This is a genomic window from Romboutsia sp. 1001285H_161024_C4, from assembly GCF_015550185.1.
Taxonomy (GTDB): Bacteria; Bacillota; Clostridia; order Peptostreptococcales; family Peptostreptococcaceae; genus Romboutsia_C; species Romboutsia_C hominis.
This window is the reverse complement of sequence record NZ_JADNAJ010000005.1, coordinates 1-57,671: the sequence shown is the minus strand read 5'-3', so window position 1 is coordinate 57,671 and position 57,671 is coordinate 1. Positions and strand designations below refer to the sequence as shown.

Sequence of the window (57,671 nt, the reverse complement as noted above, 5' to 3'; positions counted from 1 at the left end):
TACTACTCATAGCCAGTTGTCTGATGAAGATAAGATAAAGTGTGGAGTTAGTTTAGAGATGATTAGAGTATCTGTTGGAATAGAAAATATAGATGACTTAATAAATGACTTTGATAGAGCACTTAAGGAAATATAATATGACTGTATATCTTTGTAAAAAAATAAATGGAGCCAAATTTGTAGATAATTGTATAATAGAAAGCAAAATTTATAATAAAAAGCTATATAGAAAATCTAGTTTAGGTAAGATCAGTCCTCATTATAAAACTATAGGTATATTAAATCTTATGCCTAATAAAGTAGAGACAGAAGCTCATTTATTAGAGTTATTTTCAAAAATGAATGAGGATATAAATATAAAGTTTATAAGGCTTAAAACGCATGTATACAAAAATTGTAATAGACTATATTTGATGAAAAATTATTATACCTTTGATGAAGTAAAAGATGATTTAGATGGACTTATAGTTACAGGAGCTCCTATTGAAAAAATAGATTTCAAACAGGTTAAATATATAGATGAATTAAATTATATATTTGATTATTCTATTAAAAATTTAAAAAGTATGTTAAGTATATGCTGGGGAGCGCAGGCTTGTTTAAATCATATATATGGAATAAACAAAGAGATACTCGATAAGAAGATATTTGGAGTATATAAACATAATATACTTTGTGATGATGAAATACTCAAAAATATAAATAATGGTTTTATATGTGCTCATTCTAGGCACACTATATTAAATAGGAAGGATTTAAAAAATTGTAAATCTATAAAAATACTATCGACAACAGATGAAGGTATAGAGCATATTATAAAAGGGAAGTACAATGACTATTATATATTTGGACATCATGAGTATGATAAAGAATGCTTGAAAAGAGAATATTTAAGGGATAGAAATAAAAAAATATATATAGATATACCTAAAAATTATTTTATTGAAGATGATATGAACAAAGGAATAAGTGTAGATTGGATGGAACACAGCATTAAGATATACAACAATTGGATTAATATAATTTAATAAGAAATTAAGCAAGCTAGTTAGATAACTAGCTTGTTTAGTTTGGAAAAATAAGTACATAGTAATATTAAAAATCTATATGTATAATAAATATATTATGTAAATAATTAATATAAATTTTAAATAGGTGAAAAAATGCAAAATTATAATGAGATTAAACTAAAAGAATTAAAAAAATGGAAAAAGAAAATACGAAAAAAACCATCTATAATAGATAAAGCATCAAAAGAAACTCAAAATAAAATAAATTCCGTTTTACCTCAAAAGTACCACGAAATATTAACTGTAGCTATAAAAAATATGACTAAAATGGTTTTATTTGGGTCTAAGTATACTACTAAAAAACCTATACTAGATATATCTTTAGAAGAAAGAGATAATCTAGCTCTTGAAAAGATAAAAATTTATAAGAGAACTGCTATGATAGAAGGTGCTGGAACAGGGGCAGGAGGCATATTTATAGGGCTTTGTGACTTTCCATTACTTCTTAGTATAAAAATAAAGCTTATTTATGAAATTGCTAGCATATATGGATTTGATACAAATGATTATAAAGAAAGATTATATATATTAAACATATTTCAGCTTGCTTTTTCAAGTAAAGAGCATGTAAACTATGTATTTGAAAATATGGAATGCTTTGATGATTTTAAACATAAGTTATCTGATGATATTAATGCATTTGATTGGAGAAGCTTTCAACAAGAGTATAGAGATTACATTGATTTAGCAAAGTTATTTCAGTTAGTGCCAGGAATAGGAGCTTTTGTTGGGGCATATGTAAACAATAAATTAGTAGATAAACTAGGTGAATATGCAATATATGCTTATCATATGAGAATATTAGATGATAAAGACCACGAGGCTAAGAAGGAAAACTTTATATATACAAAATATAAAAATTTTATTAATAAAATAACTTTATAATATATGCCAAGTAATTTGACTAGTATATTAATTTGTGTAAGTTTATAATGTGTATTTTAAATATAACATTAATATATAAAGTCTCATAAGATATTATAACTAGAGTAAAATAGTTTAGGGGGGGGGAGTAGCCATGGAAAGCCCTACAAAGAAAGTTTTAATAGATAGTAGTTATGGGAATATAAGTAAAGTAAACTCAAAAGATGAAGTAATATTAGTAGGAGTATATCCTTTTGAAGGAATCTCCTATGTCGATAATATAGAACTTATTTTAAAACCAGAAAATAGTGAGCATATTACTGTTAATATCAAATATTCTGGTTATAATATGCAACTATTTTTAGGAGATTTTACAGGAGACAATAAATCAGAAATAATGGTTAGAGGCGGATTCGGGGGGTCTGGAGGATTTGAAATTGGAGTTATATATAAATATGAAGATGGTAAATTAATAGAGATATTTAACCAAGATATATTTTATAAAAATAATAATTGTAGCGCAACTTTTAAAGATGATTATAAGGTAAGCGTAAATTGTGGAAAGAAAAAATATACAATAGACATTTCATCAAAAGAAAAAGAATATCTGGAGTATTTATATTTACCTAATAGTAAGCTTAAAAATGCAGTTGACGCATATGTAGATGCACCAAATGGAATTTTTCCCACAAAGCAAATTTACAATAATTATTATGAACTCTTAATACAACAAAGAGTAGTCGGAATATCTAATGCAGATACATTAGGTATTATACAGACGTATAGTAACTTAATAGATTCAAATATAAAAAACATATATAAAGGATTATTACTTACCGATTATAATTATAGGAAAAGACAAAGATATAATAAATTTATTACTGAAAAAGATGTAAATAATTATGACTTTAAAAATTTAAAAGGTAATTATTTAAATAGAAATAGTATTTATTCTGCAAGAGATTTTAAGGTAAATAAAGATAGTATGAATTTAATAGTAAATAATATATTTGAAGAAAAAAATACTTTATACCTTAATGGATATTTACTAAACTTAACAGAAAATACTATTAATGATATTAATAACTTTAAGATTGAGTTAAAAGATGCTACTGGCAGAGTATTTGCTAAAAAGATTTTTAAGAGAATAGACATAAATGGAGGTTTAGAGGCATTTGAAGGTAAAAAGATACTGCTGACTTTTTTTGGAGAAGAGTATAATTTATATAATATAAATACAGGCAATTTAACGTGGGATTATAATTGCGAGATTATATAAAAAACTAGCTAGATAGTTTTTTTTAATATATAATAAATAATTGCATACAAAAGATAAATAAAAAAATTACATAGGAGGTATATCGTGCAGGCAGAGTTAAGTAACAGAAGTAAAGGTATAATATGTATAATAGTTTCGGCATTTGGATTTGCTATGATGTCGGCTTTTATAAAATTAGCAGGAGACTTACCAACTTTTCAAAAGACATTTTTTAGAAATTTAGTTTCTTGTGTAGTAGCATTTATAATGGTTACAAAAGCAAAACAAAGTTATTTTGGAAGTAGGGAAAATAGAAGATTATTAAACTTAAGATCAGCATTTGGCACACTTGGTATAATATTTAATTATTATGCAATAGATAGAATGGTGTTATCAGATGCCAATATGTTAAATAAGTTAAGTCCATTCTTTGTTATAATATTTTCTGCGTTATTTTTAAAAGAAAAGATAAAAACTAATCAAATAGCTGCTGTATTAGTGGCATTTGTAGGAGCTTTATTTATAATAAAACCAACATTTGATTTAGAAATGTTACCATCAATTGTGGGTGTAGCAGGTGCTTTATGTGCGGCATCAGCATACACTTGTCTTAGGGTATTAGGTAAAAAAGAAAATGGAGCGACTGTAGTATTTTATTTTTCTTTATTCTCATTAGTTGTAATATTTCCGATAATGATTATGACTTATGAGCCAATGAGTATGATACAACTTATGTATTTACTTCTTGCAGGGGTATTTGCGACTGTAGGCCAATTTGGTGTAACTTGGGCTTATAAATATGCGCCAGCTAAAGAGATATCTATATTTGATTATTCTAATATAATATTCTCTGCAATAATAAGTGTAGTATTATTTAGTGTATTTCCCGATAAGTTTAGCGTATTTGGATATTTTGTAATATTTAGCGCATCGTTTTATATGTTTATGTACAATAAAAAAAGTGAAGAATGTAATTAAAGTGAGGTTATTATACCTCACTTTAATTATTATTTAAAATAATGATTTTACCTTAAAGAAATACAAAAAATTATAAAAAATTACAAAAAGTTACAAAATATGCAAAAATATTGAAAGAGAAAGCGTTTTTATATATTTTTAATTATAAAGTATTTTGATATTTGGAGGTAAAACAAGGCTATGATAAGAAATATAAAGAAAAATAGCGCAAAAGCATTTGTAATTTCAATGTTATTTGTAGCTATGGGTTCAACATCTTATGCTTGGGATGGTAAAAAAGATGGGACAGGAACGCACGCTTTAATTGCAACTCAAGCAGTTAAAATGATTGAAAAAGATTTAAGCAAATCAGAACCTCAATTATTAAAGTCAAATCTTGATATTCTAAAATCTAACTTAAGAGACTTACAACTTGGATCGACATATCCAGATTATGATCCAAATGCTTATGATTTATATCAAGATCATTTTTGGGATCCAGATACTAAAAATAATTTTACACTTGATAATAAGTGGTATGTGGCATCACCTATATATGATAATGCAGAATCACAAGTTAGAAAATTTACAACTGATGCAAAAAATGAGTGGGAAAAAGGTAATTATAAAGAAGCTACTTTTTTATTAGGACAAGGATTACATTATCTTGGAGATCTGAATACTCCTTATCATGCAGCCAATATTACAGCTGTTGATAGTATAGGACATGTAAAGTTTGAAAGTTATGTTGAAGAACGAAAAGAAAATTATGCAATAGATTCAATGAATTATAATACAGAAAATGGTGCTTATAAATATGCATTAGAAAATAAAGATTTTGATGCTTGGATGAGTGAAAATTCTTATGAATATGCAAAAAAAGCTAAGAATTTATATTATGGTTATTCAACAATGAAAAATTCAACAAAAGATTGGGAATATTCGGCAGTAGAATCTATGAAAAACTCTCAGATCAGTTCAGCTAAGCTTATATATAGATTTTTAAATGAAGTATCTAATACTATAATAGATTCTTCAGATACTAAGAACTTAAACGAATTTAATGTTATTTTAAAAACTTCAAATGAAAAATATGCAGGAACTGATGATTTCGTATATTTTGGATTTGAAACTTCTGATAATAAAAAATATGAATGGAAGTTAGATAATGCAGGAAATGATTTTGAAAAAGGTCAAATAGATAATTATATAATAAAGCTTAAAGATGGAAAAAATATTGATTTAAGTAAGATAAATAACTTCTGGATAAGAAAAAATAATTTTGTTACTAATGGTGATGATTGGAGTGTTGATAATATTAAAATCTTATCAAGAGGAAAGGTCATATTAGAAAAAAATATACATAAAACATTACGAGGAAATGAAACATATAGTATAAATAAGTAAATAGCAAAAAGCCTTAAAGTTGGATTTAATAATATTTAACCACTTTAAGGCTTTATTTACTATAATAGAAAATATATTAAAAATATGTATAAATAATTTAATTATATTGAAAATAAAAAAATTTCTGATATACTTTTATAAATATGCTTTTTATTTAAGTTATATTTAAAAATACATACTATTAAGTGATATTAATCTAGTTTATTTTGTTTACAAAAGAGGTGAAATATTTGGAAAAGAGAATAGATTTAACTAATGGTAAGATATTAGATAAATTAATAAAGTTAGCACTTCCTATAATGGGGACGTCATTTATACAAATGGCTTATAACATGATAGATATGATCTGGGTCGGCAAGGCTGGTAGTAGTGCAGTTGCAGCAGTTGGAACAGCAGGATTTTTTCCTTGGTTAGCTATGGCATTTGTAATGATATCCAAAATTGGTGGGGAAGTTAAAGTTGCACAAAGTATTGGTGAAGGAAATCTTGATAAAACGAGATCTTATATAAAATCAGCTATAGAAATAAATATTATACTATCAACATTATATACATTATTTTTAATAGTGTTTAATAAAGGATTAATAGGATTTTTTAGATTAGGCGATATAAAAGTTATAGATATGTCTAGAACATACTTATATATAGTATCTTTAGGAATGATATTTTATTTTATAAATCCAGTATTTACAGCTATATTTAATGGAATGGGTAATAGTAAAACTCCATTTAAAATAAATGCGGTAGGTCTTATAACTAATATTATACTAGACCCAATACTTATACTTGGTTTGTTTGGTTTTCCTAAACTTGGAGTAGCAGGAGCTGCTATTGCAACAGTCGTAGCACAAATAGTAGTTACATCTTTATTTATATATAGAATAAAAAAGGATGATTATGGATATTTTAAAATAAAACTATTTAGAAATATAGAAATAACATATTATAAAATACTATACAAAGTAGGGCTTCCAGTAGCTCTACAAAGTGGATTGTTTACAGGATTTTCTATGTTACTAGGAGTGGTTGTGGCGTCATTTGGACCAGTAGCAGTAGCTGTTCAAAAAGTAGGATCTCAAATAGAGTCTATATCATGGATGACAGCAGAAGGTTTATCTTCATCTTTATCTAGCTTTATTGGGCAAAATTATGGGGCTAAAAAGTTTGACAGAGTTAATAAAGGATTTAAGTTAACTTTAATATTAGCTATAATACTTGGATTTATAAATACTTTAATATTAGTCTTTTTAGGAAAGCAGGTATTTACTATATTTATACAAGAAGAAATGGCTATTAAAGAAGGAACTATTTATCTTAAAATACTTGGATATTCTCAATTGTTTATGTGTATAGAAATAATAACATCAGGAGCTTTTAAAGGGCTTGGTAAAACTTCAATACCATCTATAATAAGTATTATATTTACAGGACTTAGAGTACCAACAGCTTACTTAATATCAAATCCAAGATTACTTGGACTTACTGGAGTTTGGTGGAGTATAACTATAAGTAGTATAATTAAGGGAATATTGATGCTTGGTGTGTTTTTAGTTATGAAAAGAAAAAAGAAATTATATGATGATTATAATACTAAAGGAGAGTTAAGTCATCAGTATTAAAGAAGAGAGTACTTTCTATAAAATTTATAGTAAGTACTTTTTTTATATACAAATGATTTATATTAATTATAAAGTTGCTTAGATTTTTTTGCATAAAATAGAGTTGGAATTTAATTAATAATCTAAAAATTAGAAAAAAAACTAAAAATATATTATAAATAAAATTTTTGATTTATACTTAAAGAAGTACGTAAATTCTATAAGAAGGTGATGAAAGTGAAAATTGACATTAAAAAACAAATAAAAAATATGAAAATATTTCTTATATCTGCGATAGCTATATTTTCATTTATGATATTTGGAAAAGAAAATGTTTTAATAGGAATTGCGACAGTTTCTATAGCAGCTAGCATGTTTGGTGAGAATCACACAATAAATGTTCCAAGAAGAATAATCATATTATCTTTGATACAAATAGTTATAGGAGTTGCAGCTTATATTGCAAGTTTAGATATTTTTTTAGCATATATAGTTAGCTTGATTTTAAGCTTTTGGATATATTATAGATTTAGCTATGAACTTAAAACGCCAAAAACTGCTGGATTTATGATGTTATATATACTTTTACTTTATTATCCAGTAACATTTTCACAGATGCCTAAAAGAATATTAGCTCTTATATTTTCATCATTTGTGATAATGGCTTTATATTATATAATAACTAAATATAATTTTTATAAAGTTACTGATAAGCAAATTACAGGTGCTATAGACTTAATAAAAAAAGAGATAGATTTATTATTAGATAATAAAAATATAAAAGATGAAAACAAAAAAGTAAGTATCTTACTTAAAACTATACAAATCAATATATATGAGGTTATAGAAAAATCTAGTAAAGAATTAGATGATATATATATATTAGAAGTAATAGTAATACTATTAAAAAAAATAAATACTACCATAAGTTATATAAAGGAAAATGAAATATATGAAGATAGATTACTAAAATTAAAATGTATTCTTGAAGACGTAAATTTATATATCTTAGGTAAAAAAGATATAAAAGATATAAAAATTACATTTAGAAAATACTATAATGAATTAGAATTAGAAAATATAGAAGGTGATTTAGCTAGATATAATTACTATAACTTAAGGTTAGCTATAGATGAAACTTGTAGATATATAGAAGATAAATCTAGAGGTGAGAAGATAAGAAAGAGATTAAATTTACAAAAAAAGTTAAAATCAAATATAGATATATCTAAAAACAATTTTAACATGTCATCTCTAAGATTTAATATAGCCTTAAAGGCATCTTTAGTAATTTCTACATTTGTGTTTATAGTAGGTTATTTTAATATATACGAAGGTAAGTGGATAGTACTTTCATTAGCTTTAATATTGCTTCCATATGCAGAACAAGGAAGTAAAAAGGCTATTGATAGAGTTGTAGGAACAGTTGTAGGCGCTATAATATTTGAATTAATATATAGAATGATAGACAAAAATATAATACTAATCGGAGCCGTGTTTTTAATAGCATTATATTTTGCCTTATCTATAAAAAAATATAATATAAGATGTATATTTACAACTATGACTGCTATATTAGCTGTAAAAATGCTTCAACCAAGTGCTGTTATATTTAAATTATTAGAGGATAGAGTTATATTTGTTTTAATTGCAGCTATAGTTGCTTGGTTAGCTATGAATATGGTGTTTCCATATAGAATTAAAAATGATATGAAAAATATTATGAAAAAATATGTAGATTTTGATAATGAGACACTAGATTCAATAGTTCAAGGAACTATAAGTAAGAAGGATATAGAAACAATAACAATAAAAAATAATTATTTTTGGATGAGAATTAATTATATAAATAAACAGATGAATTTAAGTTGTATTGAAGAATTTTTAAGTAAGCAAAATGATATTTTTACAAATATAAACTTTACTATATTAATAAGTGGAAGTTCTAAAGATAAGTCTATTTTAATAAAAAAATTGTTAGAAAAGTTAAATCCAAATTTAAATGAAGAAGACTTATTTAAGGTTTATAAAAATATTTTTGAAACTTCTAAAAATGACTTAGAAAAATCATTAATAATAAGTTTATATAGAATTTACTTAGATAAAAAAGATATAGATATGCTTGAAAGTGAAATTATTGAAAAATTAAATATAGCTTAAATAATAAAAAGTGCTTTCTATAATTTTTAATAGATATAGAGAGTATTTTTTTATGTACAAGGATTTAATACTAAGAATAAAACTGTTGATAACTCATACATATAAGATATGTAAATATATCATAAAATGTAAAAAAGTATTTTGAGATGATTTGCTGACACATATTTTAAGAGAAACAAATTTTTATTAAATATATTTACTGTATATAAAAAATATTTAATAAATGGTAGAATTAAGTAAAGTATAATTATCTACACAAATAGGGGGAAATATGTATAGTTTAAAAAATGATTATAGTGAAGGGGCACATCCTAAAATACTTGAGGCAATAGTAAAAACTAACCTAGAACAAAGTGAAGGTTATGGAAAAGACACTTACTGTGAAAAAGCGAGTGAATTAATTAAAGAAAAGTTAAAAAATGATAATGTAGATATACATTTTCTATGTGGAGGAACTCAAACTAATTTAACAGCTATCTCTGCATTTTTAAGACCTTATGAGGCAGTAATATCGGCTAATACTGGTCATATATTAGTACATGAAACAGGAGCAATAGAATCAACAGGACACAAGGTTATTTCTGTTGATTCTACAGATGGCAAATTAAAAAAAGAAGATATATTATCAGTACTTAAAGAACATACTGATGAGCATATGGTAAAGCCTAAACTTGTATATATATCTAATTCAACAGAAATAGGAACAATATATACTAAAAGCGAGCTAGAAGAATTAAGTTATGTTTGTAGAAAAAATAATTTATTATTATATATGGATGGTGCAAGACTAGGTTCTGCATTATGTGTTAAAGAAAATGATTTAACTTTAAGTGAGATTTCATATTTAACTGATGCATTTTACATAGGTGGAACTAAAAATGGAGCATTATTTGGAGAGGCTTTAGTTATATGTAAGGATTCATTAAAAGAAGAATTTAGATTTAATATAAAGCAAAAAGGTGCAATGATGGCTAAGAGTAGATTACTTGGGATACAGTTTTTAGAGTTATTTAAAGATGATTTATTCTTTGAAATAGGTAAGCATGAAAATGACATGGCAGATATATTAAAAAAAGAAATTAGTGAATTAGGATATAAATTTTTAGTAGATTCACCATCTAATCAATTATTCCCAATATTTAAAAATGAAATTATAGAAAAGCTAGAAGAAGATTATTCATTTAGTCTATGGAGTGGAATAGATGAAAATAGTTCATGTATAAGGCTCGTTACATCTTGGGCAACACAAAAAGAAAATGTTATAAAATTTATTGAAGATTTGAAAAAATATTCTATCTAATAAATACTTTAGTGCTATATCTAAAATTATATAAAGAGGATATAGCACTATTTGTATATTGAAAAGCTATAAAATCAAGATTATAGTCTATAGAAATAAAAATATGTTTGAATATGTAAAAAATGGTTATATAACTAATAATAAGGAATTATATTGATAAGACATAGAGGAGGTGAAGCTGTTATAATTTTTATAACAGTAATATCATGAAATTTAATAAATCAGTAGCCATAGGGCTAGGGGTAATTGTAATATGTGGAGCTGGATTAAGTTATTGGCTAATGAGAAATAGTGATGCCGTTTTATCACAAGAACAAGCGCAAGAAATAATACTACAAAAAGTACCAAATGGAAATATAGTAGAGATAGCCTATGAAAATGATGATACACCAAAATATAATTCAAAAGTATCTAAAGATAATGTAGTCTATGAAGTAGATGTAGATGCAAAAACTGGTGATATAGTTGAATATGAGCAAGAAATTATTCAAAATAATAATACAAACAATAAAACAAATAACAGTAGCGAAAAACTAATAAGTGAAAAAGAAGCTAAGGATATAATGTTAAAAAAAGTTCCTGATGCTACTATAAAAAGTATTCATTTAGATAAAGATCATGATGGTGATGAATATAAAGGAGTACTTGTAAAAGGTAATGAAAAATATGAAATAACTGTGAATGCTAAAACTAAAGAAGTAAAAGAATTTAGTCATGAGATGATAAGTAAAAGCGATAAAGAGTATGGACAATTAGAGATAAATGACTAAAATGAAAAGTGTAATTATTTAATAAGAAATTATTATATGATTACACTTTTCATTTTACTTTTATACATATAAAATATTGATGGTTATCATTATTATTATCAATTTTACTTATGAAAATAGTAATAATATAATATAGTTATAAATTAAACAATTGAAAAAATTAAAATGCTCTTTACAAAGGAGGAACTAATATGAAAGACATTGCTGTAATAGGGGCAGGAGTAGTAGGTTGTGCTATAGCTAGGGAATTATCAAAATACGACTTAGATGTAGCTATAATAGATAGGAATAAAGATGTAGCTGAAGGAATATCAAAAGCTAATAGTGGTATTATACATGGTGGATACAATGAGAAAAAAGGTACTTTAAAAGCTAAGTTAAATCTAAGAGGAAATGAAATGATGGATGATTTAGCTAATAAATTACAATTTCCTTTTAAAAGAAATGGAGCTTTAGTATTGGCTTTTAATGAAGAAGAATTAGAAAGTATAAAAAAATTAAAGTCTAATGGAGAAGAAATAGGAGTTAAGGGATTAGAAATTTTAGACAAAGAAAAAGTTTTAAGTATAGAAAAAAATATAAATAAAGATGTATTAGGGGCTTTACATGTAAAGACATCAGGTATAGTAAGCCCATATGAAATGGCTTTAGCTTTTGCTGAAAATGCAGTAGAAAATGGAGTTGATTTTATACTAGGAAAAGCTGTTGTAGATATAAAATTAGAAAATAATATATATAAAATACATTTAGAAGATGAAGAAGTAATAGAAAGTAAAATAGTTGTAAATGCATCAGGATTATGTGGTGCACATTTAAACAATCTAGTTAGTGAGATTAAATATGAAATAGAACCTGTAAAAGGAGAATACTGTTTATTTGATAAAGTTTCAGGTAACTTATGTGAAAAGACTCTATTTCAAGTTCCAAGTAAATTAAGTAAAGGTGTATTAGTAACTCCTACAGTAGATGGAAATCTATTAGTAGGTCCAAATGCTAAATATAATGATAATTTAGAAACTTCAAGAGAAGGTATAGATGAAATATTATATAAAAGCAAAAAAACTATAAAGGATATACCGGTAGATAGAATATTAAATACTTTTAGTGGATTAAGACCTAAAATAAATGGTGGAGATTTTATAATTGAAGAAGTTAAAGATTGTAAAAATTTTATAAATGTAATAGGTATAGATTCACCAGGATTAACAGCGGCACCAGCTATTGGTGAGTACGTAGTTGACATTATATCAGATATTATTAATTTAAAGGAAAAAGAAAACTTTAAAGAAATTAGAAAAAAAATGATTAGAATGTCAGAGTTAGGTATAGAAGAGAAAAATAAATTAATAGCTATAAATCCATCATATGGAAAGATGATATGTAAATGTGAGTTTGTTACAGAAGGGGAAATAATAGATGCTATAAAAAGACCATTAGGTGCAACAACTCTTGATGGAATAAAAAGAAGAACTCGTGCCATGATGGGTGGGTGCCAAGGAACAGGATGCATGATACCTATAAGTATGATATTAAGCAAAGAATTAGGAATAGATATAAGCGAAGTAAATAAAAATTCTAAATCTTCAATAGCTGTTGGATTTAAGGAGGATTAAGACTATGAGAGAATATGACTTAATTATAATTGGAGGAGGAGCTAGTGGTATAATATGCGCCATAGAAGCTTATAAAAAGGGAATAAAAAATATATTATTAATAGAAAAAGATAATGTATTGGGAGGAAGTTTAAATTTAAGTTATTATAATATAAGTAAACAAAGATATATAACAGGAAAAACTTACGAAAAGTTTTTACTAAAAGAACTTGAGAAATGTGAAATAGATATAAAACTAGATACAATGGTAATAAAGATAGAAGATGAAAATAAAGTACTTTGCACAAATCCAGCAAATGGTATAGAAAAGATAAAGGGAAAAAATATAATACTTGCAAATGGTGCTAAAGAAGGTTCAAGAAAAGCATTAGATATGGTAGGAGATAGATGTTCAGGAATACTTACTGTAGGTATGGCAAATAAAATACTTAATATGGGAAATATTGTACCAGGAAAAAATATACTTATATATGATAATAAAACACTATATATGATAAAAGATGAGTTAAAAAATAGAAATATAAATGTAGTTGGTATAATATCTAACGATAGTGATGTAGATACTTATGGTTTAACTGATAAAGTATATAATAACTATGAAATAGATTCAATTTATGGAGAAGGAAGAATAGAGAGTGTTAAATTAGTAAAAGACGACAAAGAAGAAATAGTAAAATGTGATACATTAATATTTGCAAGACCTATGTTATCTGATGGTCTAGTTGCCATGAGAAGTAATATAAAATTAAATCCATCAACAACAGGACCAGAGGTTAATGATAAATTTATGACTTCTATGGATAATGTATATGCTTGTGGAAATGGTATATATATACATGAGTATATAGAAGATATAGAAGATGAATGTAAAAAACTTGTTGACAATCTTTTATAAAGTAAACTAATTAAAAAAACTATGAAATACATAATTTATAGTAATATATGTATTTCATAGTTTTTTGTTTAAGGATATTGTATTTAAAAAATTGAAGCTAAGAATATTTAAGTAATACTTATAAGTGAAATATAAAGATTATAGTATTATACAGTTTTTATCTCGTGAGCTGTAGAGTTATAAGTAAGTTGGTCTAAATTTTTATTAAATCTCTTTAAAAGCATAATTGATAATAATAAAACTAATCCTTCAGAAGCTATTGTTGAAATCCATATTCCATTACCACCGAATATTAAAATCATAATTATTAAAGATAAAGACACAGCAAAAAGACCTCTATTTAATGATATTATACAAGCATCAGCAGTTCTTTCTAATGATGCTAAAAATCCTGATATAACCACATTGAAGCCTAGTAATAAGAAAGATACTGAAAAAATCTTAAAAGTGTTTTTTGTAAAATTAAATAAATTCATATCAGATTTATCTATAAACATAAGGACTATAAAATGGCTGAATCCCTTGGGATATACCAAGCATAGTAGATAACACTAAAGTGTTTATATAAGAAATAACACTATAACTTACTAAAGCATCTTCTCCTAAGAATTTAAGTATACACTGATTAAATAAAAGTATAACAATACCTATACTCAACTCTGTAGTACAATCTGAAAAACCTATTGTCATTATTCTTTTAAAGTAACTAAACTCAAATTTAAATTTACAAATTTTTAACTTAGAATTTTTACTAAAAAAATGTAACATGAAAAATACAAAAGAGAAAGCACGTGCAAGGCCAGTAGCAAGTGCAGCACCCTCAACACCCCAGTTAAATTTAAAAACAAAAACATAGTCAAGAACTATATTTGTTATAGCAGATATTATAACTCCTGTAGTAGATAAATGGGGATAACCATCTGTTTTGATTAATACTTCTAGTGCATAACTTACTATGTAAAACACGATAAATAAAATTATAATACTTAAATAATTTTTAACCATAGGTAAAATCCCAGGTGTAGCACCTAAAAATAAGGCTATTTCATCTAAAAATAATAAACTAATTATAGTTATAATAAAAGATATTATAACTAGCCCTACTATTGTAATAGAAAAATAATTACTAGCATTTTTAATATCCTTGTTGCCAAGTTCCATAGATATAACGGCTGATGAGCCTATTGAAAATAAAACTGATAGAGCAAATATAAAGTTTGTATAAGGCATAGCTATATTAACAGCTGCAAGTGCATCTGGTCCAACTCCTTTACTAACAAACATAGCATCCACCATTACGTATAAAGCGGAAACCCACATGGAAGCAACAGAAGGAATTACATATTTAACAAATTTTTTATTTAAGCCTTTGTTATTGCTTTTTAATGCTATTGTAGACATAATATCAACTCCCTTCAAGAATAACTATAAACTATGGTATAATACACAGGTCAAATACTTTTTAATATAAATACATACATATAAGTATATTCATTATTTGTATTTTAGTGATACAAATAAATATTTTAAGTAACTTATATTACAAAAGTGAGAGTAAGTGTCACATCGTTGGCGAGATGAGAGAAGTGAATTTTTTTTTAGGAGGATAGTCATGAAGCGCTATTATAAAATTGGAGAATTAGTAAAAACTTACAATATAGGAAGAGATGCTATCAAATATTATGAAGAACTTGAAATATTAAAGCCAACTAGAGATAAAAATGGATATAGATTATATAGTATAGATGATGTATGTAAACTAAATTTAATAAGAGAACTTAGAAATTTAAATATACCTATGAAAGAAATAAAAAAATATCTTGAAAAGAGAGATGTAGAGTCTACTAAAAAAATGCTAAAAGAAGAAATGAACATAATTGAAAATAAAATAGAAATATTACTAAATCAAAAAAGAAATATTCAAAGTCGGCTAAAAGTAATAGAACAAAGTATCAACAAAAATGATTTTGAAACATTAAAAGTGAAATATTATGATGAGCGAAAAGTATTAGTAGTTGGGGGAAATGTAGATTGTAATGAAAGTGTAGATTATCTTATTCAAAAACTGAGAAAAGAGCTTGAAGATAATTTTTATATAATAGGAAACAACAATATAGGTTCTATATTTGATAGTAAAAGTATAGAAAAAGGAAGAATAGATAAGTATAAGCATGTAATTGCTTTTTTAGAAGATGATAGTGAAATATCTGATTTTAGCCTGAAAAAAGGTGATTACATAAGTTGTACCTATAAAGGAAAATACGCAAATAATAGAAAATATTTAAAAGCTATGTATAACTATGCAAAAGAAAATGGCTATAAGATAGTAGGCGATCCTATAGAAATATATGATGTTGATATATATGAGACTAGTAATGAAGATGAGTTTATAACTAGTTTAGAAGTGAGAATAGAAAAAATATGATATAACTATAAAATTAAATTACACCATTTACAACATATAACTTATATTACAATGAAAAATTTATAAAGAATGAGGTCTTAAATGAAAAGTAATTTGGAAAATATCTAGCTAGGTGAAATGCAATTTTATGTGAACAAAGGTTATTTTCGATATTTCACAAAGTTTTATTTTAAATATTTAGGGTATATCTAAAATAAAGATGTAAAATAAAACTTTATAACATTTTAAATCACATAAGATGAAGGAGAGTAAACATGAGACAAGAGATAATAGACGTAGATGCTAGAAAGTACAAGACAGTAAGTTGCCCATATTGTAGGAAAAACGACAGAATAGAGTTAGAAAAGGTTTATAAAGATGACAACAACGATGATATATATAAGTATATATGTGAGTATTGTAGTATTACTTTTGATTTAAAAAAAGAAGACAGAGATTATAAAAAAGACTCTAATAAGAATGAGTGGAAAGATGTAACAGAAGAAATGAAATACATAATGGGAATAAAAATGTAAATAACATAAATATTAGATAAAATTTGTATAACTCAAAAGATGGTTTGTGTTGTACAAATTTTATTTAATAACTAGGCATATATTAGTACCTAGTTATTTAGAATAAATAGTGGTAAACTGTATCATAAATAACGGAGTTATGACTTGTATAATTTAGTGAACTATAAATTTTGATTTATGAGATAAAAATAACCCCTTAAAATTGACAAATCTGTCAATTATAAAGGGATTATTTATTTAAAATGATTTAATTAACTCTTCTAACTTTTTAGATAAAGTTTTTGCACGTTCAAAATCAGTATCCTTTAAAGCAGAAGCTATTTCCATTTCAACTGATTTTTTCTTTTCTTCAATTTGCAGATAGTCTTTGTCAAAATGATTAGCATAAATCATCTTTCTAAATTTACGCATGCTCATTTTTCTAATTGTCTTATCTTCAATAAGTAAAACATAATCCGCACAGTTAACTATAAAATGATAATCATGAGAAACCATTAAAATAGCACCTTTATAATTTGCTATAGCTTTTTCTAGAGCCATTTGAGAATAAATATCTAAGTGGCTTGTAGGTTCATCCATTAGTAACATATTTGCTTTACTAGCAGAAACCTTCGCCAATTGAAGTATATTTTTTTCTCCACCAGATAAAGATTCAATCTTTTGTGTAAGTATATCTGAATCAAAACCATATCTTGAAACATATCTCCTAATTTCACCATAAGTCTCAAATCCAACATCATAGAACTCTTGAAGTATTGTATTAGACTCATTTACTACTTCACTTTGCATTTGAGATAAATAAGCTAGCTTAATGTTTTCATTTATTTCAATAAATTTATTATTATTTTTAAATATTTCTTTTAATAAAGTAGTTTTTCCTACACCGTTTGTACCAACAATAGCTACTTTATCAGTAGATTTTATCTCAAAGTTAACATTTTCTAAAAGAACTTCATCAAATGATATAGAAAAATCACTAGCCTTTAAAGCAATAGTTTCTTCAATTTCATTATTTGTCTCTAAATTGATATACGGTTGTTTAATATCTACAAATGGTGCTTTAATTTTTTTGGCTTCTAATCTTTCTTGGATTTTAACTCTAGCTTTTAGAGCTCTACCTCTAGAAGCTTCAGCATTATAGGTTGCTTTTTCTCTTAATATTTCGATTAAAGCTTCATTTCTCGCAATTTCTTCTTCATCAGCAATAGCCATTTCTTGTAACTCGATTTTAGTTTGAAGAAGAGATAAGTTGTAATCAACATATCTACCATCAAATTCTTGTAGTTCTGTATTCTCAAGATGGATAATTTTATTAAAACAATGATTTAATAAATATCTGTTGTGTGTAATAACTAAAATTGTTTTCTTATGAGAATTAATTAAATTTTTAAGAGCGTTAAGATTCTCAAAATCTAAGAACACATCTGGCTCATCCATAATCATTAAATCTGGGTTATTAAGCATTTCCTTAATAACTTGAATAAGTTTAAATTCTCCACCACTAAGTTCAGATATCATTTTATCTTTATGCTTAGTTAAATTTGCAAGATTTAGTTTCTTATTAATGTTACTCTCATAATCGTCACCATCAATTGCATTAAATGCATCTAAAGCTTCTTGGTACTTTTCTAGTAAAGCATCAATATCAGTAGAGTTTTCCATTTCACCGCAAATAGATGATATTTCATCTTGTAGCTTGATAAACTCTTGTGCTATATATTCGAAAACTGTAGTTTCTTTTATTTTGTCTAGTTGTGAGAACTGACTTACATACCCAATTCTTAAATTTGGATTCATTTCTAACTTACCATCAAATATATATTTTTCTGGATCCATTATTATATCTATAAGTGTACTTTTTCCGCTACCACTTGCTCCTATAAAAGCACAATGTTGACCATCTTCTAATGTAAATGAAACATTATTATATAGATCTCTTTGCGGAAGTGAGTAGGACAAGTTGTCAATTTTTATCATATAATTACCTCTCTTTATCATTTAAAAAAATTCGCTTTGATTAAGCGATATGTCGCTAATGACCTAAAGGTCTGCTTTTTTTAATAAGATATAAAAAGAGCCTATAAAAATAAGCTCTTTAATATATAATCAATTATATATAGTAACGACATTTTTTGATTTCTTTTGATAGCATAACACTTTTTAAGGATAATTTCAATTATTTAAAATTGGATTTTTTCAAAGTAAATCCAAGATGAATATTACATAGTAGAGATTTAAATTATGACAATATATTTGTTTTTAACAAGTGTATTGTATTACTTTTTGCAATTCATGATTGGATGAGTAATAAAAAAAGCGAAGATTCTAGAAGAGAAAGATTTGTTTAAGAAACACTTAAAGGCAGCTCTTTGACCTTTGTCTAAATTCTATACCGAAGCCAACTCTTAAACTACTACACAGCTAAATCAAACTCAGTAGTATCTATTACAACTATCTTAGCTTCAACATTTTCCACTAAATCACCTACATTAGGAGCAAATATATTTTTCTCAACTATCATGTCCATAACTTCTTTTATTTCAGCTTTATTTATACCTTCTCTAGGATCATCAACTGATATAAAAAGAACTCTTCAAAAAGTATTCTTAAAAGACATTACTAATCTCTTTGTAGTTTACATTAACATACCTCCTTGTACATAAATTTATTAGATAACTAATTTAAGATAGTATTATCTTGCTTATTTATCTTAAGTTCATCGTGAACTTACAAAGATAAAATAGCTCTTGTAATATCGAAAATATTTAAGCCTTCAAAGAAAGTATTTGAAATATGAACTGTTTTAAAGTGATTTATAGAGGGAATTAATTAAATTAAGGGATTTGGAAAAATTTTACTTTATACTTTGAGAAATTATAAAGAATATTTAAATAAATATTAAAATACATTAATAACAAATTAGAGGGTGGTTAGTATGAACAGATATTTAGATAAGCTTGAAAATTTACACATAGGAATAAGTGGCACATGTTTGGCATTTATAACACTTAGTAATTGTTGGTTAATTAAAGATATCGGTTATCTAAAACCAATTGCAATAACTATAGCAATAATAATGCTTTCATTAATGCTAATGAGAGTTATAAGATTTCCAAAAGTAATGTTAAAAGAATTAAGAGATCCGGTTATAGGAACATTTTATCCAACTATGGGTATGGTAACTTGGTTAGTTTCTGGATTTTTCTATCCACAATTTCCAACTGTATGCAGTGCTTTATGGTTAGGCGCAGTAGTATATCATTATGCTATTGTAGTATATTACACAATAATAAGAATTAAAGAAAAGAACTTTAATAATATAATGCCAACTTGTTTTATCATATATACAGGTATGATAACAGGAAGTGTGGCAAGTAAAGGAATGGGAGGAATAATTCCACCAATAGCAAACTTTATGCTTATGTTTGGATTTATATTTTACACACTACTATTACCATTAGTTCTTTATATAGTATTTAAAAGTGAAATACTAGATGATAAAAAATTACCTACTGTTGGTATAGTTTGTTCACCAGCTCCACTTGGAATAGTTGGGATATTAACTATAGATCCAAATCCAAATATATATATGCTAACTTGGTTAATAATAACTGGATTAATACTTCTAGTAGTTGTTTACGGATATATACTAAAGCTTTTCAAAGAAGGATTTAAACCAACATATGCAGCATTTACATTCCCATTAGCAATTGCAACATTAGCAGCTTTTAAATTATCAACATATTTTGGAGCAATAGGTTATAAAATAATAGGAAATGTATTTGAATTATTAGGAAATATAGAAATATTTATAGCAACATATGTAGTATTCTTTATATTATTAAATTTTATAAATCTGTTTTTCAAAGCAATAAATCCAAAATTTGGAGCTTATTTAGAAAAAGAAGAAGAATTAATTGGTGGAACTATATATTCTAATGAAAAATAATAAAAGTTTAAGAAATAATTGATAAAAAGGATATATAAATAGGAATTTTACAAGTTTAAAAAAATGGAGGGGATATATATGTCTCAAATGACTAAAAAATCATTTGCTGCATCTTTGAAAAAAATGTTAGCCCAAAAATCCTTGGAAAAAATAAAAGTAATAGATATAACAGAAGATTGTGGAGTAAATAGGCAGACATTTTATTATCATTTCAAGGACATTTACGATTTACTAGATTGGGTTTACACATATGAAGCAACAAGAGCTTTAGATGGGAAAAAGACATACGATACTTGGCAACAGGGATTTGAATATATATTTAACTACATACTAGATAATAAATCTTTTGTATTAAATACATTCAACTCTGTAAGTAGAGAACATCTAGAACGTTACTTATATAATGAAGTACAATTACTTCTTATAGGAGTAGTAGAAGAAAAGGCAAAAGATATGGCAGTTAGAGAAAAAGATAAAGAATTTATTGCAGATTTTTATAAGTATGCATTTGTAGGTATTGTGCTTGAATGGATTAAAAAAGGAATGAAAGAAAACCCTAAAGATATTATTAAGCGATTGAATACATTGATTTGTGGAAATATAGAAGAGGCTTTAGAGAGATATAGAACAGACAAATGGGATTAGTACAAAAATAGATAGAAAATATAAACTAGACAAATATTATTATTTGTCTAGTTTTTTTACAGATTTATAGTTATGTTTAAAATTTTTACAAAGCCTTAATATTGTCTATATAATAAAACCTAAAATGGGAATATGATATTAATAAATAAATTACTAAAGCTTTTATCATAAATAAGCTTTAAAGTATAGGGGATGATTTTATATGTATTATAGTAATGGGAATTACGAAGCATTTGCACGACCACAAAAACCTGAAGGTGTGGATAGAAAATCAGCATATTTAGTTGGAGCTGGTTTAGCATCTTTAGCTGCTGCATGTTTTTTAGTTCGTGATGGACAAATGAAAGGTGAACATATTCATATCTTAGAAGAAATGGATATAGCAGGTGGAGCTTGTGATGGAATTAATGATCCCGAGAAGGGATTTATTATTCGTGGTGGGCGTGAAATGGAAAATCACTTTGAATGCTTATGGGATTTATTTAGATCAATACCTTCAATAGAAACTGAAGGAGTTTCTGTATTAGATGAATTTTATTGGTTAAATAAAAAAGATCCAAATTATTCTTTAATGAGGGCAACAGTTAACCGTGGAGAAGATGCTCACACAGATGGAAAATTTGCATTAACAGAAAAAGCATCTATGGAAATAATAAAATTATTTATGGCAAAAGAAGAAGATTTATATGATAAAAAAATTGAAGATGTATTTACAAAAGAATTCTATGAATCAAACTTTTGGCTATATTGGAGAACTATGTTTGCCTTTGAAGAGTGGCATAGTGCCCTTGAAATGAGAAGATATATTCAAAGATTTATTCATCATATTGGTGGACTTCCTGATTTTTCAGCTTTAAAATTTACAAAATATAATCAATATGAATCATTAATTTTACCAATGGTTAAATACCTAGAGTCTAATGGAGTTCATTTTCAGTATAATACAACTGTTACCAACGTGATCTTTGAAATAACAGAAGACAAAAAGATAGCAAAACAAATTGTTTGTATTAAGGATGGAAAAGAAGAAACTATTGATTTAGTAGAAGATGACTTAGTATTTGTTACAAATGGTAGTTGTACAGAAAATTCAAGTCTAGGTGATGATGATCATGCACCAGTTTTAAATACTACTGAAGGAGGTTGCTGGAGACTTTGGAGAAACATAGCAGCACAAGATTCTTCTTTTGGTAGACCAGATAAATTCTGTACTAATATAAATAAAACTAATTGGGAATCTGCTACTATAACTACTTTAGATAATAAAATTCCACCATATATAGAAAAAGTATGTAAACGTAATCCATTTAGTGGAAAAGTTGTTACAGGAGGAATTGTTACAGTTAAAGATTCATCTTGGCTAATGAGTTATACTTTAAATAGACAACCACATTTTAAATCTCAACCAGATAATGAGCTTGTTGTATGGGTTTATGGATTATTTACTGATGTAGATGGAGATTTCATAAAAAAACCAATGAAGGAGTGCACAGGTTATGAAATTACTCAAGAATGGCTATATCATTTAGGAGTTCCAGTAGATGAAATTCCTGAGATGGCAAAAAATTCTGCTCATTGTATTCCTTGCATGATGCCATACATTACTTCATTCTTTATGCCAAGAACAGCTGGAGATAGACCAAAAGTAGTACCAGATAAATGTGTTAACTTTGCATTTATTGGTCAATTTGCAGAGACTGTTCGTGATACTATATTTACAACAGAGTATTCTGTAAGAACTGCTATGGAGGCTGTATATACACTACTTGATGTTGACCGTGGAGTTCCTGAGGTATTTGGTTCTTGCTATGATATTAGGGTGTTACTTGATTCAACTTCTAAGATGTTAGATGGTAAAAAATTAAAAGATATTAAGTTACCATTATTAGATAAAATTAAATTAGATATAATTAAGAAAGAAGTTTCAGGAACTGTAATTGAAGAATTATTACAAAGATATAATTTAATATAAGTTAACTATGATTAGTAAAATTATGTTAAATAATAATAAACCGTATCACAAGTAAGTGATACGGTTTTATTGTATTGTAAAATTATAAGTAATATAAAACTACCAAAATATCATAATTATTGTTTAACTGTATAGAGTGATTTTTTTAGAAATAACGATAAGTAGATGTCTAATTTAATTTTTAAAATAAAAATGATAAAAGTAGAAGAGAATATAAAATATAGGAAATAATAAAAATATAGCTGTCTGAGGAGTATAATCAGTTTTTAGAAGTACAATAAAAAGGGTATTATGAAATAATGAAAACTAAGATAGCGAGGTAAGTATGAAAAAAACATTATATGAATATGCAGAAGTTATAAAACATCTTCCTATAAAAGATAAATATGAAAAAAATGAATTATTAATAGATGACTTGCTTATAGAAAAAAATGGAAATATAGAAATATATTATGCTCCACATAATGATTATTTAAATTCAAAAGCTAAGATATTTATTATTGGAATAACACCTGGATTTCAACAAATGAGTACAGCTATCTCCACTGCTCGAAAAGAACTAGAGTTAGAAACTAATATTGAAGAAATTCAATATAAATGTAAGGTGGCCGGTAGATTTAGTGGAAGTTTAAGAAAGAATATAATTAGTATGTTAGATGATATAAAACTTAATGAGGCGTTAAGTATAAATAGTTGCTCTACCTTATTTGAAGACAAAGATTATTTACTACATACTGTATCATTAGTACCTTATCCTGTATTTGTAAAAAAACAGAACTATTCAGGACATACACCTAAATTATCAAAAAGTGCATTTTTAATGAAATATGTATATGATAATTTTATTAAAGAACTCAGTAGAATTGAAAATTTTAAAGAAATATTAATAATACCGTTAGGCAGAGCAGTTGAAGAGGTGCTGTATAAGTTATCAAAGGAAGGAATTATTTGTGAAAAACAGATTCTTAAAGGATTTCCACATCCATCTGGAGCAAATGTAAATAGAGTTATTCAACTAGAAGAAAATAAGGAAAATTTAATAAGGCAAATTAAAGAAAATATAGGTCTATAATTTGATAATGAATCTATAGGTACTTAATATACTTCTAAGGTGTAGCTACGGAAAACTAAGTTAATAAGGAGGAATAATCCTTCCTATTTTGTTTTGAAGAGAAGGTTGATGATAAATTGTGTAAAAATAAAAATTTGTATATAATTTATGGATATTTAACATCTAACTCAAAATCAAGCGTACGGTAAACAATAGTACCGTGGCTTCAAACCTAATCCTTTTCGCAAAAGTTAAGGCTTTAGCAGTTTATGCTAGAGCCTCTTTAGTAGATAGAAATATTGAAGAACTTGGATGAAACTTGTTCAAAGTTTGTTTAATTCCAATATTTAATGTATATACTACAATTATTAAAATAAATCAAAAAATAGGAAATTAGGTGATTTTAATGATATACATATATAATTGTTATGGAGGAACACACTCATCTATTCTAGCAATGGCTTATCACCTAGAATTGCTGGATGAAACTCAAGAACCGACTAAAGATGAAATATTGAACTTACCTAACTTTAATAAGTTAGTATACGGAAATCGTGGAGAACTTTTTTATCATGGAAGTGATAAAGATGGAAATGAAGTCTATACTATAGGTAGGGGGCGTTCAAAGGTTTTAATTCCAGGATTATATAATTTAGCTTCTATGCTTCATAAACAAAAGCTATTAAATGAGAAAATTATATTTTCTAATACGTCGCCAACCGTTTCATTACCAATGACATTTGGCGGATTATTTTCTAGGTGGTTAAAAATTGATTTTATAGGAGTACCTTTACTAGTAAAGGGAGCAAAAAAATCATACAAGGACGTTATAAAACTTGTAAATCATACAAAGAAGGCAGCAAAGGAAGCTAGGTCAGAGGTTATTATTTTAGATAACAAGGAATTTAAGAAAAAATAATTTTTAACATCCTTTACGTGTAGGTATGTACATGAATATTATAAGAAAAAAAGAGGTGGACTCAGAGGTTATATTTTGTTTTCACCTTTAAAAAAACTCTGATACTACTGTTACGGTGAATCGTACCACTAGTAAGGGGGTACAGGATAAGTTAGATTAAAACATAGGAATTCAAATAGATTTTCTCTCTTTACTATAAAGGTAGTATATTTTATGATAAACTTACAATATATATAAAATAATTGTGGGGAGATAAAAACAATGCAAGATAATATAATAAACAATAAGCTAAACCTATTTATAAAAAATTATGAAAAAACAAAGGAAATAAAAGGGGCATGGCAAATGGGCATGATGCAGTATAGTTGTGTATTATCATCTACCATAAAAAATAAAAATATAAACCCAATAAAAGCGGAAGAAAGTATAGATATAATTAAAACAAATACAGGAATATTTTCAAACTTTAGAGGTAATAGCCTATTTTATCTAGCAAATTTGTTATCAAATAAGACAAATAGAGAAAATGAATTTAAGTCTATACTAAATATATATAATAAATTAAAAGAAAATAAATTTACAAATGATTCATACTTACCATTTTTAGCAATTATAATACATGAAAATCAAGAAAAAATGGATATAAATACATCAATTGAAAAGACTAAATATGTATATGAATACATGAAAAATCATCATCCGTGGATAACATCTAGTGATGATTATTGTAGGGCAGCCCTCATAGCTATAAATTCAAAAGACATAGATAATGACTTAGAATATATAGAAAGAAGCTATAATGAACTTAATTCAAAGGGGTTTTATAAATCAAACAATCTTCAATCATTATCTCATATAATGGCATTAGATAAAAATAAGAGTAAAGAAAAATTAGATAAAGTAATAAGAATTAAAGAATTACTTGAAAAACAAAAGTGTAAAATAGATGGATATGGATACCCCTTAATAGGTGTATTATCTTTAATTGATTGTGATGAAAATCAATTGGTTAAGCAAATAAGAGATGTATCTGATAAGTTAAGTGAAGTAAAAGGGTTTGGAAATTGGGCTTTAGGTAAGACTAATAGGAATATGATAAGTGCTTCTATTGTTGCGTCAGCATATGCTGAGTATTTAAATGAAGAGAGTAATATAGATTCTATAAGTAGCAATATACTTCTAGAGATAATAATAGCTATTGAAATTGCAACTATGGTGGCTATTATTGCTGCATCTAGTACAGCTTCAGCATCTAACTAGAAAATTAAATAAATTGTATTATAAGTAGTACATAAAAAGAACTTTAGTAATTTATAATATTTGCTAAAGTTCTTTTTTTGAAAATAAAGTTATATATAAGTGACTAATATGTCATTTTGTTTATACTACTCTAATAATTTAATTGTTGTATAATAATTATAAAGGAAAAAATGGTTAAATTTGGAGGTATTATGAAAAATATTCTTATGATAGAGGACGATAGCACTATAGCTTTTGGAGTAAAATATGCTCTAGAACAAGAAGGTTTCAATATAAATATATGTAAAGAATTAGAAAGTGGAAAAAAAGAAATAAAAACTAAGGATTACGAGATTATATTACTAGATGTAATGTTACCTGATGGAAGTGGGTACGATTTTTGCAAGGAACTTAGAGAAACTAATGACACTCCTGTAATATTTTTAACAGCATGCGATGAAGAAGTAAATATAGTCATGGGACTAGATATTGGAGGAGATGATTATATAACAAAACCCTTTAGAGTTAGAGAACTTATCTCTAGAATAAATGCAGTTCTTAGAAGAAGAAAAAATAATAATGAAAGTAAAAAGATAGTAAAGTTCAAAGATTTAAGTATACACACACTAGAAGCTAGAGTGTATAAAAAAGAAGAAGAGATTTTCTTAACTTCTGCTGAGTATAAGTTATTATTAATATTAATTCAAAATAATAATATAGTTTTAAGTAGAACTCAAATTTTAGAAAAGTTATGGGATGTTACTTATGATTTTATAAATGATAATACCCTTACAGTGTATATAAAAAGGCTTAGAGAAAAAATAGAAGATGATATAACAAATCCTAGATATATACACACAGTAAGGGGAGTTGGATACAAGTGGAATGGAAGTGAAGAAAATGTTTCTATCTAATGCTGAAATAAAAAACTTCATAAGAAATTACATTTTACTATTTATAATAGCTATAATTTTTTCACTAGGAATAAGCTATAAAAGTGTAAATATTATAAAAGATAAAATAATAGAAAATAATCAAGTTATAGTAGGTTCTATACTTTCAAAACATCCTGATTTGGAAAAGGAAATAATAACTGTAATAACACAAGGTAAGTCAAAGAATAACATAACCTTAGGTAAAGAAGTATTAAATAAATATAACTATAATGAAAATATAAGCCTTAGAAATGAGCCTATTATAAATGAAAGTATAAATGACATTTTTAGTTTAAATACTTTATTTATAGTGCTTGTATTTATATTTACCTTAATTTTAGTTATGTACTATTTTAAGCATATATATAATGATATAAAAGATATGACTGACTATGTATATTATAGCTCAGAGGGTAGAGATTATGAAATGAAGAATAAAAACCAAGAAGGACAAATTGGTCTTTTAAAAACAGAGCTTTTAAAAATGACTAATATACTTAAAGAAAAGGTAGAATTACTAAATAAAGAAAAGATATTTCTAAATGATACTATATCAGATATTTCACACCAATTAAAAACTCCTATGACTTCACTTATAATACTTAATGACTTAATGTATGAAGATTTACCAAAAGAAACTAAAATAGAGTTTTTGGACAAAATAAAAACCCAGCTAAGTAGAATGGAGTGGCTAATAAAAAGTATGCTAAGACTATCAAAGGTAGAAGCTAAGGTAATTGATTTTAAATATGAAAATGTAAATATTAATGAACTAGTAAAAAGAGCTCTAGGGCCAAGTTTAATACCATTAGAACTTAAAAATATAGATGTAAGTATTAAGGGGAATAATAGTATCTTCTACAAGGGGGATATGGAATGGTCTGTTGAGGCTTTAGTCAACATAATTAAAAATTGTGTAGAACATACACCTCAAAATGGAAAGCTAGAAATTAGTTATGAAGATAACTTTATATATTCAGAAATAATTATAAAAGATAGTGGAGAGGGAATAGAGAAAAAAGATTTACCTCATATATTTAAAAGGTTTTACAAAGGAAGAAATAGCTCAAAAGAAGATAGCGTAGGAATAGGACTAGCTATGGCAAAGTCTATAATAGAAAGTCAAAATGGTGATATATCAGTTAAAAGTGAAAAAAACAAAGGATGCGAATTCCATATTATATTCCACAAAAACTATAGTGACTAATTTGTAATATATAATTCACTTTAAAGTAAGTCTAGGAAGATAGACTATAAATATAAAGATTAGACAAGTTTAAGAAAATGGAGGCTAATATGGAAGTGGTAAAAGTAGAAAACATAACCAAAAGTTATGGTAAGGGTGATACAAAGGTAGATGCAGTAAAAAATGTAAATTTATCTATAAACAAAGGTGAATTTGTAGCAATCGTAGGACCAAGTGGAAGTGGTAAAAGTACACTACTTCATTTAATGGGAGGAGTAGATAAGCCTAGTAGTGGAAAAGTATATATAAATGGAGTAGATATATGCTCATTAAATGAAAAAGATTTAGCCATATTTAGAAGAAGAAACATAGGACTTATATATCAGTTCTATAACTTAATACCTGTACTTAGTGTAACGGAAAATATACTACTACCAGCAGAACTTGATAACAGAAAAATAGATAAAGAATACTTAAATGATTTATTAAAAACATTAGGATTAAAAGAAAAAGAAAACAATCTTCCAAATGAGATAAGTGGAGGACAGCAACAAAGAACTTCTATAGGTAGAGCACTTATAAATAGACCATCTATTATACTTGCAGATGAACCTACTGGAAACTTAGACAGTAAAAACTCAAAGGAAGTAATAGAATTATTAAAACTATCAGTAAAAAAATACAATCAAACATTAATAATGATAACTCATGATAATAACATAGCACTACAAGCAGACAGAGTAATAGCTATAGAAGATGGAATTATTAAAGCAGACGAGGTGATATAAATGAATTTATATACAACTCTAACTTTAAGGTATTTAAAAAAAAATAAAAAAAGAACAATAGTAACAATAATAGGAGTAATACTATCAACAGCATTAATATGTGGAATAGGAAGCATATATGAAAGTTATATGGATTATCAGTTTAGGCAGACTATAGAACAAGAAGGATATTTTCATTCAGCTTTTTACAATGTAAAAAAGGAAGATTTAGACACTATAACTAAAAGTGCAGGAATAGCAAAAACTTCAATTAGTGAAGATTTAGGATATTCAAAATTAAATAAAGACAAATTAAACTTGATTAACCTTAAAGCCTATAACAAAAATGGTTTTGAAATGAATCAAGTAAAATTAAAAGAAGGAAAACTACCTACTAATGAAAATGAGATAGTATTAAGTGAAAGGGTCATACCTTTAATAAACAAAAAATTAGGAGATACTATAACTTTAAATGTTGGAAAAAGAATAGATGAAAATGGAAAAGGAATAGAAATTCCAATACTAAAAGAAAATGAAAGATTAGTTGATACAAAAGAAAAAGAATATAAGATTGTTGGAATTATGAAAAAACCATATGCTGAACTAAGTGAAATTTCAAATGGAATAACTTATTTAGAACCAAATAAACCATTTGAAAAAGATACATTAGATGCATATATATTATTTAATAATCCTAAAGAAGCCTATACTATAGCCACAAATATAGCAAAAACACTAGGATTAGAAGTTGATAAATCAACTGATAATGACGAGTCAATGATTTATAATAATGATAATAAAACTCACTATGAAAACCTATACTTTAATGAGTATCTATTAAGACTACAAGGGGCAAGTCTTTACGAAAATATAAATAAAACATTTAATAAAATATTACTTATAGTAACATTATTAGTAATAGTATGCACAGTAGTAACAGTATATAATTCTTTTAGTATATCTGTAAGTGAAAGAAAAAAACAATTTGGAGTGTTAAATTCTATAGGGGCAACTAAAACTCAAGTTATGAAGCTAGTATTTATAGAGGCTATTGTAATAAGTTTAATAGGAATACCTATAGGGTTAATAGTTGGAAGTTTTGGAATGGATTTAATCTTTAAATCAATACAAACAGTATTTAATAGCCAATTTATTTCAGATATAAATCTAAGAGTAATATATAATCCTTATATGATAGTAGGAAGTGCATTAATAGTTTTATTGGCTATATTAGTATCGGCAATACTTCCAGCAATCAATTGTGCAAAAACTTCTCCACTTGAATCTATAAGAAATAGTGATGATTTAAAAATAGGGAAAGTAAAAAATTCTAAACTAGTTAAGTTAATATTTAAAACTGAAGGAGTTCTTGCATACAAAAATCTTAGAAGAAATAAAAAGAAATTCAGAATAACCTTATTCTCTTTAGTAACTAGTGTAGTTATATTTATATCATTTAGTGGATTTATTGATTTATTTGAAAAAGCTAATCGGGTAAATATAGGAGAAATAAACTATGATATGAGAGTATGGTATAGCGGAATAAGAGAGAAAAATGATATAGTTAAAGATTTAAATAATATAGATGGAGTAAATAAAATTAGTGCAATTAATCCTTATGGTGCAGAAACATACATTAATGAAAATAACATAAATAAAGAATATAAGGATTTAATAGAAAGACGTTTTTCAAAGGAAAATAAAAATGGTGAAATTGTATATATATTTAACAATAATGGAATTAATTTTGTAGGAGATAAAGCAATAGAAGAATTAGAATTAAAAACTGGTAGTTTTGACAAAGAAAGTGCTATAAAAGAAAATGGAATAATACTTCGAAATAAAAGTGACAATAGCTCTAGCAGAAAACAAAGTGAGATTTCATTAACAAATTATAAAGTAGGAGATACAATAAATATTTGTAAGAGATATATAGACAAAAATGATAAGGAAGTAAGAGAGCCTATTAAGTTAAAAGTACTAGCTACTACTGAAGATTTTCTTCCAGGATATAGATGGTCTACTTATATGGGTATAGATTTTATAACTTATAACGAAGTAGGAGAAAAGCTAGGATATAAAATAAGTGATGGAGATATATACATAGACACAAATAAAACAAAAAAAACTAGAGATGATGTAAAAGATATAGCAAAAAAATATGGTTATGATGTATCAGATGATGTAGAAGATGTATTAGAGATGGAAGAGGCTATCAATGTTATGAAAATATTTGTATATGGATTTACAGTAGTAATATCTCTAATAAGTGCTACTAATATAATAAACACAATGAGTACAAATATAAATTTAAGAAAAAAAGAATTTGCAATAATCAAATCAATAGGTGTAACACCTAGTGGATTTAACAGAATGATATATCTTGAAAGCTTATTATATGGATTATTAGCCTTATTATATGGAATTCCTATAGGACTTTTAATAGATGTATATATGAACGAAGTTCTTGGAGATGCTATAGAAATAGGTATGGTACTTCCGATAAAGGCAGTTTTAATATCTATTGTAGGTGTATTTGTCATTACTTTTGTATCGGCCTATATTCCTATGAAAAAAATAAACAAAGAAAATACAATTGAAAATATAAGACAAGAAAGTATATAGGGGGATGAGTATGAGTAAATTATTTTCAAAGAGAAAAATATTATGGTCAGTAATAAGCATTTCATCTTTATTAATAATAGGATGCAGTTCTACTAAGTCAGTAGATTTAAATATACTTGCAACGACTGACTTACATGGAATAATACCTAATGAAATGGTTTCTTATATAGAAAAACAAAAGAAGGAAAATCCAGATACTGTAGTAGTAGATGCAGGGGATTTTCTAGATTCTGGATTTGGAACATCTGGAGATATGTTAAAATATTATGACCAAATGAGTAAAAACTATAAAAATAACAATGCAGATTATATAGAAATTCCTTTAGCAAAAGAAATGAAAGAAGCTGGATTTGACACAGTAACTCTTGGAAATCATGAGTTTGTATCAAATAACAAGACTAGTCTAGATAATATGATATCAGACTTTGAAAAGCAAGGAATAAGTATACTATCAGCAAATACATATAAGAAAAATGGAGAAAGCTACACAAAACCATACGTTATAAAAGAAATTAAAACACCAGAAGGTAATATAAAACTTGGAATATTAGGACTTACTCTAAAAGAAGTAGGAGAATCTAAAGAATGGGATGGAGAAAAGCTAGTAAAAGCTAAATCTTTAGAGTTAAAAGATCAAAAGGGATACAATGGAGAACTTTATATGAATGATTTAGTAGAAGATGCTAATAAATGGGTAAAAGTTATGAAGGAAAAAGACCATGCAGATATTATAATAGCAGTAGCTCATAGTGGTGAAAGACCTAAAAAACCAAAACACCCAGGAAATAGAATACAAGACTTAGCTCAAAATGTATCTGGAATAGATGTAATAGTTGCTGGGCACAACCATGTTCAAATAAAACAACATGACTATAAAAACAAAGATGGACAAACTGTTATAGTAACAGAACCAGGAAAACACGGTGAGTGTATTTCAAAAATTGATATAAAATTAAAAAAAGATAAAAATGGATGGGATGTAATAAATAAGTCTAGTGATATAGTTCAGTTTAAAAATGTTAAAAAGAACTTAGATATGCTATGTAACAATCATGGAATGTTTTATGGTGAAACTAGTTTTCTACTAGATAAAGGTAAAGAAGGTAAAGTTATAAGTCTTAAGGATGAGATACCTTTTAAATGGGATAAAATGTATATATTTAAACCAGGTACTCCTAGAGATGAAATATACAAAAAGGCAGGGTATAAGTTTTTAAATATTGCTGAAAGTGATGATATGTATCAGTTTATAATTATGGATAAAGAAAAAGTGATTTGCTATTCAAATGCTATAGGAAGTGATGTTCCAACTACATTAAAATTTGATAATGCCGATTTTAAGGATAATTGTTTAACTATAATACCTGGAGAAAATGATTATTTTAAAGTTTCAAAAGGTGAAAAAGAAAAGTATATTGACCGTTATAAAGTTATATTAAATTATGAGAAAAAGGAAAATTAAAAAAAGATATAAATTTAAATTTTTAAACAAAAAAGTGCATTTAGTAAAATTTACTAATTTTACTAAATGCACTTTTTCTTTACTAAATAACACAAAAATCTCTATGGAGATGCCAAGTGGATGAAAGTAATTTCTAAAATTTAGAAAAAATACATCTAATAAATCTTTATTTTATAGAAAATCTGAAAAATATTTAAAATTTCTTTCAAAATCTTTCAAAAATGTTGCGATTAAGTTAATATCTATATACACTTATAGTATAGAATTAAATGAATAAAATAATTTAAGAATATAATAGCTTGACTACCTAATGAAAAGGAGACGGATGGTATGGAATATTCTGATAATACTGTTTTGAAGAATCTAAAGTCAAGATATGATAAATTTACTAATGTAGAAAGAACTATAGCCAATTTTTTTATAAATAATAGAGAAATACAAAAGCTTTCATCTAAAGCAGTATCAGAAAAGCTATTTGTGTCAGAAGCTTCTTTATCTAGGTTTGCGAAAAAATGTGGATATAAAGGTTTTAGAGAATTCATATTTGAATATGAGAAAAATATTAGTAAATACAATAGAGAAGAAATTTCCAATTTAGTTATTAATACATATCAAGATTTATTAGATAGTTGTCATATGATGATAAATCAAAATCAAATGAAAGAAGTTGCTCACCTATTAACAACATCTAAGAGGGTTTGCGTTTTCGGAATGGGAAGTTCTGGGATTGCAGCTGAAGAAGTTCATCTAAGGTTTATGAGGTTAGGGTTAAATATTGAAGCTGTATATGATTCACATAGAATAAAAATGTTATCTTCACTTGCTAATGAGGAAAGCGTTATTATAGCTATATCGTTAAGTGGTACAACAAAAGAAATTCTTCAAGGAATAGGGATAGCAAAGGCTAATGGAGCTAAAATTATTATGATAACTTCAAATAATTCTTTCCATTTATCGAGTTTTTGCGATGAAGTTATATTAATTCCAACTATAAATGCACTAGAAGCTGGAGATTGCATATCACCTCAATTTCCTATTTTAGTAATGATAGATATACTATATACCTATTTTATAAAAATAGAGAGTTATTATCAAAAAAAGGTAAATACTTTAAATGCATTATTTAAGTATGATGAAGAAAATATTTTAATCTAATTTGGTTTTACTAGGTAGAAAATACCTTGATAAAATAAAAAATTCGCTTTAATTTAGATGAATCTAAGCGAAACATTTTAAGTTATTCATAAGATAGGAAATTTATATTTTCTTATAATTAAAAAAGAGGGGATGATATTATGAAGAAAAAAAAGCTATTAAGCTTGCTTGTAACTTCAATGCTAACGCTAAACCTAGTTGGATGTGCTAGTACAGGCGGAAAAGAAGAAAAATCACAGGGGGAAAATTCAACAAAGCAAGAAGCAGCAGCAAACACTCTTTATGCAAATGGAGGACCTGAAGAATTTTTCGAAGCGCCGTGGTTAAATCCAGGTACTTTCGTTTACAACAAAGTTTTATATGATAGGTTAATATTTGCAGATGAAAAATTAGACCCAATACCAGGGGAAGGTCAATTAGCTAAATCTTATGAAATGTCAGAAGATGGAAAAAACCTTAAGTTTGTATTAAGAGATAATATATTCTGGCATGATGGAGAGCCTATAACAGCAGAAGATATAAAATGGAGTATAGAATACAGTTTAAAGACGACAGTTTTAAACAATGTATTTGGAAATACTTTTAAATCTATAGAAGGAGCAACTGATTACATAGATGGAAAGGCAGATGAAATATCTGGTATTGTAATAGATGGAAATAATATAGAAATAAAATTTGAAAAGCTAGCACCAGATGCTCTACTTACATTTACACAATTTGCACCACTTCCTAAAAAGCATCTTGAAAATGTTGATCCTGTTAAGTTTCAACAATCAGAATTCTTTAGAAATCCAATAGGTTCTGGGCCATTTAAAGTAGATGAAGTAAAAATGGGTAATTACACAACCTTAGCTGGATTTGATAAGTATTGGGATGGTAAACCAGCATTTAATATGCACTTAAATCCAAGTCCTGGAGACAGTGATCCAAACTTAGTAACAAATGCTAAAGCTGGACTTCTTGACTACTCATACACTAAAAATATAGCAGATGTTAAAGCACTTGAAGGTACTAAAGGTATCAATATGGATACTGTAGATGTTAGATATACAAGATTATTCTTTGCAAATAAGTTTAAGAAAAAAGATGGATCAGCTGCACCATTAGCAGATAAGAGAGTTCGTCAAGCTATAATGTATGCTTTAGATATGGATAAAATACTTGATGGTATATTTGAGGGTGCAGCACTACCTGCAAATAGTTTAACTCCAAATGGACCTGATAAAGTTGATGGATTAAATAATTATGAGTATAATCCAGAAAAAGCTAAAGAATTATTAAAAGAAGCTAACTGGGATCCAAACACAGTTTTAGATGTAGTTTATTATTATACAGATCAACAAACAGTTGATTTAATGGCAATAATACAAAACTACTTATCTCAAGTTGGAATAAAAATGGAATTTAGATTAGTTGAAGGTGATTTAGCTTCATTATTATGGGCATTACCAGAAGATCCTGTAAATGGACCTTCAGCAGTTGATTTTGATTTATGTTATGCTGCAACTGCTGCACTTTCAATGCATGAGTACTATGATAGATATCAAACAGGTGCTGAACTAAACTCACATACACCAGGAACACCTGAATTAGATAAATTAATAGAAAATACAAAAACAATAGATCCAGAAGAAAAGAGAAAAGCATTCTTTGAATTACAAAAATATGAAAATGAAGAATTATTCGTAATGCCTTTATATTACCAACCAATATTTGTTATGACAAGCGATAAGATAAAAGGTATGCCTGAAACATTTGGTAACCCACAATTTAATTATAAGTGGGATATTCACAAATGGACATTAGCTGAGTAATAAACAGAGGGGGTGTATAATTTTAATTATACATCCCTTTTATTATAAGGAGGTAGTAAATGCTAAAATACATATTAAAAAAAGTGCTTGGAATGATTCCAATGTTATTAATAATAACATTTATTATTTATTTTTTACTAGATTTAACTCCAGGAGACCCAGTATCTCATTTAATGGATCCAGAATCTTTAGCAAGATTATCACCAGAACAATTAAATGCACTTAGAGAAGCTTATGGTTTAAATGATGGTTTTGTAATTAGATATTTTAAATGGTTAATACAATTACTACAAGGCAATTTTGGATATAGCTCAAGTAGTGGTGTAGCAGTTATAGATATTATAAAAGATACACTACCAGCAACTTTAGAATTATCAGTTGCAGCACTTTTAATTTCTACAGTTTTAGGTAGTATCTTAGGAGTAATAGGCGCTATAAAACGTGGTTCTATAGGAGATAATGTTATGACAGTTGCAGGTATGATAGGAGTATCTATACCACAATTTTTCTTTGGTATGGTAACTATATTAATATTTGCATTAAATTTAGAATGGCTTCCAGTAGGAGGTAGAACAGCACCAGGTCTTGAAAGTTTTATTGATAGAATAGAGTATTTAATATTACCTGCTACAGTACTAGGGTTATCGCTTACAGCAGGAGTTATGCGTTATGCAAGAACTAGTATGTTAAATACTATGAATAAAGAATATATAAAAACAGCTAGAAGTAAAGGAATTCCAGAATGGAGAGTTAACTTAGTTCATGGATTTAGGGTTTCACTAACACCGGTTATAGTTTTAATAGGTTTTAGATTGCCTACACTAATAGCAGGTTCTGTAGTTATAGAGTCAATATTTCAGTGGCCAGGAGTTGGAAATGTATTTAACACTGCAATAAGATCAGCAAATTATAACTTAGTCATGGTTGTAGCACTTATGTTTGTAACTATGGTTTTAATAGCAAGTACATTAGTTGATATACTTACTGCTGTTTTAGACCCTAGAGTAAAACTTGAGAAATAGGGAGGATATTATGATTACTTTATCACCTAAAAAAAGATTAAATAATAAATTTGATAAAATTAAAGAAAGAGAAGAGAATAAAACTTTTAAAAAACAAAAAAGTAGAGTAGTAAGTAAGTTAATTTCAAATAAACTTACGACGATAGGGATTGCAGTATTTTTACTTATATTACTTGCTTGTATATTTGCACCATTATTAACACCGCATGACCCGTTAGCTGTTGATATGTCAAATATACTTAAGCCACCATCTAGTGAACATATACTAGGAACAGATAAAATAGGTAGAGATATATTTTCAAGAATATTATATGGTGGAAGATTATCAATTTTAATAGGATTTGGTAGTGCATTGGGTTGTGCAGTAATAGGTGTATTACTAGGATGCTATAGTGGATATAAGGGTGGACTAATAGATAAAATATTAGTTAGGATATCTGAAATATTTATGTCATTCCCACAATTAATATTAGTGTTAATGTTAGTTTCAATAATAGGCCAAAGTGCTTTTAATATAATAATAATATTTATTATTTGTGGTTGGGGAAGCGTATTTAGAATGGCAAGATCACAAATATTATCTATCAGAGAAGAAGAGTATGTACAATCATTAAAAGTATTTGGACTTAATGATTTTGTTATATGCTATAAGCATATGCTACCAAATATCATAGGGCCAATATCAGTAAATATAACTTTAAGTACTGCAATGTTTATACTAGAAGAAGCAGCACTTAGTTTCTTAGGACTTGGTGTACCTCTTGAAATACCAACATGGGGTAACATATTAAATGCATCACAAGATTTATTTACACTTCAAAATAATTGGTGGATGTGGTTACCTGTCGGAATAGTTATATCACTATTTGTTATGAGTATAAACTTTGTAGGAGATGGCTTAAGAGATTCTACAGATCCAACAAGTGTTGAATAGGGGGAAAGATCATGGAAAATATTATCACAGTCAAAAATCTTAAAACATATTTTTATGCAAATAATAGATGCAATAAAGCCTTAAATGGTGTATCAATGGAAATAAAAAGAGGTAAAACACTTTGTATAGTTGGAGAAAGTGGATGTGGTAAAAGTGTTACAGCATCATCAATAATGCAACTTCTTCCTAAGTTTTCAAGAATAGAAGAGGGAGAAATAATTTATCATAGTGAAGATGGAAAAGATATTGAAATACATAAGTTAGAAAAAAATTCAAAAGAAATGAGAAGACTTAGAGGAAAAGATATAGCAATGATTTTTCAGGATCCAATGACAGCACTAAATCCTGTTTATACAATTGGGTGGCAAATAGTTGAGATGATTAGAAGTCATGAAAATATATCTAAAAAAGAGGCAAAAGAAAGAGCTTTAAAGCTACTTAAAGATATGGGAATACCTCTTGCAGAAAAAAGAATAGACCAATATCCACATGAATTTTCAGGTGGTATGAGACAAAGGGCAATGATAGCTATGGCTATGAGTTGTAATCCAAAAGTACTAATAGCAGATGAACCAACAACAGCTCTTGATGTTACAATACAAGCACAAATATTTGAATTAATGGAGAAATTAAAAAGAGAATATAATACAGCTATAATGCTAATTACCCATGATATGGGAGTTGTATGTGAATTAGCAGATGATGTGGCTGTTATGTATATGGGAAATATAATTGAAAGTGGTAGCGCAAAGGAAGTTTTAGAAAATCCAAGTCATCCATACACTAAAGCATTACTTAAATCTATTCCAGTACTAGGAAAAGGTGCTGACCAAGATATTAATCCTATAAAGGGAGCTACACCAGATCCATTTGATAGACCACCAGGATGTCAGTTTGCTCCTAGATGTGATTATTATTCTAAAGAATGTGATGAAAAAATGCCAGAAGAGGAATTTGTAAATGGAAGTACTCATATGGTTAGATGTATAAAATGCAAGGAGGTGGCTTTAAATGTCTAAAGAAGTATTACTTACATTAAAAGGTGTTAAAAATTATTTCCCTGTAAAGAATGGAACATTTTCTAAAGCAAAAACTTATGTAAAAGCAGTAAATGATATAAATTTAGAAATATATAAAGGAGAAACATTAGGATTAGTTGGAGAATCTGGATGCGGGAAAACTACTTTAGGAAAAACAATTCTTCAGTTATACAAAGCCACAGATGGAGAAATAATATATAATTTTGAAGATGGACCAAGAGATTTAATTAAGCTTAATAAAAATGAAATGGATTTAGCTCGTAAGAAAATACAAATAGTATTTCAAGATCCACATTCTTCATTAAATCCTTCATTTACAATATATCAATCTTTATCAGACCCACTTAAAAAGTTTGGGATTAAATCAAAAGAAGAAAGAAGAAAAATAATAGGTGATTTACTTGAAGCCGTAAATATGAGAAGAGAATATATGGATAGATATCCACATGAATTCTCTGGGGGGCAACGTCAAAGAATAGGTATAGCAAGAGCTTTATCAATAAATCCTGAATTAGTAATATGTGATGAAGCTGTATCAGCACTAGATGTATCAATTCAAGCACAAGTATTAAATTTACTTAAAGATCTTAAAGAAAAACACAATTTAACATACATATTTATAACACATGACTTAAGTGTTGTAGAATACATAAGTGATAGAATAGCAGTAATGTATTTAGGAAAAATAGTAGAACTTGCAGATGCAAAATCTTTATATAAAAATACACTACATCCATACACAAAGGCATTATTGTCAGCAATACCAGTAGCAGATATCAATCATAAAAAAGATAGGATAGTCCTTGAAGGGGATGTTCCAAGTCCTATGAATCCACCAAGCGGATGTTTCTTCCATCCAAGATGTAAACATTGTATGGATGTTTGTAAATTAGAAGAGCCAGAAATGAAATCTTATATTATTGATGGAAAAGAACATTTTGTAGCTTGTCATGTAGCATCAATGGAAATGGAAGAAGGTGTGCTTAATGAATAAAGAAGAAATATTTAAAAGTATAAAAGGAAGTGTAGTTATATCTTGCCAAGCACTTCCTAATGAACCACTATATGTAGAAGAAAAATCTATAATGTATTTAATGGCAAGAGCAGCAAAAATGGCTGGAAGTCCAGCTATAAGAACAAATAGTGTAAGAGATGTCATAGCAATAAAAAAAGAAACAGGACTTCCTGTAATAGGGCTTATAAAAATAGAATATGAAGGTAGTGAAGTATACATAACACCTACTATGAAAGAAGTAGATGAATTAGTAGATGCTAAAAGTGATGTAATTGCATTAGATTGTACATTTAGTAAGAGATTAAATGATGAATCTATAAATGATTTTATAAAAAGTATAAAAGAAAAGTATCCTGATGTAATACTAATGGCTGATATATCAACATATGAAGAAGGAATTAATGCATATAAATGTGGAGTAGATATGGTTGGAACTACTATGAATGGATATACTCCTCAAAGTATAAAAGAAAATATAAACAACTTAGAATTAGTAAAAAAATTAACTAAAGAAATAGACATACCAGTAATAGCAGAAGGAAAGATACACTATCCATATCAAGCAAAAGAAATATTAGACGCTGGTGCTTATGCTGTTGTCGTAGGTGGGGCTATAACTAGACCTTTAGAAATTGCACAAAGATTTATAAATGCAGCTAAAGGAGAAATTTAAAATGAACTATTTAGCACTTGATATAGGAGGAACAGCTTTAAAAATAGCAATTGTAAATGAAAATGGGAAAATCTTAATTAGTGATAAGTATCCAGTTAATTTTGATAATTATAAAACACCAATAATAGATACAGTTTTAAAAGAAACTGATAAATTTTTAGCTGATAATAAGATAGAAAGCTTTAAAGGAGTAGCAGTATCTGCTACAGGTCAAATAGATGTAAATAAAGGTGAAGTAATAGGAACAGGTGGAAATATAAAAAACTACGAAGGTTCAAAATTTAAAGAAAAAATAGAAGAAAAGTATAAAGTAAAAGCCACTGTAATAAATGATGCAAATGCAGCAGCACTAGGAGAATTATTCTTAGGAAATGGTAAAAATTCTAAAAATATAGTTATGATTACTATTGGAACTGGTGTTGGAGGTGGAATAGTAGTAAATGGTGAAATTTTAAATGGAAGGTTAGGAATAGGTGGAGAACTAGGTCACTTCTCTATAAATAATAAAGGAAAAAAATGCACTTGTGGAAACACTGGTTGCTATGAACAGTATGCATCTATGAGTGCTTTAATAAAGAGAGTAAAAGAAGAATTAGATATTAATGATATAAATGGAAAAGAAATATTTGAACAAATAAATCATAATGAAAAAATGAAAGAAATAGTAGATAGATGGATAGAAGATGTAGCTTGTGGAGTTGTATCTTTGGTGCATATTTTTAATCCTGATATAGTTTTAATTGGCGGGGCAGTAAGTGAGCAAAAAGAACTATTTATAGATAAGCTAAGAAAATTAGTTAAAGAAAGAGCTATGAAAAATTTTGCAAAAGATTTAAAAGTAGAACCTGCTAAATTAAAAAATGATGCAGGGATAATTGGTGCACTTTACTACTTATTAAAAGGGGAGAATAAAGATGAATTACAATATGGAGAGATTTAAAAATATTACAGTAGCACTTAATACACCATTTAAAGAAAATGGAGATGTTGATTTAGAAAAAACTAGAGAATTAGTTAATTATTTATATAACAAAGGAATAAAAAATCTATATGTATGTGGAAGTACTGGAGAAGGTTTCTTACTTGACAATGAAGAAAGAAAGGCAGTAGTTGAAGCAGTTTGTGAAGAAGTAAAAGATAAAATGACTATAATTGTTCATGTAGGGTGTGCTAGTACAAAACATTCATGTGAACTTGCAGCTCATGCTGAAAAATGTGGAGCTCATGCAACATCAGCAGTTCCATGTGTATATTATAGATTAGGTGAGGAAAGTGTATATACCCATTGGAATGAGATAACTAAAGCAAGCAACTTACCATTTTTTATATACAACATACCACAACTAACAGGATTTAACTTATCAGATGGATTACTTAAAAAAATGTGTGAAAATGAAAGAGTAATGGGTGTTAAATGTTCTTCAGAGCCAGCTCATGATATAGCAAGATTCAAAGCTATTGGAGGAGAAGATTTCTTAGTATTTAATGGTCCTGATGAACAATATCTAGCAGGAAGAATGATGGGTGCAGATGCTGGAATTGGTGGTACTTATGCAGGTATGCCAGAATTATATTTAAAGCTTGAAGATTTAATAAGAAAAAATGAATTTGAAAAAGCTAAAAAACTTCAAGCAACAATGGTTCAATATGTGTATAGAATGTGTAGTTTTGGTTCATTATATGGTTGTGTAAAAGCCCTAATTAAGCTAGATGGACTGGATATCGGAGTACCTAGACTTCCATTTTTACCTGTAAGCTGTGAAGATGAAAAGTTAGTAAACTTATACAATGATATTAAAGGAACTATAGAAGAAACTAAAAATTGGTAGGTGATATTTTGAATATTTTATGCTTCGGTGACTCTAATACACATGGATATAATCCTGAAAATGGGAAAAGATATGAAAGAAATGAACGTTGGACAGGAATTTTACAAAACCTTCTTGGAGATAGTGATTATGTTATAGAAGAAGGGTTAAGTGGAAGAACTACTGTATTTGACGACCCATTATATGAAGGATTAAGTGGACTTGACTTTATAATTCCTACCCTTATGACTCATGAGCCTATTGATTTACTTATTATTATGCTTGGTACTAATGATACTAAGGATAGATTTGGAGCAAGTGCTGAAGTTATATCATTAGGGCTTGATAGACTTATAAAAAAGGCTAAGTTTTGCGAGGTAGCTTTTAGAAATAGTAAGCCTAATATATTAGTAGTAGCTCCTCTTCCAATTAGAGAAGAGATAAAAAATGCTGAGTGCTATTATACTATGGGAAAAAGCTGTTCTGAAAAGTCTTATAAAATAATTCCTCTTTATGAGAAGGTGGCTAAGGAAAATGGATGTCATTTCTTTGATCCATCACCTTTTGCAATTTGTAGTGATTATGATTATATGCATCTTTCAAATAAAGCTCATGAAATATTAGGTAAGAAGCTTTATGAAATTATTAGTGAGATAAAAAATAAATAGATTGTAAGAAGTAACTGAGGTGTCTTTCATCTTAACTATTGAAATTTAAAAATACTCATATTAAAAGGATATGAGTATTTTTTATATTTTTAAAAATTTATATAAAAACAATATAATAATTCATACTAAAATATTAAGGCTGAAAAGCACTAATATTATTTATAAGATTAACTATTTCTTGAGGCGATTCATTTAAATCATTTTCTATCCATGATTGAACAACTGCAAAAACTCCTCCTACATTGTATTTTATAAAGTAATCTAAAAATACATCATCAACTTTTGAACTACTAATAAGCTTATCTATTTCAGCCTTATTTGCTATATAAATAATACGATCCATAATATTAGTTTCTATATGTTTACAGAATAATATTTTGCACAACTTTTTATTTTCCTTAATCAATTCAAGAGCTTTAAGTAATAAAATATCTTTATAATCTTCAACTGGAGTCTCTTCAATATATTCTAGTATTTGATTAAATAATTCATCTTCCATTGATTTAAGTAGGTCATAAGCATCTTTATAATGAGTATAAAAAGTTCCTCTATTAATATTTGCAGTTTTACATATATCAGTAACAGTAACTTGATGAATTTTTTTATCTTGAAGTAGATCAAGTAAACTTTCCTTAATTACTTTTTTTGTATATAAAATTCTTCTATTTCCTTTAACTCCTGCCATGTAATCCATCCTTTTTATTTATTAAAACAATTTTAAATTATATGTTATTAAATGAACAAAAATAACTAAAATGTCTATTTAATAACAATATGAAAATATATGATTATTGTAACTAGTTTATATATTATTTATACTTAGTATTATAGCATTAAGCAAACAAGGTGTCTATTTAATAACATTTAGTATTTAATAGTCCATATAGATAGGGGAGGTATAGATGTCATATATAAAAATAATAGATGAATACAAAATATATAAGGTTGGGGAAAATACTGTTGTAGCAAATAATGGTATTAACTTTTCTATAGAAAAAGGAGAATTTGTTATTATTCTAGGTCCTAGTGGTGCTGGTAAAACAACTGTACTAAATATACTTGGGGGAATGGATACTTGTGATGAAGGTAAGATAATTATTGATAACGTTGATATATCCAAGTTTAATAAAAAACAGCTTACAAATTATAGAAGATATGATGTAGGATTTGTATTCCAGTTTTATAATTTAGTTCAAAATTTAACTGCAAAAGAAAATGTGGAACTTGCTACACAAATTTCAAAGAATGCTTTAGATGTTGATAAAACTCTTGAGTTAGTTGGGCTTGGTCACAGAAAAGATAATTTTCCATCTCAATTATCAGGGGGAGAACAGCAAAGAGTATCTATAGCAAGAGCTATAGCTAAAAATCCTAAGTTACTTCTATGTGATGAGCCAACTGGTGCTCTTGACTATAAAACAGGAAAACAGATTTTAAAAACATTACAAGATACATGCAAAAATACAGGAACAACAGTAATTGTTATAACTCATAATTCAGCTCTTTCACCAATTGCAGATAGAGTTATAAGTATTAAAGATGCAAAGGTTAGAAGTGTTAAAGTAAATGAAAATCCTGTTTCAGTTGAAAATATAGAGTGGTAGAGGATAGAAAATGAAAAATAGAGCATATAAAAAATCAATAACAAGAGAAATATTATCTTCAAAAGCAAGATTTATTTCTATATTAGCCATAATCTTTTTAGGAGTTGCCTTTTACTCTGGAATTAAATCAAGTGGACCAGACTTAAAAGAATCCATAAATGAATTTTTTAGCCAACAAAACTTAATGGATAGCAAGATAGTATCTAGTATAGGTCTTAATGAAAATGATTTAAAGTTACTTGAAAATAATGATAAAATTCTAGATTACTATGCAACACATAGTATAGATGTAAACTTAACTAATACAAATAATGTTGTTAAGTTTATGGAGTATAATCCAAATGATGCTAACAACATAAATAAACTTATTGTTACAGAAGGTAGATTACCTAAAAATAGTGGTGAGATATCTTTAGATGAAAATGCTTTAAAGGAAAATAAAAATCTAAAAATTGGTGATAAGCATACAATAGAATCGGATGAAGACTCAAATAATTATTTTAATAAGAAAACTTTTACGATTGTTGGATTTGTACAAAGTCCTATGTATATAGATAACATGTCTAGAGGAACAACTAATGTTGGAAAAGGAAGTGTAGATTACTTTGCAATATTAAATAGCTCTGATATATCAATGGATATGTATACTGAAATATATGTACGATTTAAAAATGTAGAAAAACTTGGTGCATATAGTGATGAGTACAAAGAAAAGATGGAAGAAAATAATAAATATCTTGAAGATTTATACTCAAATAGAGTTATAGAAAGAATTGAAGAAATAAAATTAAAGGCACGAAAAGAATTTGATAAAGCTTATAAAGAGATAGAAGATGGTGAAAGAAAGCTTGAAGATGCTCAAAGGGAAATAGAAAATGGGAAAATAAAGTTTCTTGATGGTAAAAAGCAATATGAACAATTTGTGAAAAAGTACCAGCAAGAAATTAAATATGGTGAAAGAAAATTAATTGAAGGTCAAAAACAATTAGATAATGGTCAAAGGGAACTTGATAAGCAAAAAGAGCAATTTTTAGAGGGTGAAAAACAGCTTAATACAGCTAAAATTGAACTTGATAAGGCAAAACAAGAATTTTTAAACCAAGGAATTGATCCTACACAAAGTACAATAAAGTATAAAGATCAAATAGATGGTTTAAATATGTTAATTACAACATATAATACACTTTCAAATGATATGAAAGAAAGTGCAAATAACCTTAATGAAGGTGAAAAAATTTCAAATGAAAAAATTCAGTATTGGAAGAGTATTATATTTAATCCTAGCTTGGGATTAAATGAATTAAGCAATTTAATAAATAGTTTAGAAAAAAATCCAACAAACACTTCTTTAGCACTTAATATCTCAAAGGAAATAGAAAATATTAGTAAAAGTTTAAGTGAAAATAAAGCTAATCTAGAAACCTTAGTAGCTAGAATAACTCAGTATCAACAAGGGGTAAGTGCCTATGAAGGAAAAGTTATTGAATTTAATGAAGGAAAGGTGCAACTTGAAAAAGCTCAAAAGCAATTAGATAATGGAAAAGAAGAGCTTAAAAAGGGGAAAGAAGATCTTGTAAAAGGTAAAAAACAAGGTCAGATAGAACTTGATAAGGCTAAAAAAGAGCTTGACAATTCAGAAAGAAAACTTTTTGATGGAGAAAAAGAAATCAAGGAAAATAGAGAAAAACTAATAGATGGACGAAAAGAGATAGATAAAGAAAAAGAAAAATTAAATGATTTAGATGATAGTAAATATTATTTCTTTGATAGAAATGATAATCCTGGTTACTCAACTTACAAAGGTTCAATTGACAGTTTAGATAAAATAGCTTCAGTATTTCCTGTATTTTTCTTCTTAGTTGCAGCACTTATATGCTTAACTACAATGACGAGAATGGTAGAAGAAAACAGAGTAGAAATAGGAACACTAAAAGCCTTAGGATATAAAGATTTAGAAATATCTAGAAAATTTGTAGTTTATGCAGCATTAGCTAGTACTTTTGGATGTGTAATTGGTATAGTAGTTGGAAGTAGTATTCTTCCATACATAATTAATGAAGCATATTCATCTACATTTACTTTACCAAAGGTTAAAATAAACTATTATCCATCGTATATAATTCAGTCTTTAGTAGCTTCAATACTTTGTACAGTAGGAGCATCATTAATTGTACTAAAAGAAGAATTAAGAGAAAATCCTTCTAATTTAATGAGAACAAAGGCACCTAAACTTGGTAAAAAGATATTGTTAGAAAGAATTACGCCTTTATGGAGTAGACTTAACTTCAATCAAAAGGTTACATTTAGAAATCTTTTTAGATATAAGCAAAGAATGTTAATGACAATACTTGGTATATCAGGATGTATGGCTATGCTTGTTGCAGGAATATCTCTTGAAAAATCTAATTCTTCATTTATGGACATTCAATTTGGTAAATTATTAAAGTATGATGCTATAGTAGTATTTAAGGATAAAAGTACTAAAAAAGAAGATTCACAATATGATAAAAGTTTAAATAACTTAAAAGGATATGAAAGTAGTTTAAATATTTATCAAGAGTCAGTCACTTTTAGTAAACCAGGTACAAGTAAGCAAGCTGCTACTATGTATGTACCACAAAATATAGATGAGTTAAATAAATATATATTATTAAATGATAGAGTAAGTAAAGCTAAGTATAAATTATCAGATGATGGAGTAATTATAAATGAAAAATTGGCGAAACTTTTAGGAGTATCTGTTGGTGATTATATGAATGTAACTGATTCGGATAATAATACTCATAAAGTTAGGGTTGATAATATAGTAGAAAATTATGCTGGTCATTATATATATTTATCACCATCATATTATAAAAAAATATTTAAAAGTGAACCAAGATATAATGCACAATTACTAAAGTTTAATTCAGATATAGAGGATGAAAGCAAAATAGCTACTACTCTTATGAAAAATGACAAGGTAGTAAATGTTACTCTTGCTTCAAAGATAAGAAGCTTGAGTGAATCTGCTGATTTAGGATTAGTTATGATAGTAATAATAGTTGCTTCAGGAAGTTTAGCATTTGTTGTACTATACAACTTAATAAATATAAACGTATCTGAACGTATAAGAGAGATCTCTACAATAAAGGTACTAGGTTTTTATGATAATGAAGTTGCAATGTATATATTTAGAGAAAATATAATACTAACAATATTAGGAATACTTGCAGGCTCATTTTTGGGTAAAATTTTATATGTATTTTTAGTAAGTACAGCAGAGATGGATAATATGATGATGATACCAACTGTAGATATTAGTAGTTATGTAATCTCTGGTTTAATTACCATGTTTTTTGCCATATTAGTTATGGTGATGATGTATATAAAATTAAAAAATGTAAATATGATTGATGCACTAAAATCTGTAGAGTAAAATTTATATTAAAGGGAGTCGGAAATTTCGACTCCCTTTAATATTTAAGAATATGTTAAGTTACTCATAATATATTTTTATATTTATGGCTTTAATTATATACTATAACAGTCTTAAAGTTATTAACATATTATAACATTACGTTTGGTTTTATAATATATAGTCAAAAAGAGGTGGAATTAATATGATTGAAGGATTAACAGGACTTGTTATAACTAAAGCAGATAAAATTTATAATATTGTTCGTAGAAATGCAAATTTATATTTTAACTACTACCCAAAGGTAATTGTATATCCTAATAACATAACAGATGTAGTTAATGCAGTAAATTGGGCAAGAAAAAAAGGTATAAATATTCGCTGTAGAAGTGGTGGTCATAACTATGAATCTTTTTCTGTGGCAGATGATGCTGTTGTTATAGATGTTTCTAATTTACTTGATTTTGAAATAGATACTAATAAAGGTTATATAAGAATAGGATCAGGGTACACCCAAGAACAACTTTATTCTAAGCTTGAAGAATATGGATTTGCATTTGTTGGAGGAAGTTGTTCATCTATTGGTGTTTCGGGAGTTACACTAGGAGGAGGAGTTGGATATTTACAAAGAGAATATGGGCTAGCATGTGATAATTTAGTAGAAGCACAAATAGTAGATGCTTTTGGTAGGATAATAACTGCCAATTCACATGAAAATAAAGATTTATTTGCTGCATTAAGGGGGGCAGGAAGCAATAATTTTGGAGTGGTAGTGTCGCTTACCCTTAAAGTACACCCAAATGATAAAGTAACAGTAATGAATGCTATGTGGCCTAAAAATAGTAGATATGAAGTAATTCAAGCATTTCAAAAAGTAGGAGAAGATTTAGATAATAGGTATACAATTAAGGTTACTATGACTAAAGACACTATTTTACTATATGGAGTAGGAGTACGAAGTACAGAAAAAGAAATGGAAAAAGCTTTAAGCCTTTTATTAAAAGTTCCAAATAAAATAAATTATACAACAAAATATATTACTTTTAATGAATCTGTACAGAAACGCCCAGGTTTTGTGCCTACACCAACAGGATTTAAAATTACAGGATTATTAGCATATAAGTCATTGGGAAAAGAACCTTGCCAAATAATGTTTAACTATTTAGACAATTCACCGCCCATACAGCCACCTATAAACATTGGATTTCTTCTATTGGGAGGAAAGATTGCAGAAAATAAAGATTTACCTAGCGCATATCCTCATAGAGGTGCTAAGATATTAGTACAAATTGATGCTCAGTGGACTCTTAATTATAGTATGCATGCTAATGATACAATTAGATGGGTAAACAATTTAAGAAAATCTTTACTTCCATATGCAGGATTTGGATATCTCAACTATTGTGACATTAATATCTCTAATTACTTATATAGTTACTTTGGAAATAATGTGCCTTGGTTAAAAATTGTAAAAGAAAAATATGATCCATATAACTTATTTTATTACCCTCAAGGAATATGATATTTTATAAAAATACTTGAAATCACTATGTTTTAATATAGTGATTTCTTTTTTTACTCCTATACAATCATTAAGTTGCATTTACCCCCTACTTTTTAAAAGTATTTGCCATAGCAATTATAATCACTGTATGCATATTTGTAAAAAAGTGGTAGGGTTTATATTCAATAACAAAATACAAGTATGTAAATAATATGTAAATAATATGTAAATAATACTAAATAATATATACATATAGAAAGGAGATTAATACAAAAATATGAGTGAAACAATTAGAGAAAGATTAGAAGGTCGTGTAAGTTATCATGATTCAGTTGAGGAAATGTTAAAGAGAATACAAACTGACGGCCTTTCAAGTGTGTTTTCAAGATGGGAGCCGCAAGAAAAAATTAGATGTAAGTTTTGTCTTCAAGGTTTAAGTTGTCAATTATGTACACATGGTCCTTGTAGAATTAATGAAAAAACAGGAGTTGATAAAGGCGTTTGTGGTATCGGGGCAGATGCCATGGCTATGAGAAACTTCCTTATGAGAAATATAATGGGTGCAGCTACATATGGTCATCATGCATTTGAAGCTTTTAGAACACTTAGAGCTACTGGGGAAGGTAAATCTCCATTTAAAATAAAAGATGAAGCTAAGTTAAAATGGATGTGTGAAAAAGTAGGAATAGATGCTAATCAAGATATTAATAAACTTGCTATTGAGTTAGCTGATTTTCTTGACAAAGAAATGAAAGTAGGTCCTGATCAACCTAGTATAATGACAGAAGCTTTTGCTCCACAAAAAAGAAAACCAGTATGGAAAGAACTTCATATTTATCCTTCTGGTGTTCAACATGAAGTTGAAAACTCAATTGCAAGCTGTTTAACAAATGTGGATGGAGATTATGTATCACTTGCTACAAAAGGTCTTAGATTAGGATTATCTACTATATATACAGCACAAATAGGACTTGAAATGGTACAAGATATATTATTTGGAACACCTATGCCTCATGAAGTTAATGTTGACTTAGGTATAATGGATCCTGACTATGTAAATATAGTATTTAATGGACATCAACCTTGGGTAGGAGCACTTACAATAGAAAAACTTAGAAAAGGTGAATATAAAGATGAAGCTATAGCTGCTGGTGCTAAAGGTATTAGAGTAGTTGGCTCTATTGAAACCGGACAAGAGTTGCTACAAAGATATGAAGTAGACGATGTATTTGTTGGCCTTATGGGCAACTGGTTGGCTATAGAACCACTACTTGCAACAGGTACTGTAGATGCTATTGCTATGGACGAAAACTGTTCACCACCAGCTATAGATCAATATGCTGAAAAATATCAAGTAGCATTAGTTAGCATAAGTACAATAATAGGTGTGCCTGGTACAGAACATAAAATACCATATTATCCAGAAAAGGCTAATGAGATGTCAGATAATTTAATTAAAATAGCAATAGAAAACTTTAAGAAAAGACATGGTAAAATTGAACCTATGGTACCTAAACATGTTACAAAAGCTATCGCAGGATTTTCAACAGAAGCTGTTTTAGGTGCCCTTGGGAACAAACTTGATCCATTGGTTGATGTAATTACAGAAGGTAAAATAAAAGGTGTTGTTGCGCTTGCAAACTGTTCTACATTGAGAAATGGTCCTCAAGACTGGAATACAGTTAATATAACAAAAGAATTAATAAAAAGAGATATATTAGTAGTTGCTGGAGGTTGTGGTAATCATGCTCTTGAAGTAGCAGGATTATGCAATTTAGATTCTGTAGAAAAATATGCAGGGGAAGGATTAAAGGAAATATGTAATATGCTTAAGATACCTCCTGTACTAAGTTTTGGTACTTGCACTGATACAGGTAGAATATCAATGCTTGTTACTGCTTTAGCAGATCACCTTGATGTTGATATTCCAGACCTTCCAATAGCAGTTACTGCTCCAGAGTGGATGGAACAAAAGGCTACTATAGATGGTATATTTGCAGTAGCATATGGAGCATATACACATTTATCTCCTACTCCATTTGTTACTGGTGCTCCTAATCTAGTAAAACTTCTTACAGAAGATGTTGAGAACCTAACAGGTGGTAAAGTAGCTTTAGGAGATGATCCAGTTGAAGCTGCAAAGGCTATAGAAGCTCATATAATAAGCAAAAGACAAAAACTTGGACTTAAATAATATTTTGTAAAAATGGTGTTTTTAATAAATAAGCTATATTTTAATACAGTGTTAAAAATATAGCTTATTTATTTTTATTGAATTAGTACATTTATTTATAGGATATTTTATCATAAGTAAGCATAATTATTAATATAATTTATATTGAATTAAATTTTATTTATAAATTAATAAATAGAGGTGGTGCTATATGTATCCAGTTTATAAAAGTATTGGGAAAAAGGAAAAATGCGAAAAAGTAAAAGTATTATTTCCACCACAGCATCAAGAGTGTCAGCCTGGATTAGAATATCTTATGGAACCAAGACCTATATCAGATAATCCATATTACAGAGGAAGTTGTAAATTACAAGGGAAAGTAGCAATTATTACTGGTGGAGATAGTGGAATCGGAAGAGCAGTAGCTTATGCATTTGCTAAAGAAGGAGCAGATATTGCTATTTCATATCTTTGTGAACATAAGGATGCAAATGAAACTAAAGCTTATATAGAAGGATTAGGTAGAAAATGTATATTAATACCTGGGGATTTAAGAGATGAAGAAATGTCTAATGTTGTTGTTGAAAAGACTCTAGAGTGCTTTGGGAAAATTGATATATTAGTCAATAATCATGGAGTACAGTTTATTCAAAATAGTATACTAGACATTACAGCTAAACAACTAGATGATACATTTAAAACTAATGTATATGCTTTTTTCTATATGACAAAAGCTGCACTTCCATATTTAAAAAAAGGTGCATCTATAATTAATACAACTTCTATTACAGCTTATAAAGGAGAGCCACTCCTTATAGATTATAGTGCAACTAAAGGGGCAGTACTAACATTTACTAGATCTCTTTCTCAGTCATTAATAAGTAAAGGCATAAGAGTAAATGGAGTAGCACCAGGACCTATTTGGACTCCTTTAATACCATCTTCTTTTTCAGCTGAACAAGTAGAAACTTTTGGCAGTGATACTAGTAAAGTTCCTATGAATAGAGCAGGCCAACCATTTGAAGTCGCTACTAGTTTTGTATTTTTAGCTAGTGATGATTCTAGTTATATGTCTGGTCAGATTTTACATCCTAATGGTGGAGCTATAGTTGGATCTTAACTTATAAATAATATATAAAAAACACTCATATTTAATAAATATGAGTGTTTTTTATATATTATGAATTTAATTGCTGTACTTCATTATAAAGAGATCCGACTTTATCTATTTCTGTCTGTGGTGCAGAGCATAAAGGATAGAATCCTTTTTTAATTAACCACCCAGATACTTCATAAGCATGATTACAAGCCATTGTAAAGGCATCTTTTAAGAACTCTCTTAATACTGGATTAGTTGCTTCCATTGAACTCCAAGCATATTCTCTACCAGCTCTTTTTAAAGTTAAAAGATACCCTGTAGCTATTTCTCTATCATTTAATTGCTGGATATCTGTTCTAGGTGTAACTGGTATTGGTTGTACAGGAGATGTAGTAAAGTCCTGCAAGTTTATTTTTAACTGAGGTACATTTAATTTTTCATTAGGTGCACTAGCTTCTTTAACAAATCTTACCTTAAGGTTATAATCCTGTATATGAACTGGAAATTGAGCTTCAACCATAGCTTTTAGTTCTGGATCTGTAATTTGGTTTTTATATAGTGCCATATTTGTTATACTATTTACACAACTTAAAATTAGTTCGTGTAGATTATGTAATTCTGCTGGTGTTAATTGCATAATATATTTCCTCCTAAGTAAATAAAATTTTCTACATTATTAATATTCCAAATTAAATAAAATTTTTACATGGTAAATACTTCTTAAGTAAAACTTTTTACAAATAAGTACAAGTAAGAATATAGTAGTATCAGAAATATTGAGAAAATCTGAATAAAACTCATAGAAATGTTTAAATTGACTTTTTATAAAAAATATAATAAACTAAAAAAGTAATTAAATATTAAACTAAAAGAAACGACACATGTAGTGCATTGCATGTAAATCTGATTACGGTACAAAATTCTCATATGTGTCTTTTTTATTACAAAAAATAAAATACTGAAATAACTGACACATATGAAGCTTTCTACGTAATTTAGATTACGATATAAATGCTTATATGTGTCTTTTTATTGTTTAAGTATTAAAAAATATTTTATTAAAAGGAAGGAGCATATTATATGCCAACGACAAAATTACAAAAAATATTTTTCGCTTTTTTTACTGTAATGATAACAGTACCTTTATTTGTGTTTTACAACCTTGCAATTGAAATAGGAGGTATGTCTAATCAAGTATTTATAAAATCACTTAAGATAATTCCAGTTGAATTTGTATTTGCAATCATATTAGAAATACTTATAGCAGGTCCACTTTCAGAAAAAATAGCTTTTAGTATTGTAAATCCAAGAGAAGAAAAGCCATATATAATTACTACAGTAATGATATGTTCAACAATAGTATTAATGTGTCCGATGATGTCATTTGTAGCAGCATTTTTATTTCATGGTATAACTGTAGAATTTATTACACAATGGATGCAAAACATAGTAATTAATTTCCCATTTGCATTCTTTGCGCAACTATTCTTCATACAACCACTTGTAAGATTTATTTTTAGATGTGCTTTTAAGAATCAGTTAAATAAAGAAACGAACTATAATATAAGTGAAACAATTCAAAATTATTAAATATAACTAATTTATATTTTATTGGGGGAAAAAATCCGATTCGGGGGTTGGTAAAAACAAAAGAGTTAGATTAAAATATTTATTTATCATATTTTTATCTAACTCTTTTTTAGTTTTATTAATAAAGATTAAATTACTTATTTAGTTTTATATATTATAGTAATTTAATAAAAGAATATATTGTTTATTTTTATGTTATTACTCACAATTATACTATACATTGTTAAAATACATGATGAAGTATTTTAATGTGAATATAGGGAGATATTTTGAGCAAGCAATTCTCCAACTTGTTTTGCTATTTCATCTGTACTAAAATTTAATTCATCTAATATAAATGATTCTATAATTCCTAGTACAGCCATACTTAAAAATCTTACAAGTATTTCTGTATCTTTTTTATGAGTTATCTTATTTATTTTTTTACTTAGTTGGTTCATCATGAAATCTAGAAGCTGCTTTCTAAATGAAACAGTGCTTTTACTCGAAAACAAAGCCGAAAAGAAATCTTTATTTTGCTCAAAATAATTAAACCAAATAACCGTTCCTTCTATAAATCCTTTTTCTTTTTTTTGTGCACAAATTTCTTCTAATTCCTTTAATTGCTGATTGACGATTGTATCTAGTAAGTCATATTTATCTAAATAATGTAAATAAAATGTCTTTCTACTTATATCAGCTTGTTCAGTAATTTTTTTAACCGTGATTTCATCAAATCCATCTTTAATCAACATTGTTAAAAATGTAGACTGAATTAGTTTTTGTGATTTTATAATCCTTCTATCTATTTTACTATTCATATAAAAGACTCCTTTTATTTAGTATACACAATTTAAAAAATGTGTATTAATACACAAAAATATAAATCTGGTAATTGAAGTGATTCTATTTATAATATAGTATAAATATACACGAGAGTATTAAAACTCACAAGTGTATATTTTATAAATTAATAAAAGGTGGTAATAAATATGAAAATAAATAAGAAAAATGTAAAATTTAATGCACGTGGTTTACAAGTAGCAGGTATTTTAAATATACTTGAAAATGCTGAAGAAAAGAAACAAAATCCTGCAATTGTTTGTGTTCATCCAGGAAGTAGCTGTAAAGAACAAACTGCAGGTATCTACGCCCAAAAACTTGCTGAACTAGGATATGTAACTATTGTATTTGATGCATCATATCAAGGAGAAAGTGAAGGAGAACCTAGATATATCGAAGAACCAGCTGCAAGAGTTGAAGATATCCGCTCAGCAATAGATTATCTAACGACACTTGATTTTGTAGATGAAAATCGTATTGGTGTATTAGGAGTTTGTGCAGGAGGCGGTTATGCAGTAAATGCTGCTATGACAGAGAAAAGAATCAAAGCTGTTGGGACAGTAGTGGGTGCTAATATTGGCCGTGTATATCGTGAAAGTAGTGATCCTATAAAAACATTAGAAGCAATTTCTAAGCAACGTACTGCTGAAGCTCGTGGGACTGAAACAATGATTACAAATTGGATTCCTAAAAATCAAGAGAAAAGAGAACAAGCAGGTATTAATGATATAGATATTATAGAAGCTGTTGATTATTACACAACTTCAAGAGGTCAAAGTCCTAACTCTCCAAATAAGTTAAACTTTACTAGTGTAGCATCAGTGATAGCTTTTGATGCTTTTAATTTAGCAGAAAGTTTACTAACTCAACCTTTACAAATAATTGTTGGTGATGTACAAGGAGCATTTGGCTCATATAGAGATGGTCATGAACTTTATAATAAAGCAGCTTCAAAGAAAAAGGACTTATTCATTATTGAAGGTGTAAGTCACTATGATTTATACGACAAAGAAGAGCCAGTTAGAAAAGCTGTTGAAAAATTAGAAGCTTTTTATAAAGAAAATATCTAATCGAACATAGTATAAGAAGAATTATTAAAATAAGTAATAAATAGAAATTAAGTAAATGTCTTAAGGTAATTAATGAAAAGTTCTTAGTATACTAATCAATATAGCATTAGAGTTATTTAATAACAATTTTAATATTTTCACACCTTTACCATATTCATTTTTGGAAGTAGTTTTTTGTTTTAGATAATTAGAATAAATAGAGATGAACCGTATCACAAGTAAGTGATACGGTTTTATTTTTAATATATAAAATTATAAAAATTATTGTCTCTAAGCATTTGGGCATGTTTACAATTAATTAAAAACTTCTTTAATTCAGTTAAGCATAAGAATAAAATAGCTCTATTCTCAAATTTCATTCTATATTAATAAATGATTAATAAATGAAAAACTAAAGGTATTTTTCAAATAAAAGTATATAAAATATACATCTGTAATTTACAGGTGCTTTTCATTTGTAATTTATTGTAAAAATTTAGGAAAAAGTATTGAATTAGGAAAAATAATATGCTAGTATACAAGTATATAAGGAAGGTGGAGGTACAATAAATGAAATTACCATTTAATATTGATTTAAATAATAAAGTAGCTGTAGTAACAGGTGGAACAGGAATACTTTGTGGGGCTATGGTTGAAGCTTTAGCTAAATGTGGAGCTAAAGTAGCTATACTTGCACTTGGAAAAGAAGCTTGTGAAGCTAA

Annotated in this window: 49 protein-coding genes and 1 pseudogene (1 of these 50 running past the window's edge); 43 read left to right on the top strand and 7 right to left on the bottom strand. The window is 27.3% G+C overall.

Annotation, left to right across the window (positions count from 1 at the left end):
• The 12 genes and pseudogenes from I1959_RS09820 to I1959_RS09765 form a co-directional block, all read left to right on the top strand.
• Positions 1 to 136: pseudogene (locus I1959_RS09820) on the top strand (O-acetylhomoserine aminocarboxypropyltransferase/cysteine synthase family protein) (its annotated part extends 1,103 nt beyond the left edge of the window); the annotation flags it as partial.
• A 1-nt stretch (position 137) separates the two neighbouring features.
• Positions 138 to 1,028 carry a homoserine O-acetyltransferase/O-succinyltransferase family protein gene (locus I1959_RS09815; RefSeq protein WP_195238154.1) on the top strand — a complete coding sequence of 297 codons (891 nt, stop codon included), beginning with the start codon at positions 138 to 140 and terminating at the stop codon, positions 1,026 to 1,028.
• A 135-nt stretch (positions 1,029 to 1,163) separates the two neighbouring features.
• Entirely contained in the window at positions 1,164 to 1,955 is a 792-nt protein-coding gene (locus I1959_RS09810; protein ID WP_166505548.1) for an EcsC family protein, read from the top strand.
• Between the two features lie 133 nt (positions 1,956 to 2,088).
• Positions 2,089 to 3,213 (top strand): hypothetical protein, encoded by a 1,125-nt coding sequence (locus I1959_RS09805; RefSeq protein ID WP_166505547.1) that lies wholly within the window; start codon positions 2,089 to 2,091, stop codon positions 3,211 to 3,213.
• Between the two features lie 84 nt (positions 3,214 to 3,297).
• Positions 3,298 to 4,170 (top strand): DMT family transporter, encoded by an 873-nt coding sequence (locus I1959_RS09800; protein ID WP_330383730.1) that lies wholly within the window; start codon positions 3,298 to 3,300, stop codon positions 4,168 to 4,170.
• A 180-nt stretch (positions 4,171 to 4,350) separates the two neighbouring features.
• Complete coding sequence (locus I1959_RS09795) at positions 4,351 to 5,556, top strand: zinc dependent phospholipase C family protein (protein WP_092925475.1); 1,206 nt, start codon at positions 4,351 to 4,353, stop codon at positions 5,554 to 5,556.
• A 230-nt stretch (positions 5,557 to 5,786) separates the two neighbouring features.
• Positions 5,787 to 7,175 (top strand): MATE family efflux transporter, encoded by a 1,389-nt coding sequence (locus I1959_RS09790; RefSeq protein ID WP_195238152.1) that lies wholly within the window; start codon positions 5,787 to 5,789, stop codon positions 7,173 to 7,175.
• Between the two features lie 249 nt (positions 7,176 to 7,424).
• On the top strand, positions 7,425 to 9,314 hold the full coding sequence (locus tag I1959_RS09785) for an FUSC family protein (RefSeq protein ID WP_207733572.1): 1,890 nt from the start codon (positions 7,425 to 7,427) through the stop codon (positions 9,312 to 9,314).
• Positions 9,315 to 9,585: 271 nt separating this feature from the next.
• On the top strand, positions 9,586 to 10,614 hold the full coding sequence (locus tag I1959_RS09780) for a threonine aldolase family protein (RefSeq protein ID WP_195238148.1): 1,029 nt from the start codon (positions 9,586 to 9,588) through the stop codon (positions 10,612 to 10,614).
• Positions 10,615 to 10,820: 206 nt separating this feature from the next.
• On the top strand, positions 10,821 to 11,384 hold the full coding sequence (locus I1959_RS09775; RefSeq protein WP_092925483.1) for a PepSY domain-containing protein: 564 nt from the start codon (positions 10,821 to 10,823) through the stop codon (positions 11,382 to 11,384).
• A gap of 191 nt (positions 11,385 to 11,575) precedes the next feature.
• On the top strand, positions 11,576 to 12,997 hold the full coding sequence (locus I1959_RS09770) for an NAD(P)/FAD-dependent oxidoreductase (RefSeq protein ID WP_195238146.1): 1,422 nt from the start codon (positions 11,576 to 11,578) through the stop codon (positions 12,995 to 12,997).
• A gap of 4 nt (positions 12,998 to 13,001) precedes the next feature.
• Positions 13,002 to 13,892, top strand: coding sequence for an FAD-dependent oxidoreductase (locus I1959_RS09765; RefSeq protein ID WP_195238143.1), 891 nt, complete (start codon positions 13,002 to 13,004; stop codon positions 13,890 to 13,892).
• 146 nt (positions 13,893 to 14,038) lie between these two features.
• On the opposite strand, the gene I1959_RS15520 is transcribed toward I1959_RS09765, so the two are convergent.
• Positions 14,039 to 14,389 carry a hypothetical protein gene (locus I1959_RS15520; RefSeq protein WP_243240030.1) on the bottom strand — a complete coding sequence of 117 codons (351 nt, stop codon included), beginning with the start codon at positions 14,387 to 14,389 and terminating at the stop codon, positions 14,039 to 14,041.
• On the bottom strand, positions 14,376 to 15,293 hold the full coding sequence (locus I1959_RS09760) for an MATE family efflux transporter (RefSeq protein ID WP_243240029.1): 918 nt from the start codon (positions 15,291 to 15,293) through the stop codon (positions 14,376 to 14,378). Before I1959_RS09760 ends, I1959_RS15520 begins: the two co-directional genes overlap by 14 nt.
• A 211-nt stretch (positions 15,294 to 15,504) precedes the next feature.
• Between I1959_RS09760 and I1959_RS09755 the strand changes: the two genes are divergently transcribed.
• From I1959_RS09755 to I1959_RS09745, 3 genes are all read left to right on the top strand, one after another.
• The gene (locus I1959_RS09755; protein WP_195238141.1) at positions 15,505 to 16,317 is read left to right on the top strand and encodes a MerR family transcriptional regulator; all 813 of its coding nucleotides are present in this window, start codon (positions 15,505 to 15,507) and stop codon (positions 16,315 to 16,317) included.
• Between the two features lie 17 nt (positions 16,318 to 16,334).
• Positions 16,335 to 16,409, top strand: coding sequence for a YoaP domain-containing protein (locus I1959_RS15890; RefSeq protein WP_166506256.1), 75 nt, complete (start codon positions 16,335 to 16,337; stop codon positions 16,407 to 16,409).
• Positions 16,410 to 16,571: 162 nt separating this feature from the next.
• Entirely contained in the window at positions 16,572 to 16,832 is a 261-nt protein-coding gene (locus tag I1959_RS09745) for a hypothetical protein (RefSeq protein ID WP_166505538.1), read from the top strand.
• A gap of 237 nt (positions 16,833 to 17,069) precedes the next feature.
• Here I1959_RS09745 and I1959_RS09740 read toward each other — a convergent pair whose 3' ends face one another.
• Together I1959_RS09740 and I1959_RS15515 are read right to left on the bottom strand one after the other, a co-directional pair.
• The gene (locus I1959_RS09740) at positions 17,070 to 18,809 is read right to left on the bottom strand and encodes an ABC-F family ATP-binding cassette domain-containing protein (protein WP_195238139.1); all 1,740 of its coding nucleotides are present in this window, start codon (positions 18,807 to 18,809) and stop codon (positions 17,070 to 17,072) included.
• 436 nt (positions 18,810 to 19,245) lie between these two features.
• Positions 19,246 to 19,413 carry a DUF2922 domain-containing protein gene (locus tag I1959_RS15515; RefSeq protein WP_166506255.1) on the bottom strand — a complete coding sequence of 56 codons (168 nt, stop codon included), beginning with the start codon at positions 19,411 to 19,413 and terminating at the stop codon, positions 19,246 to 19,248.
• A 354-nt stretch (positions 19,414 to 19,767) separates the two neighbouring features.
• Here I1959_RS15515 and I1959_RS09730 point away from each other — a divergent pair, with 354 nt between their 5' ends.
• From I1959_RS09730 to I1959_RS09630, 21 genes are all read left to right on the top strand, one after another.
• Positions 19,768 to 20,781 (top strand): TDT family transporter, encoded by a 1,014-nt coding sequence (locus I1959_RS09730; protein ID WP_092925499.1) that lies wholly within the window; start codon positions 19,768 to 19,770, stop codon positions 20,779 to 20,781.
• Between the two features lie 78 nt (positions 20,782 to 20,859).
• Positions 20,860 to 21,426: a TetR/AcrR family transcriptional regulator gene (locus tag I1959_RS09725; RefSeq protein ID WP_195238137.1), complete on the top strand. Its 567-nt coding sequence runs from the start codon at positions 20,860 to 20,862 to the stop codon at positions 21,424 to 21,426.
• A gap of 202 nt (positions 21,427 to 21,628) precedes the next feature.
• Positions 21,629 to 23,398, top strand: coding sequence for an oleate hydratase (locus tag I1959_RS09720; protein WP_195238136.1), 1,770 nt, complete (start codon positions 21,629 to 21,631; stop codon positions 23,396 to 23,398).
• A 325-nt stretch (positions 23,399 to 23,723) separates the two neighbouring features.
• Complete coding sequence (locus I1959_RS09715; RefSeq protein ID WP_195238134.1) at positions 23,724 to 24,470, top strand: hypothetical protein; 747 nt, start codon at positions 23,724 to 23,726, stop codon at positions 24,468 to 24,470.
• Between the two features lie 385 nt (positions 24,471 to 24,855).
• Positions 24,856 to 25,368, top strand: coding sequence for a DUF3189 family protein (locus I1959_RS09710; RefSeq protein ID WP_092925507.1), 513 nt, complete (start codon positions 24,856 to 24,858; stop codon positions 25,366 to 25,368).
• A 261-nt stretch (positions 25,369 to 25,629) separates the two neighbouring features.
• The gene (locus tag I1959_RS09705; RefSeq protein WP_092925509.1) at positions 25,630 to 26,628 is read left to right on the top strand and encodes a DUF4003 family protein; all 999 of its coding nucleotides are present in this window, start codon (positions 25,630 to 25,632) and stop codon (positions 26,626 to 26,628) included.
• A gap of 191 nt (positions 26,629 to 26,819) precedes the next feature.
• Entirely contained in the window at positions 26,820 to 27,521 is a 702-nt protein-coding gene (locus tag I1959_RS09700) for a response regulator transcription factor (protein WP_092925511.1), read from the top strand.
• Positions 27,493 to 28,749, top strand: a complete 1,257-nt coding sequence (locus tag I1959_RS09695; RefSeq protein WP_242871314.1) for a sensor histidine kinase — start codon at positions 27,493 to 27,495, stop codon at positions 28,747 to 28,749. Before I1959_RS09700 ends, I1959_RS09695 begins: the two co-directional genes overlap by 29 nt.
• Positions 28,750 to 28,838: 89 nt before the next feature.
• Positions 28,839 to 29,516 carry an ABC transporter ATP-binding protein gene (locus tag I1959_RS09690; protein ID WP_195238132.1) on the top strand — a complete coding sequence of 226 codons (678 nt, stop codon included), beginning with the start codon at positions 28,839 to 28,841 and terminating at the stop codon, positions 29,514 to 29,516.
• Entirely contained in the window at positions 29,517 to 32,120 is a 2,604-nt protein-coding gene (locus I1959_RS09685; RefSeq protein ID WP_195238129.1) for an ABC transporter permease, read from the top strand.
• A gap of 10 nt (positions 32,121 to 32,130) precedes the next feature.
• Positions 32,131 to 33,582, top strand: coding sequence for a metallophosphoesterase (locus tag I1959_RS09680; RefSeq protein WP_240275793.1), 1,452 nt, complete (start codon positions 32,131 to 32,133; stop codon positions 33,580 to 33,582).
• 330 nt (positions 33,583 to 33,912) lie between these two features.
• Positions 33,913 to 34,737, top strand: a complete 825-nt coding sequence (locus I1959_RS09675; protein ID WP_092925519.1) for a MurR/RpiR family transcriptional regulator — start codon at positions 33,913 to 33,915, stop codon at positions 34,735 to 34,737.
• A 140-nt stretch (positions 34,738 to 34,877) separates the two neighbouring features.
• Complete coding sequence (locus I1959_RS09670) at positions 34,878 to 36,551, top strand: ABC transporter substrate-binding protein (RefSeq protein ID WP_092925521.1); 1,674 nt, start codon at positions 34,878 to 34,880, stop codon at positions 36,549 to 36,551.
• 59 nt (positions 36,552 to 36,610) lie between these two features.
• Positions 36,611 to 37,573 carry an ABC transporter permease gene (locus tag I1959_RS09665; RefSeq protein WP_166505530.1) on the top strand — a complete coding sequence of 321 codons (963 nt, stop codon included), beginning with the start codon at positions 36,611 to 36,613 and terminating at the stop codon, positions 37,571 to 37,573.
• Positions 37,574 to 37,583: 10 nt separating this feature from the next.
• Positions 37,584 to 38,507 carry an ABC transporter permease gene (locus tag I1959_RS09660; RefSeq protein ID WP_092925525.1) on the top strand — a complete coding sequence of 308 codons (924 nt, stop codon included), beginning with the start codon at positions 37,584 to 37,586 and terminating at the stop codon, positions 38,505 to 38,507.
• 11 nt (positions 38,508 to 38,518) lie between these two features.
• Complete coding sequence (locus tag I1959_RS09655; protein ID WP_092925527.1) at positions 38,519 to 39,526, top strand: ABC transporter ATP-binding protein; 1,008 nt, start codon at positions 38,519 to 38,521, stop codon at positions 39,524 to 39,526.
• A complete protein-coding gene (locus tag I1959_RS09650) occupies positions 39,519 to 40,541 on the top strand; it encodes an ABC transporter ATP-binding protein (RefSeq protein ID WP_092925529.1) in 1,023 nt (340 codons plus the stop codon). The genes I1959_RS09655 and I1959_RS09650 overlap by 8 nt, the downstream gene beginning before the upstream one ends.
• Positions 40,534 to 41,235: an N-acetylmannosamine-6-phosphate 2-epimerase gene (locus I1959_RS09645; protein ID WP_195238127.1), complete on the top strand. Its 702-nt coding sequence runs from the start codon at positions 40,534 to 40,536 to the stop codon at positions 41,233 to 41,235. The genes I1959_RS09650 and I1959_RS09645 overlap by 8 nt, the downstream gene beginning before the upstream one ends.
• Position 41,236: 1 nt before the next feature.
• On the top strand, positions 41,237 to 42,175 hold the full coding sequence (locus tag I1959_RS09640) for an ROK family protein (RefSeq protein WP_092925533.1): 939 nt from the start codon (positions 41,237 to 41,239) through the stop codon (positions 42,173 to 42,175).
• Entirely contained in the window at positions 42,150 to 43,064 is a 915-nt protein-coding gene (locus I1959_RS09635) for a dihydrodipicolinate synthase family protein (protein WP_195238126.1), read from the top strand. Before I1959_RS09640 ends, I1959_RS09635 begins: the two co-directional genes overlap by 26 nt.
• Positions 43,065 to 43,072: 8 nt before the next feature.
• Positions 43,073 to 43,711 carry an SGNH/GDSL hydrolase family protein gene (locus I1959_RS09630; RefSeq protein WP_207733571.1) on the top strand — a complete coding sequence of 213 codons (639 nt, stop codon included), beginning with the start codon at positions 43,073 to 43,075 and terminating at the stop codon, positions 43,709 to 43,711.
• A 133-nt stretch (positions 43,712 to 43,844) separates the two neighbouring features.
• Here I1959_RS09630 and I1959_RS09625 read toward each other — a convergent pair whose 3' ends face one another.
• Entirely contained in the window at positions 43,845 to 44,396 is a 552-nt protein-coding gene (locus tag I1959_RS09625) for a TetR/AcrR family transcriptional regulator (protein WP_092925537.1), read from the bottom strand.
• A gap of 217 nt (positions 44,397 to 44,613) precedes the next feature.
• Here I1959_RS09625 and I1959_RS09620 point away from each other — a divergent pair, with 217 nt between their 5' ends.
• The 5 genes from I1959_RS09620 (at position 44,614) to I1959_RS09600 (ending at position 53,509) form a co-directional block, all read left to right on the top strand.
• Complete coding sequence (locus I1959_RS09620; protein ID WP_195238125.1) at positions 44,614 to 45,315, top strand: ABC transporter ATP-binding protein; 702 nt, start codon at positions 44,614 to 44,616, stop codon at positions 45,313 to 45,315.
• Positions 45,316 to 45,325: 10 nt separating this feature from the next.
• Positions 45,326 to 48,733: an FtsX-like permease family protein gene (locus I1959_RS09615; protein WP_195238123.1), complete on the top strand. Its 3,408-nt coding sequence runs from the start codon at positions 45,326 to 45,328 to the stop codon at positions 48,731 to 48,733.
• Positions 48,734 to 48,917: 184 nt separating this feature from the next.
• A complete protein-coding gene (locus tag I1959_RS09610; protein ID WP_166505527.1) occupies positions 48,918 to 50,234 on the top strand; it encodes an FAD-dependent oxidoreductase in 1,317 nt (438 codons plus the stop codon).
• 259 nt (positions 50,235 to 50,493) lie between these two features.
• Positions 50,494 to 52,410 (top strand): anaerobic carbon-monoxide dehydrogenase catalytic subunit, encoded by a 1,917-nt coding sequence (gene cooS / locus I1959_RS09605; RefSeq protein WP_195238121.1) that lies wholly within the window; start codon positions 50,494 to 50,496, stop codon positions 52,408 to 52,410.
• Positions 52,411 to 52,600: 190 nt separating this feature from the next.
• Positions 52,601 to 53,509 (top strand): SDR family oxidoreductase, encoded by a 909-nt coding sequence (locus tag I1959_RS09600; RefSeq protein WP_092925547.1) that lies wholly within the window; start codon positions 52,601 to 52,603, stop codon positions 53,507 to 53,509.
• A gap of 58 nt (positions 53,510 to 53,567) precedes the next feature.
• Here the strand turns inward: I1959_RS09600 and I1959_RS09595 are convergent, their stop codons facing one another.
• Positions 53,568 to 54,125 carry a spore coat protein gene (locus I1959_RS09595; RefSeq protein ID WP_092925549.1) on the bottom strand — a complete coding sequence of 186 codons (558 nt, stop codon included), beginning with the start codon at positions 54,123 to 54,125 and terminating at the stop codon, positions 53,568 to 53,570.
• A 443-nt stretch (positions 54,126 to 54,568) separates the two neighbouring features.
• Here I1959_RS09595 and I1959_RS09590 point away from each other — a divergent pair, with 443 nt between their 5' ends.
• The gene (locus I1959_RS09590) at positions 54,569 to 55,078 is read left to right on the top strand and encodes a DUF2798 domain-containing protein (RefSeq protein WP_195238120.1); all 510 of its coding nucleotides are present in this window, start codon (positions 54,569 to 54,571) and stop codon (positions 55,076 to 55,078) included.
• Positions 55,079 to 55,323: 245 nt separating this feature from the next.
• Here the strand turns inward: I1959_RS09590 and I1959_RS09585 are convergent, their stop codons facing one another.
• Positions 55,324 to 55,878: a TetR/AcrR family transcriptional regulator C-terminal domain-containing protein gene (locus I1959_RS09585; protein WP_092925553.1), complete on the bottom strand. Its 555-nt coding sequence runs from the start codon at positions 55,876 to 55,878 to the stop codon at positions 55,324 to 55,326.
• A gap of 171 nt (positions 55,879 to 56,049) precedes the next feature.
• Here I1959_RS09585 and I1959_RS09580 point away from each other — a divergent pair, with 171 nt between their 5' ends.
• Complete coding sequence (locus tag I1959_RS09580; RefSeq protein ID WP_195238119.1) at positions 56,050 to 56,970, top strand: alpha/beta hydrolase; 921 nt, start codon at positions 56,050 to 56,052, stop codon at positions 56,968 to 56,970.
• The last annotated feature ends 701 nt before the right edge of the window (positions 56,971 to 57,671 follow it).

Bases quoted from the DNA above. Each gene is read 5' to 3' on its own strand.
- I1959_RS09815 (WP_195238154.1), top strand. From the start codon at position 138: ATGACTGTATATCTTTGTAAAAAAATAAATGGAGCCAAATTTGTAGAT.
- I1959_RS09810 (WP_166505548.1), top strand. From the start codon at position 1,164: ATGCAAAATTATAATGAGATTAAACTAAAAGAATTAAAAAAATGGAAA.
- I1959_RS09805 (WP_166505547.1), top strand. From the start codon at position 2,089: ATGGAAAGCCCTACAAAGAAAGTTTTAATAGATAGTAGTTATGGGAAT.
- I1959_RS09795 (WP_092925475.1), top strand. From the start codon at position 4,351: ATGATAAGAAATATAAAGAAAAATAGCGCAAAAGCATTTGTAATTTCA.
- I1959_RS09785 (WP_207733572.1), top strand. From the start codon at position 7,425: ATGAAAATATTTCTTATATCTGCGATAGCTATATTTTCATTTATGATA.
- I1959_RS09780 (WP_195238148.1), top strand. From the start codon at position 9,586: ATGTATAGTTTAAAAAATGATTATAGTGAAGGGGCACATCCTAAAATA.
- I1959_RS09775 (WP_092925483.1), top strand. From the start codon at position 10,821: ATGAAATTTAATAAATCAGTAGCCATAGGGCTAGGGGTAATTGTAATA.
- I1959_RS09770 (WP_195238146.1), top strand. From the start codon at position 11,576: ATGAAAGACATTGCTGTAATAGGGGCAGGAGTAGTAGGTTGTGCTATA.
- I1959_RS09765 (WP_195238143.1), top strand. From the start codon at position 13,002: ATGAGAGAATATGACTTAATTATAATTGGAGGAGGAGCTAGTGGTATA.
- I1959_RS15520 (WP_243240030.1), bottom strand. From the start codon at position 14,389: ATGTTTATAGATAAATCTGATATGAATTTATTTAATTTTACAAAAAAC.
- I1959_RS09760 (WP_243240029.1), bottom strand. From the start codon at position 15,293: ATGTCTACAATAGCATTAAAAAGCAATAACAAAGGCTTAAATAAAAAA.
- I1959_RS09755 (WP_195238141.1), top strand. From the start codon at position 15,505: ATGAAGCGCTATTATAAAATTGGAGAATTAGTAAAAACTTACAATATA.
- I1959_RS09745 (WP_166505538.1), top strand. From the start codon at position 16,572: ATGAGACAAGAGATAATAGACGTAGATGCTAGAAAGTACAAGACAGTA.
- I1959_RS09740 (WP_195238139.1), bottom strand. From the start codon at position 18,809: ATGATAAAAATTGACAACTTGTCCTACTCACTTCCGCAAAGAGATCTA.
- I1959_RS09730 (WP_092925499.1), top strand. From the start codon at position 19,768: ATGAACAGATATTTAGATAAGCTTGAAAATTTACACATAGGAATAAGT.
- I1959_RS09725 (WP_195238137.1), top strand. From the start codon at position 20,860: ATGTCTCAAATGACTAAAAAATCATTTGCTGCATCTTTGAAAAAAATG.
- I1959_RS09720 (WP_195238136.1), top strand. From the start codon at position 21,629: ATGTATTATAGTAATGGGAATTACGAAGCATTTGCACGACCACAAAAA.
- I1959_RS09715 (WP_195238134.1), top strand. From the start codon at position 23,724: ATGAAAAAAACATTATATGAATATGCAGAAGTTATAAAACATCTTCCT.
- I1959_RS09710 (WP_092925507.1), top strand. From the start codon at position 24,856: ATGATATACATATATAATTGTTATGGAGGAACACACTCATCTATTCTA.
- I1959_RS09705 (WP_092925509.1), top strand. From the start codon at position 25,630: ATGCAAGATAATATAATAAACAATAAGCTAAACCTATTTATAAAAAAT.
- I1959_RS09700 (WP_092925511.1), top strand. From the start codon at position 26,820: ATGAAAAATATTCTTATGATAGAGGACGATAGCACTATAGCTTTTGGA.
- I1959_RS09695 (WP_242871314.1), top strand. From the start codon at position 27,493: ATGGAAGTGAAGAAAATGTTTCTATCTAATGCTGAAATAAAAAACTTC.
- I1959_RS09690 (WP_195238132.1), top strand. From the start codon at position 28,839: ATGGAAGTGGTAAAAGTAGAAAACATAACCAAAAGTTATGGTAAGGGT.
- I1959_RS09685 (WP_195238129.1), top strand. From the start codon at position 29,517: ATGAATTTATATACAACTCTAACTTTAAGGTATTTAAAAAAAAATAAA.
- I1959_RS09680 (WP_240275793.1), top strand. From the start codon at position 32,131: ATGAGTAAATTATTTTCAAAGAGAAAAATATTATGGTCAGTAATAAGC.
- I1959_RS09675 (WP_092925519.1), top strand. From the start codon at position 33,913: ATGGAATATTCTGATAATACTGTTTTGAAGAATCTAAAGTCAAGATAT.
- I1959_RS09670 (WP_092925521.1), top strand. From the start codon at position 34,878: ATGAAGAAAAAAAAGCTATTAAGCTTGCTTGTAACTTCAATGCTAACG.
- I1959_RS09665 (WP_166505530.1), top strand. From the start codon at position 36,611: ATGCTAAAATACATATTAAAAAAAGTGCTTGGAATGATTCCAATGTTA.
- I1959_RS09660 (WP_092925525.1), top strand. From the start codon at position 37,584: ATGATTACTTTATCACCTAAAAAAAGATTAAATAATAAATTTGATAAA.
- I1959_RS09655 (WP_092925527.1), top strand. From the start codon at position 38,519: ATGGAAAATATTATCACAGTCAAAAATCTTAAAACATATTTTTATGCA.
- I1959_RS09650 (WP_092925529.1), top strand. From the start codon at position 39,519: ATGTCTAAAGAAGTATTACTTACATTAAAAGGTGTTAAAAATTATTTC.
- I1959_RS09645 (WP_195238127.1), top strand. From the start codon at position 40,534: ATGAATAAAGAAGAAATATTTAAAAGTATAAAAGGAAGTGTAGTTATA.
- I1959_RS09640 (WP_092925533.1), top strand. From the start codon at position 41,237: ATGAACTATTTAGCACTTGATATAGGAGGAACAGCTTTAAAAATAGCA.
- I1959_RS09635 (WP_195238126.1), top strand. From the start codon at position 42,150: ATGAATTACAATATGGAGAGATTTAAAAATATTACAGTAGCACTTAAT.
- I1959_RS09625 (WP_092925537.1), bottom strand. From the start codon at position 44,396: ATGGCAGGAGTTAAAGGAAATAGAAGAATTTTATATACAAAAAAAGTA.
- I1959_RS09620 (WP_195238125.1), top strand. From the start codon at position 44,614: ATGTCATATATAAAAATAATAGATGAATACAAAATATATAAGGTTGGG.
- I1959_RS09615 (WP_195238123.1), top strand. From the start codon at position 45,326: ATGAAAAATAGAGCATATAAAAAATCAATAACAAGAGAAATATTATCT.
- I1959_RS09610 (WP_166505527.1), top strand. From the start codon at position 48,918: ATGATTGAAGGATTAACAGGACTTGTTATAACTAAAGCAGATAAAATT.
- cooS (WP_195238121.1), top strand. From the start codon at position 50,494: ATGAGTGAAACAATTAGAGAAAGATTAGAAGGTCGTGTAAGTTATCAT.
- I1959_RS09600 (WP_092925547.1), top strand. From the start codon at position 52,601: ATGTATCCAGTTTATAAAAGTATTGGGAAAAAGGAAAAATGCGAAAAA.
- I1959_RS09595 (WP_092925549.1), bottom strand. From the start codon at position 54,125: ATGCAATTAACACCAGCAGAATTACATAATCTACACGAACTAATTTTA.
- I1959_RS09590 (WP_195238120.1), top strand. From the start codon at position 54,569: ATGCCAACGACAAAATTACAAAAAATATTTTTCGCTTTTTTTACTGTA.
- I1959_RS09585 (WP_092925553.1), bottom strand. From the start codon at position 55,878: ATGAATAGTAAAATAGATAGAAGGATTATAAAATCACAAAAACTAATT.
- I1959_RS09580 (WP_195238119.1), top strand. From the start codon at position 56,050: ATGAAAATAAATAAGAAAAATGTAAAATTTAATGCACGTGGTTTACAA.